The following is a 50,714-nucleotide window of genomic DNA, read 5'->3' as shown; positions in this document are numbered from 1 at the left end:
GTCGGTTATATTGCTGTATCTCAGGTGAGAGTTGTCGAGTATCTTTCTTCATGTCGGTATGATACATGATCTATTTGTGTTTATACACCGTGTTAATATCTATGTTGGAAGCCCCCACCGTTACGGCATAATTTCCACTGGAAAAAATGTATCCTTTTCCTTTTATATGCCCTTTTTTTTGTAGGTTAAGGATATATCCTGCGACGCTTGAACGGCTAACACCAATAATATCAGCGATTTCTTTTTGGGCGAGAAAAGGATTTTTCCTGAGAAGTTGTAATACTCTAAACTCCAGATTATCCATTTTTCTCATATCATGCCCTTTATTGTTTTTAAACATAGCTGTTTTTATTCCATTGATTAATGACAGTAAAGCGTATTTTTATACATTATGCTGGTAGTGAGAAAGCGATCGAAAACTCAATGATATATTATTTATCGTTAAAAATGTGATTTTACTCTTAAATTTTCACCTGAAAAATAACCAATTAACAGAATTTTAAAATACTTAGCGTGGTAACCATATTTTATTCCACTATATTTCCATAAAAAACAATTGGTTGCATAATAAATGCATTGTTTTTAGCATTTGTCTTTTCTTCTGCTTTAATTTTATTTTGCAAATGAAATGAGAATTCTCAATTACATTGAAATGTGATATTAAACACACCCTCACCAATATGAAATATAATCCAAAGATTTTATTGCGGTGTAATATTTTTTATTAAATAAGTTTTTTATTATACCGTTAAATTTGTTTGATTATGTCGTCACCATGGGTGATTTTAATTATTAATATGTTACATATACAAATAAAATATTTCTTTTTGTCATAATAACCAATATTTATATTTAATTAACTTTTTTATTAGTGAGGGCGAATAACCTGCTAAAAACTCCCCATTAATCGATCGATATCTGCCAGCTTACCCTACCTGTATTGCCTGCCGTGATAAGACGAAATTTTGCGCCACGCCAGAATATCGAAGGCACTCTGATGCCAAACGATTTTTGGTTGGCATTACCCCCCTGACTATCAACGGCAACAATATCCTCTGTGATCATAGACGCTGACATCAACACATCGCCAAGCCGGATCTGCACCTGATGCTCATCGGTCAACGCACTACTCAGCTTAACCTGTGTTTGTCCCTGACTTTGTCCACCGTGATAGCAGGTTTCAGCAAACGTTTAAAAGTCACCGAAGGGGAATAGGGGGTTTTCCTGACACATCTGCTTTCGTTGTTGCCATCCCTGCGGTTCGGCTGACTAACCGGGCTGTCGCTTCTCCCTGGCTATTAGTCTGGCTTTACTTATCCAAAATTTGCCCGTTATCCGCTGACCACTGCACTTTGCTGTTAGCAACGGGTCGATCCGCTGCATCGCGCACGTTAACCGTATAAAGGATGCTGTCCTGACCATCGGCAATAGCCGTTTATTAGAAATCTATAAATTGTTTTGTTTTAGAATAATGAATTGGTTGTTCGAATCCTGGCATTGTTATGCCATTCATATCAATCTTAATCTCATCTCCATTCACGTTATGCGGCCCAAACTTATAAATAACGTTCAATTCCCCACGTGATGCTGCCGTATCATAGGCAGTCATCCTTTCTTTGACTTGTTGATTTCGCTGCTGGTAATCGGCAAAAGCCTGCTCGCCATGCCGTTTGCACAACCATTGTGCCGTCAGTTGTGGGGAATAAACCACTCCTGTAGCGTTATTACCACCGAACCCTTTGGAATTAATAAACGCCACTTGCGCTTGCTCTTGAGGTAGCGACAGATCTTGGGTCGGAATCAATAAGCGGGCATCATTCACTTGTGACGAAATCTGGGATACGCTTTTGATTCCCGGCAAAATACCGTATTTAAAGGTGCCAAGACAGCTTATTAACTGATCGCCACTGGCAGACCCCAATGAATGACCCAAATAAGATTTAACGGCAGTGACAGGCCATTCACTGATGGAAAATGCCTCAGCAACGCGGTTAAAAATGTCCGCTTCGGTGACGCAGTTCTTTGGCGTACTTGAACCATGGGCTTGAATAAATGAAGCTTTTTGCACGCTCTCTAAACCCACCATCGTGACCGCGGACGCAACTGCCTTCGCCATTGTGATGTAGTTCCCTGGCCCTGGAGATGCAATTGAACGTTTATATCCATCTGCGTTGATGAACACATCACTCACTGAACCGTGGATCTCAGCCCCCATTTGCACTGCCAGCTCATCGTCCATCAACACAATGTATTGACTGGATTCTGCTATTACAAAGCCACAGCTATTGCCAAATGGTCTGCTGCTGTTGCGCCAATCAGCTACGTCGCTTTCATCAATACGCTTGAGTTTGCTCTCTGTTGCCAATGCCCCCATTGCATCAAAGCCTTCAATGACTTCCGGTAGAATTGGCGCTTCAGCGCTCCCAACAATGGCTACTCGGATCCGGCCAGCCTTGATATCTTCCACAGCGGCATTCAGGTTATAGAGAAACGTGGCGCAGGCTCCCAATGTTGCACTAGTGTGCCCCACGCTTCCCAAAACATAGGCATTTAAGAAGTCAGCACACATGCTGTTTAAACCTAATGGGCACTGTTTTGCACTAACCCGACCACCTTTCAGACGGGATTGAAGCATGCCACCAAATCCCTGATCATCGAGTTGCCCTATAATGTTGCCGGAATAAACGCCCAGTTGATCGGGCGCAACCTGCGTCCGTATTTCATCCCATGGGATCCCAAGGGAATTAATCGCGTCGGAAGCCCCTACGATTGCCATTTGCAGTGCCCGCGGGTGAAACTGTGAACTGTAATGATCTCCAGGACGAAATCCTTGCGGTAACTGCCCCGCGGCCTGCGCTTCCGTACGTAACGTGGCGTCAATTTTACAATCCATTTCACCTTGCACGGTGATACGTATCCGATCGTCCGTTAACGGTGTCACTGACCAACCTTGTGGTAAAGGATTGGGTATTTGCCGCGTGGATATATCAAAACTAAACGCACCTGCATTTGCCACCATCGATAATTTGGCATGGCTGGCTATTGCATCAACATCAAAATAGTCTTGGGTAATCTTTCTGATTAACGAACCTTCTAGCGCTGCCTCTTTTATCTCTGCGGCGGCCTGCGCGGCCGATAGTCTTTCCTCATGGAGATAATAATAACCATTATGATCATATTTAAGTAATCCCATCAACAAGGCTAATGATAATATCGTCTCTTGCTGCTGTTCCTCATGCAGAGAATCTATCACCATGCGACGAAACGCATGGTATGAAGAACTCCGGCCAGCTGGACCATAGCCACCAAATGCAGTTATGACAGGTAACTTAGACATAGTGCTCCCTAGTCTTTCTGTGAAATAAATATTCATCACTTACTTTAGATAATTTAAAGATAATAGTTTACAAATCGTTAGCAAAAGTTAATATGCAAATCCGGCCAAAAAACTAAATTTTTTGGCCAAGACAATTTAGATATTTATAATCTAATTATAAATCAGGCATTGATTGGAAAATGATAAATACAAAGATAGGGTTTATATTGTGTGAACACATGCTGAGTTCCGGCCTCAGCTTACCGATCGAAATGTGGAAATCAGCAGCAAACAGTTACTTAGCAGAGCAAAAAAAAGGTCTGGATCAGCAAGGGAAATATACTTTTAAATTGAGTAAACCTGACGAGCTCCTTACAATCAGAACACTTGGGATTAATAAAAATCCTATAGCCACCCATAGCGGCTTTAGCCTTATTGCCGATAGCACGCTCGAAGATGACGCAGACTATGACATCATTTACCTCCCCGCATTGTGGCGGAATCCACGTCCCATTGTCAGAAAGCACTTGGCTCTCACTGAGTGGCTGGTGGCTCAAGCTGCGAAAGGAAGGCATATCGCCGCTGTTGGTACCGGTTGCTGCTTCCTTGCTGAGGCCCATCTGCTTGATGGAAAACCCGCTACCACCCACTGGCATTATTTCGAACAGTTTGCTCACGACTATCCGAACGTTAATTTAAAAACCAAGTATTTCATTACCCAATCAGACACGATTTTTTGTGCCGCCAGTGTTAAAGCGCTTTCCGATCTTACCGTTCATTTTATTGAAACTGTCTACGGAAAGCGGGTTGCCAATCATACACAACGTACTTTTTTCCATGAAATTCGCAACAACTTTGAGCGTCAGTGCTATCGTGACAAAAATAATCCCCACCCAGACGAAGATATTGTTCAAATACAAGCCTGGATAAAAGAGAATTGCACAACCGATTTGCCTATGCAAAAGCTGGCAGATATGGCTGGAATGAGTTTGCGCAACTTTAACCGTCGCTTTAAAAACGCCACTGACCTTTCCCCGTTGCAATATTTATTAAATGTCAAAATTGAAGCGGCAATCAATATGTTGCAATCGACCAACCTCAGCATCCAGGAAATAGCTGTGCTGGTTGGCTATCAGGATATTGCGCACTTCAATCGTCAGTTCAAACGACTCATCAGCGTTTCTCCTAGCGATTATCGCAAAACCGTACGTGCCAAGATGTTCCATATTGGTAGCAAGTTAAACTGATATTATGAATAACCTCCTTTTTTCAATTGCAAACAGTGCCATCTTTCTCTGATGCACTAAATTCCGGAAAAACTATAGTAATTCGTAAAATTAGAACGTCTCACAGCCTATTAGTGCTCGTAAGTTATTTGGTTTGTTATTTTTCTAATTTTTTATGCTCCTCATAACGTTAAATAAATTAATTTAAAATCATTTAATTTGTGATTAAATTTTATCCATCATTTAATAACTGAAAGAAATTGAGGGATATGTTTTATTAATACCGTATACGAGCGGTTTAATTATTATGGGATATGATATATTTTATATAATGAAAAATCCAACAAGATCCTTTATATATTATATCATAGAGTTTGTTATGAAATTAAACTCAGAGATAAAGGAGCATTTGAACAAGAAATTACAGTTTTATGATTTTAATCCCTAATCTCAGTCTATATGCATCGTAATTCTTTTACAATAATAGAAGTTATGATAATAACCACTCAAAATTCATTCTCGATTACCTTATCACTATGTGAGCTTTGATAATGAAAACATGGCATTGCTAACCCAACAAAATGAAATCGTAAATTTCTGCGCGAATGCTCCCGCTGGTGCATTATTAATTTCATCCAAAATATGATTGTGAGCAAACGTCAATTAAATTCGGATAATCAATTTTAGTGCAATTGACAAAGGATATCTAAGTTTGATTGAACAACAGATGGCAGCAAAATTGTTCAGTCATCTGCATTGAATTAGTAAATTTTAGGAATACAAAAATGAGAGAAAAATCGGGACTTATTTGGTATCTGGTATTGGTTGCGCTACTTGATTTTATCGGTTTGGGAATGGTGGTGGCGATATTCCCACATATGATGATTTCCGATGCTGCTTCACTATTTCCGGATGGCTGGGATCATCAAGAAAAGGTGATTATGTTGGGGATTTTTCTTGCAATCTATCCTCTTGGCCAGTTTTTTGGTGCCTCCATACTGGGCAAAATGTCGGATATTTATGGCCGCAGAAAAATGATGCTAATTACTGTGGCGGGTACTGCAATAGCCTTTTCCGCCAGTGCCTGTGCCGTTGTTGAAGAATCTGCGGGGTTACTGCTGTTTAGCCGTTTGCTGGCTGGGATGATGGCGGGTAACGTGGCGATTGCACAGGCAAGCATGGCTGATATCAGCGCGCCGGGCAATAAAACTAAAAATCTCACCATGATTCAGACTGCACTGGGTTTGGCCTGGGTAATAGGGCCGCCGACCGGAGGCTGGCTAACCAATTTCTCTCTGGGGCAATTGAGCGGATATATGACGCCGTTTGTTATTATGGCTGCCATCTTTACTCTGTTATTTATTTACACTTTGGTTGCGTTCCCCGATACCCTGGAAAAGCATACCCCGGAAAAAATAAATGTCTTTTCCGGTCTGGTGCAAATCGCGAAAGCCTACAGCCATGCTGAGTTGAGAATGGCATTTGCTATTTGGACGGTTTTTGTTGCTGGTTGGTGGCTGTTTGAGTCTTTCCTACCCGCTTATCTGCTGGATATTTACAGTTTCAGTTCGTTTCAGATTGGTTCTTTCCTCGCGTCAATGGGAGCAACCTATGCATTATTCCAGTATCTAGTGGTAAGACACGTTGCCAAAGTCGCTAAACCTGAAAATATGGTGCGATATTCACTTGTGGTGTCATCACTTGCCGTAATGGCAATTTCAATGGTTAACAATGTTATTTACCTGCATATATTAATTACCATTTTCGTAACCTCCATGGGATTTGCATTGACCGGTCTGATAAGCAGCATTTCAAATCTTGCGCCGGAGAATGAGCAGGGCGAAATCATGGGTTCTATCAGTTCCATTCAGGCACTGGCCACGCTGATGGTCATGTTATTGGGTGGCTTCCTTGATACCACTAATGTCCGGGTAACGGTGGTGGGCGGCGGATTATTACTGTTAATTAGCTGGCTACTTTTTGTGGTGCGGCTGGGAGTTATTAATCGTGAAGCGATTCGCTAGGTATAAGGAGCCGCACTGAAAAGCCATTATCAGGTATTAATTGTAGGTGTGGGTCCTGTCGGACTGCTGCTGACGTGCAGTCTGAATAAAAGTGGAATTGATGTGGTGGTGGTCGAAAAAAGATCTTCTCGCTCAACGTACTCGAAAGCATTATCAATGAACGCCGCCTCACCGGCTTTATTACGTTCTCTTGGCGTAGCTGAGCGTTTCGAACGGTCAAGAAGAGAGATAGGTAATATTTCAATTTACTGGAATCAGCAGCGAATTTCACACGTCGACTATCGCCAGTTGAACAGTTGCTATCAGCACATTCTTGCCATTCCATGGCCGGAAACTAAGCGTTGCAGGAAGAGTATCAGTCAGTGCTGTCACGTTACATTCCGCAGCCCGTTGTCATTGAGCGTGTGGTCTGGAAATAGAAATCTCAGTTTTACGTTTGTAACTGAAAAAGGAGGCATCTATCACATCACTATAAAAAACGAAAAGACTATAATTCCATAAAATGGGTAAGCATTAAAAATTTAAGCCCAAAACTGGTTAAAGGAAAAGGATATAACATGAGTCATATTGCAGCATTGAGAAAAGTCAACAATATAAAACAAGAATTTGATTTAATAGAAGAAATATGGTCACCGAAGGTGATAGCTCAAACAAAAGAATATAAGATAATCATATTGCTCGCTGAGGGTGATTTTATATGGCACACACATGAAGATGAAGACAAAGTGTTTATGGTTATTGAAGGTGAACTTCGTATAGATTTTAAAAATGATCACGTAATAATAAAGCAAGGTGAGTTTTTTGTGGTACCTAAAGGAGAAAAAAGTAAGCCTTCGTCCAAGGAATTAACCAAGCTGCTATTAATAGAACCATATATAGTTTCGAATTCAGACCGATAAATTATTAGTAAAAATCCGCCTTCATAGAGGGCGGCATTAATTTCTCCCCAGATGATTATAATTTTATTTTTGACACTGATAGTACGGCATTTATGATATGGAGGGAACAAATTAATTAATTTTCTCCTGTATAACAAAAAATACTTAACAATCTTTTATTTTTTAAGGTGTTAATAACTATATATTTGAGAACATATTTTAATCGAGCGCTAAAAAAATATTATAATTCCATTGCTCAACTGAACATGTATCGAATTAACATAGCACGAGCACAAGGGAAGCAGCTTCAATTAGTGGATGAGTTGACTCGGCCAGAAGCACAAGAAAAACAATCTATCCCTGGATACAACAACAGAAAGTCACTCTGCAACAGCAGAGGATTAATGCATCTGCGATGATGAAGTCGCGTATTGTAGCGCCATTTGATAGTGTCATAGTATCAATCAATATATTGGAAAGTCAGAGAATTACAGCAGGCAAGATGACAAGTTATTAGCCGGAATCCTACAGAAAAATATCACTGAATTCTCAGAATCACCAGATGTGGAACGTATGGCTGAATGTGCCAATTATGCTGCAATTGACGATGAAATTGGCTCATTTCCGCAGGGGTATGATTCAATCAATGATTGGAGTATTAGTCGCACTCTTTCAGGAGGACAACGTCAACGCATTTCTATATCGAAAGAGAATACTACATTTAAGACTTTTCAATGGATTGAATACGTGACCTATATTTTTTTATACTCCGCAGGAGTCGCAGCAACCAATTTCTTGAAGTTCCTATGAAAGTGGCTTTGGTCATAAAAACCTAACTCAGTTGCTACAGACGCTATATTCATTCCCTGCTTCAAAAGTACTTTTGCTTCATTAATGCGCATTGCGATTTGCATAGCATGTGGAGTAATACCATATGCCTTTTGAAAGGCGTGAATAATATGATACTCACTCAATTGAGAGTGAACAGCAATATCCTTTACTGATATATTACTTCGAAAATTTTCACAAATATATTCATACGCCTTAGATACATTACTTTTTGGTACAACTTTCTCTAAAGGTATGGAATTAGACTGTGAAAACAGATTGGAAAAAAAAGATATGCTCTCCTCTTCCGTTTTCATTTTGTCTTTATCAAGAATGATTGTGTTGGCTAACTCTTGAAACTGTACATAAAGTTCTGGAGCATTGGTATGATTAATTGAGAACGGGATAAAATTCGTTATTCTTTTACCTACAACCATCGATTGCACATAGCCTAACCATTTGGGACATACATGCAGCATTTTGTAGCTCCAATTTGTATCTGGTACTGGGTTGCATGAATGAACCTCTAGAGGGTTAACTATGACAAGAGAACCCTTTTGTATTCTAAGTTCAATATTACTATTGAAATAATCACTATGACCGCAATCTACAGCTCCAATGGAAAATTCTTCATGAATGTGTTTCCCGTAACAGGCTTTCGAGTTTTTAGAAGAGCGCAGTTCAATAGGTACTGTGCTCGAACGATAGAATTTTTGCTTGGTCATCTGTGCTCATACCCTTCTAGGGATTGTTGAACCATGTTAACAAATCTCCATTAGAATAAGCTATCCACGTTAATGCAACACACAAGTTGGATTTATCACAAACCTGAACACCGCTTAACCTTTGAAGGCATTCTTTATCGAATTAGAACGAGCATTCCTTAGCGCGATTTACCGCCAGAATTCGGCAAATGGAATAGCATCTTTCAGCGTTTTAATGTCTGGTCAAAGAAAGGTATTTTATCGCTTATTTTCAATTGATTATCTGGATTTTCTGATAGGGAATGGTTGTTTATTGACGGAAGTATCGTTCGAGCTCACCTGCATAGTGCAGGAGCAGCTTCAGATGAAGATGAGGCTCTTGAAAATAGTTGTGGAGGACGTTAACCAAAATCCATTTGGTAGTCGATAGTTATGGCTTGCCTGTTTATTTTGAACTGTCTGGGGGACAAGTACATCACATTGTTCACACTGAAAGTTTAGTCGAACAATCCCCCCTTTCGGATTTTGTGATAGCTAACAAAGGATACGATAGTCGGACTTTCAGAAATCATATTAAACAACAAGGAGCAACGCCAATTATACCCTACCGAAAAAATAGCCGAAAATCGGATAAACAGATTGATAAATGTTTATATCATTATCGTCATTTGGTGAAAAATACATTCGCCAGAGTTAAATATTTTCGTGCAATAGCGACAAGATACGACAAACTTGAACGGATTTATGCCAGTATGTTGGCACTGGCATTTATTATTATCTGGTTACCGATGTAGATTGAGTGAATTATGACCACAAAACATCAACAGACCTTAATTTGACATAAAAAAAGTATATACGACCGTAATTGCTAACAATAGCCCCATAGTGAGATTGAAAAGCTTATAATGTTTAGGTGTGTCCAAAACTGTCCTAATCGTTATTCCCAAAATAGCCCATGCTGAAATTGATGCATAACAGACAATAAAAAAAATCGCACAAAAAAGTAGTAGAGCATTAATCTCTGCATCGTGACTACTAAAAACGGATATGCCTGCTAAAGATACAATCCATGCTTTCGGGTTAAGCCATTGGCACATTATTCCTTGTATAAGGGATGGAGCACTGGTCTCTAGTTCACTATCATCACCGATCATTGGGTTTTGCATAGCAACTTTATATGCCAAGTATAACAAGAAACTGCCTCCTATATAGGTAAGCATTTCGGTTAGATATGGCACCTCATTTATAACTTGAGCTAATCCAAAGCCTAGTAAAAATAGAATAGATACAAAACCAATTGTAGCACCGGTTATATGTGGGATAGTTCGAATATATCCGCAATTGGCTCCGGTAATTGTCGCTATTATGTTTACAGGTCCTGGTGATATAGAAGTTACAAGGGCAAAAACTGCCATTGCAATTAATTGAGTCATAAACTTCTACCTCCTAAAAATTAGTTACTTCTCCAGAACCATTAATAAAGCAATGCCGGTTACTTTGCTTTGGTTGGTTCCAAATAGAATCATGCCAATATAAAGGTTCTGAAATGCCATTATCTCGGATAAACTGAAAACCTTCTTCTGACCAATATGTCTTACTTCTATAGCCCCCCCAGCTCAATGAACACAGCAAACTCAACGTTAGTCACAAGGTGAACATCAATGAAAAAATCACTAAGGGTAACGATGCGCATAAGCTGCTCATCAGGGCTCAACTCTGAACTGCGTAGATAAGGAGATCCTGTCACTAAAACCATATCAATTAAATTGTTCATCCTATTAACTTCATATTTCCAGTTTGCTTAATGATTTTTATGGTTTGTTGCTCATCTATCTTTTTCTCTAACGCGAGGGAAATTTTACAACTAAGATAATAAGCGAGAGACAAATAGAAAAACGACTCAAGTAGAAAGGTATTTTTGTTCATGTAAAAGTTATCTACTCGTTGATATGTATTGACGACTAGAAAAGTACATGATTCATGATTTTCTACATACTCAGAAGCGAGATCGATAGTGTCAAAAAGAAGTATATCTAAGGGTTTCCCAATTAAGTTGGTCAGATATTTCGCTGCAAATTGATTGCTTGTTCCTTCAGGTCTAAGAGTCGAGATTGAAACAAGTTCTGGGTTTCGAATCCAAAAGTTATCAGTGTTAAATATCATCTCATAATTCGCTTAAGTTAAATTTACATTAACGATACCTCTGCCTAAATGTTAAATATTGTACGAAATTGTTGTTTATAGAATTGCGCAAATAAGAGTGCAGAATTTATTTCAATATATACTGAAACAATGTGTCACGTACTCAATCTGTTAAACTACCTTAAATGTAGTATTCTCTTTCGATAAAAGTACTGATAACTTTGTCGTGCATTTCAATGGATTTTGAGTAGCCCAGTGTTTTTCGGTTCAATCGCTTAATTCGATTACGTAGGGTAAGATTTTCACGTTCGATACATTGCTATAATGAAACTTTTCCCGACGAGGTGTCTATTTTCAGGTAATACTTCGACATTATCCAACGGGAGTGTCGTTATGTATCGCGGTTTAAGTTTTTTAAAACATATATGGACACCTCCCAAGATCAAGTTAGTGAATAATTTTTTCTGACAAAAGTAGTCGCAAGCATATATTCGGCGTCAAAGAGTCCTGATGAAAATCCGTATTCACTGCCCTTGTATCTTAAATGTAGGTTAAAATAAGTACGATTAGATTTGTCGCGGTGTATGCAGCCTGCACAACCCTGGAGTTTAAAGCCCGTTGATGAGCAATTAACGCATACACTGAGTCACTCATCTGAAACCCGAACAGTTGTCCGTCATCCATCACGTATTTGCAAGGATGTCCTATACACAATTCCGCATAGATTTATGAAGACAACACTAGACTAAGAGAGATTGATATCAGTATGTACTGCTTGATTTTACTAGGCTTAGTAGACTTTTGTAGACGGTAGGAAGTGTTGACTTGGAGCGAGTGAAGGGAATCGAACCCTCGTATAGAGCTTGGGAAGCTCTCGTTCTACCATTGAACTACACTCGCATCAACGAAGTGATGGCGTTAAATATATACCTCTTACTGAATCTCAGCAAGTAGTATATCGTTAATATTTGTCTATATTTCAGTCAGTTGTTTAAGCTTTTTTGATGTATGTAAAAAACGCTCTGTCCGATTAACCGGACAGAGCGTTTAGCTGGTTTTAATCAAAAAATGATTATTTATGCGTATGCGGACGCATTGCCGGGAACAGGATAACGTCACGGATCGTATGGCTGTCAGTGAACAACATCACCATACGGTCGATACCAATACCTAAGCCTGCTGTTGGCGGCAAGCCGTGCTCCAACGCAGTAATGTAGTCTTCATCGTAGAACATCGCTTCGTCATCACCCTGATCTTTCTGGCGAACCTGCTCTGCAAAGCGTTCTGCCTGATCTTCCGCATCGTTCAGCTCCGAGAAGCCGTTACCAATTTCACGGCCACCGATGAAGAATTCAAAGCGATCAGTAATGAATGGGTTGTCATCGTTACGGCGTGCCAGCGGAGAAACTTCTGCCGGATATTCTGTAATGAATGTCGGCTGAATCAGGTGGCTTTCAGCGGTTTCTTCAAAGATTTCACACTGCACACGGCCTAAGCCCCAGCCCTTTTCAACATCAATACCCAAGGATTTCGCGATAGCAACCGCTTTGTCCATATCATCCAGATCCGCCATGTTGGTTTCTGGACGATATTTGCAGATCGCTTCTTTCATGGTCATCTTGGTAAAAGGCTGACCAAAATCGAATTCCTGTTCGCCGTATTTCACCAATGTTGTACCCAGTACTTCTTGAGTCAAAGTACGGAACAGTTCTTCGGTCAGTACGATTAGATCCTGGTAATCCGCATAAGCCATGTAGAGTTCCATCATAGTGAACTCTGGATTGTGGCGCGGAGAAACACCTTCATTACGGAAGTTGCGGTTGATTTCAAAAACACGCTCAAAACCACCGACTACCAAACGTTTCAGATACAGTTCTGGCGCAATGCGCAAGTACATGTCGATATCCAACGCGTTATGGTGCGTAATGAATGGACGCGCACTTGCACCACCTGGGATCGCCTGCATCATTGGCGTTTCAACTTCCATAAAGCCTTTTTGGATCATGAAGCTGCGTAATGCCGACATAACGTGGGAACGGATCTGGAATGCCTTGCGTGATTCATCATTCGAGATCAGATCCAAATAACGCTGACGATAGCGAGTTTCCTGATCCGCCAAACCATGGAATTTATCCGGCAGTGGACGCAATGCCTTAGTCAGCAAGCGCAACTCAGTACAATGGATAGAAAGTTCACCCGTTTGAGTTTTGAACAGCTTACCGCGTGCACCTAAAATGTCACCCAAATCCCATTTCTTGAACTGAGTGTTGTAAATACCTTCCGGCAGGTCATCACGGGAAACGTAAATCTGAATGCGACCACCCATGTCTTGCAAGGTTGCAAAAGAGGCCTTACCCATGATACGACGTGTCATCATACGACCAGCGACGGTCACTTCGATGTCAAGCTCTTCTAATTCTTCCTTAGTCTTGTCATCGTATTTGGTATGCAGATCTACGGAAATGTTTTCGCGACGAAAATCATTTGGGAAAGCAATGCCGTTGCTGCGTAGAGCAGCCAGTTTTTCACGGCGCGTTTTCAGTTCGTTATTCAAATCAGGAGCCTGTTCAGCTCCCTGTTGTTGTTGTGACATTTTAGTTCCTCATAGGCCAGCTTTTAAGCTTGCTTCAATGAATTTGTCCAGATCCCCATCCAGCACAGATTGTGTATTGCGGGTTTCTACACCAGTACGCAAATCTTTAATCCGGGAATCATCCAAAACGTAAGAGCGAATCTGACTGCCCCAACCGATGTCCGATTTGTTATCTTCCATTGCTTGTTTATCTGCATTCTTCTTCTGCATTTCCAGTTCGTACAGTTTCGCTTTCAACTGTTTCATCGCCTGGTCTTTGTTTTTATGCTGAGAACGATCTGTCTGGCATTGGGTTACAATACCCGTCGGTACGTGGGTGATACGTACTGCAGATTCGGTTTTGTTAACGTGCTGACCACCAGCACCAGAGGCACGGTATACATCAATGCGTAAATCAGCCGGATTGATTTCGATATCAATATCATCATCCACTTCTGGGTAGATAAAGGCAGAGCTGAATGATGTGTGACGACGACCACCTGAATCAAAAGGACTTTTACGTACCAAGCGATGAACGCCCGTTTCTGTACGCAACCAACCGTAAGCATATTCACCTATGATCTTGATAGTGGCAGATTTCAAACCAGCAACGTCACCATCAGACTCTTCAATAATCTCTGTCTTAAAGCCTTTGGATTCTGCCCAACGCAGGTACATACGCATCAACATGCTGGCCCAATCCTGTGCTTCTGTACCACCAGATCCCGCCTGAAGATCCAGATAGCAGTTTGCGCTGTCATATTGGCCAGAAAACATGCGACGAAATTCAAGTTGGCTTAGCTTCTCTTCCAGCTGTTCCAACTCAGCGACTGCTTCATTGAAGGTTTCTTCGTCATCAGCTTCAACGGCCAACTCCAGCAGGCCGTTCACATCTTCCAATCCCTGAGTCAGCTGATCAATGGTTTCTACGATGCTTTCAAGCGATGAACGCTCTTTACCTAACGCCTGTGCCCGTTCCGGTTCATTCCAGACATCAGGCTGTTCGAGTTCAGCATTGACTTCTTCTAAACGTTCTTTCTTGGCATCATAGTCAAAGATACCCCCTCAGAACTGCTGTCCGCTCAGACAGGTCCTGAATATGATTTTTTACCGGATTAATTTCAAACATATTTTGTGTCTTATACGTTGTGTATTATGAATAAACGATGGTCGCATGGATATTTTCGAACCGCGTATTGTAACGGATCTATCAGGGGGTTTATAGCCTTCATCTTTTAAATGCAGATCGAAAATCTAAGTTCATTCAATAGGGCCAAATATGCTGGATCAAAAGCTGAACATCACGATTACCACGAAATTCGTTAATATCCAGTTTATAAGCCAATTCTACCATTTTGATACTATTATCTGGCCAACGACTGACATCAATATTAAATGCGATGCCATCTAACATTGGCCCACCATTTAATGGTTCAAGCATAACTTTCAGGTGCTTTTCACCCACAAGGCGTTGTTGCAGTAGTTTGAATTTGCCGTCAAAGACCGGTTCTGCAAATGCCTGCCCCCACGGGCCACCATCACGCAGAATTTCAGCAACTTCCAGCGATAATTCTTCCAATGCTAATTCACCGTCACTCCAGATCACCCCTTCAAGTTGGGCTATATCCATCCAATCTGCTACCAGCTCGGAAAAATAGCGCTGAAAGAGGTCAAATTTGTCTTGTTCAATCGACAATCCCGCAGCCATCGCATGACCACCAAACTTCAACATCAACCCTGGGTGCAGAGTATCAAGACGTTCAAGTGCATCTCGCATATGTAAACCATTTACGGAACGTCCTGAACCTTTCAAAGTGCCATCGCCTGCCGGAGCAAAAGCAATGACCGGACGGTGAAAACGCTCTTTAATACGTGATGCCAAAATACCCACAACCCCCTGATGCCATTCGGGATGATAAATTGCTAATCCGTAAGGTAGCTGGGTATGGGTTCGCTCGATTTTATTGCAAATCTGCAAGGCCTCTTGCTGCATACCTTGTTCGATTTCCCGACGGGTTTGGTTCAGACCATCCAGCTCGCAAGCAATCTGACGAGCTTGCGCCATGTCATCGGCCAGCAATAATGCGACTCCAACGGACATATCATCCAGACGTCCGGCTGCATTTAATCGTGGCCCCAACGCAAATCCCAAATCACTGGCTGCCAATTTTGTCGATTCCCGTTTGGAAATTTCGAGCAGCGCCCGTATTCCCGCACAGCAACGCCCTGCCCGAATGCGATTGAGTCCTTGATATACCAGAATGCGGTTATTAGTATCGAGGGGAACCACGTCAGCCACTGTACCCAATGCCACTAGATCCAGCAGCTCCGCCAAATTGGGTAATGGGATGCCTTGTTGCTCAAACCATGCCAATTTGCGTAATTCAGCCCTGAGTGCAGACATCAGATAAAATGCAACACCAACCCCTGCCAACGCCTTAGAAGAAAAGGTGCAGTCAGCCAAATTAGGGTTGATAATGGCGTCTGCGGCTGGCAGTGTTTCGCCTGGTAAATGGTGATCAGTGACGATCACCTTGATGCCATGTTGATGTGCCGCGGCTACACCATCATGAGATGAGATCCCATTATCCACGGTGATAATCAGATCTGCGCTTCTTTTAACAACTTCATCAACTACCTGAATGCTTAATCCATAGCCATCTTCAAAACGGTTTGGAACAAGGTAGTCAAGGTTACGATATCCCATTGCACGCAAGGCACGGATGCCCAATGCGGTACTGGTTGCCCCATCAGCATCAAAATCGCCAACAATCACGATGTGCCAATGTTCATGTAATGCAGTGACCAGCAAGGCAACTGCCTGTTCAATGCCATTGAGGGATTGGTAATTGAGAAGTCCCTTTGCACTACGCTCCAATTCATTGGCTTGACGTATGCCACGCATAGCGTATAAACGGCGCAATAATGGATGAATATCGTTGGGAAGATGGTCAAAATCCGCCACCGGTCGGCGGCGGAGTTGTGTTTCTCTACTCACAGTTTTTTATTCACTAACTTGTATTTGCTAAATGGGATAGGTCGATTTTGATTATTCACCATAATGTTCCAACTCAGCTAGCAAATCTTTCGGTGACAAATAACCACCGAGTACACTGCCATCTTTTAGAACAATCGCCGGTGTGCCCTGGACGCCAAACTGCAAGCCTAGCTGATATTGTTTCGCGATATCTGCCTTGCATTCCTGAATTGGAGAGACTTTTTCGCCTTTAAAAACAGCGTTCAGAGATTTGTTCGGTGTCGCACTGCACCAAATAGATTGCATATCTTTAGCTGATTGATGTTGCAAGCCATGACGAGGAAACGCCAGGTAACGGACAGTAATCCCCAACTCGTTGTATTCTTGCATATTTTCATGCAATTTACGGCAATAACCACAGGTAATATCAGTAAAAACAGTAACAACATGTTTTTCTTTTGGTGCTTTGTAAATAATCATTTGCTTTTTCAAAGCTTCCAGTTTTTTAACCAGAACCTGGTTGCCGATATTTTTGGGTATTTTTCCACTAATATCATAAAGTGAGCCTTGTAACAGGTAATTACCATCATCAGATATGTAAATAATGCCATGTTCAGTTAAAATTGAACTCACACCTGGCAGGGGTGATGGGGTGATGCTTTCTGCCTTAATTCCCATTTTAGACAGGATGTTATTGATAGTGCTCTCATCAGCAAAGGCATTGCTGACAACAGCAGTCAACAGTAATGAAAAGCAAAACGCGATCTTCTTCATTATTTGTTCCTTTATTTTCACCGACTCCGCAACTACCCGCGGGGATGATGTTGTTGATGCAGCACTTTAAGACGTTCGGTTGCTACATGAGTGTAAATTTGAGTTGTGGAGAGGTCACTATGACCTAATAACATCTGCACAACACGTAAATCTGCACCATGATTGAGTAGATGTGTTGCAAAAGCATGGCGCAAGACATGGGGTGACAAGCGTTCAACATCAATGCCTGCCAATACGGCATAGTGTTTGATCCGATGCCAGAACGTCTGGCGTGTCATCTGCGTTCCCCGCTTACTGGGGAAAAATACATCAGATACAGAACCATTCAATAACCACGGACGTCCATATTCCAGATATTTTTCCAACCAATAAACAGCCTCTTCTCCCAAAGGAACTAATCTTTCCTTATCTCCCTTACCCACAATTCTGACCACTCCCTGACGTAAGCTCACATCAGATAAGGTCAAGCCAACCAGTTCTGAAACTCGCAATCCGCAAGCATAAAGCACTTCCAGCATGGCCTTATCCCGCAATTCGATTGGTTGGTCAACCAAAGGGGTGTTAAGCAAATTTTCAATTTGTTTTTCACTTAAGTCCTTAGGCAAACGTTTAGGTAATTTAGGCGCAGATAACAATGCTGTTGGATCATCTTGCCGCATTCTTTCACGATATAGATACTGAAACAACCGCCGCATTGCGCTCAGCAATCGTGCTGAGCTACTGGCTTTATAGCCGCCATCCACTCGCTCAGCCAAAAATGATTGTAATTCTATCGACTGCACTGAAAGTAAATCATGACCATAATGTACCAACCAATTGTTCAAAGCTTGTAAATCAAGTCGATAAGAAGTCAAAGTATTTTCAGCCAGATCTTTTTCCAACCAGATGGTATCAAGAAATTGCTCTATCAGAGGATTGACCGATGGATGTGGTTCCGTTGGATGCTGTTTAATTCCATTATCTTCCAATGAATGGTTATCTGATAGGTGGTGTTTTTTTGGCACAACTCCTCCTTTCTGTCTAGCTATCTACGCCTTCCAATCGGCCATTATGCCTGAAAAAGCAATTATTCTGTTACAATACCGATCTTGATATTCGAAATTCCCTGATAATTAATGATGAAAATTGGTCTCTTTTACGGCTCCAGTACCTGCTATACAGAAATGGTAGCAGAAAAAATACGCGATATACTCGGTGAAGATCTGATCGACCTACATGATGTCAAGGATTGTGATCCCCGCTTGATGGAGGAATATTCTGTTCTGATCCTCGGAATCCCTACTTGGGATTTCGGCGAATTACAGGAGGATTGGCTGGCTATTTGGGATCAACTTTCCTCGTTAGATCTGGCAGGAAAAATCATTGCTATGTATGGAATGGGCGATCAGATCGATTATGGCGAGTGGTTTCTAGATGCATTGGGAATGCTGTATCACCATCTGCTACCAACAGGTGTACAGTTTATAGGGTTTTGGCCAACAGACGGTTATGAATTTACCAGCCCAAAACCGCTATCCGAAGATGGTAAACATTTTGTCGGACTGGCACTGGACGATGTGAACCAATTCGAACAAACAGACGAACGTTTAAGCGAATGGTGCATGCAAATATTAGCTGAAATGGAAGCATTGTTTTAGCCGTCGTCACTGTCACTGTCACTGTCCAGGGTATTGGCGCATCAACTGATTCAAATGACGCCAGGCAGCGGGCGACATACTATCTGATGCTACCCATAATCGAATTGGCGGTTGGTAGCATATATTGTCTGCCCGATTAAATGCATGGAGCATAACAACCATTCCATAGCGATGGAGCCACGGTGGCTGAGCAATGCTCCAGGCAGCTTTTTGCCAATGTACTTTGTTGCCTTTGAACAGTACCAACCTGCCCTGACACTGCCGGATATTTTTCTGGCTCCATGCCCAACTGCTTATAATAATGGCAAACAGTGGAAACCAGAAAAATGGAAGCCAAAAACTAGCACTGTTAATCGGCCAGAGTGCCAACAAAGCAGCAATTGCGACTGCACCATGCGCACCCGTGGAAAACAGGCGAGTATGGCGAGATTCCCTTAATTTATTGTTCCACAGGACCACGAGCTTGGTTTCTGTTCTGGATCAATTTCACCATATGAAACAGCTCATCATCTTCAGGTCGTCCATGATTCATGAGCCAATTGAAAAGGTCGGGATCTGGGCACTCCAGCAAACGAACGAAAATTCGTTTGTCATCATCACTCAATGAATCATATTCATATTCAAAAAATGGCATGATAGAAATATCCAGTTCACGCATTCCACGACGACATGCCCAGTGAATACGTGCTTTATTATCAATATCCATGTTTAAAAGGCCTCTTTATCATTTTCATTCGTGCCATTAAGACGGCAATAAGATTATCAACGATTCTGGCCTATTTTTCATCATCCGCATCGGTGAAATTACTAGATATATCGACAAGATGCGAAGCATATCGCAACAGATTGACAACACGTGTCTTATCTATAAATAACAGAATAACTCCTTTGCATTAAACCGCTTCTCTTTTACCATTAGCGTTATTTCTTTGTTAGTTTACTGGCAGGAGCTGTTATGACTTACCAAATTCCGTTTTCTGCACAATATCCATCCCCATCTGCAACACTACCACTGACTTTAATTTCCCTTAATGATTGGGGAATAGTGACAGCCATTGGCGCTGATACGAAAAAGTATCTGCAAGGTCAGATTACAGCCGATCTTACTTCCCTGAATGATAACCAGCATGTGTTAACTGCCCATTGTGATGCCAAGGGTAAGATGTGGAGTAACTTACTACTGTTTCAGCGTGGTGAAGGTTTTGCCTATATTGAACGCCGCTCATTGTTGGAAACACAATTAACCGAATTGAAAAAGTATGCCGTGTTTTCCAAAGTGACGTTTGCCAAAGATGAAGAAAGTATCTTGCTCGGTGTCGCCGGCACAGGAAATCGGGAAGCGTTGTCAGCCCTCTTCCCAACCCTGCCCAATACCGAATCTCCTGTTATCCAACATGAAACCACAACCCTTCTCCATCTGGCGCTTCCCGCTGAACGTTTTCTTATCATCACGGACAAAACAACCGCCGCCAAAATAACTGAAACGCTAGTCGAAGAGTTCCAATCTCAGTTAAATGATAGCCAGCAATGGCTGGCGCTGGAGATTGAAGCAGGAACCCCAGTGATTGACGTAGCCAGCAGCGTACAATTTATTCCACAAGCAACTAACCTTCAGGCCATCGAAAACAGCATCAGCTTTAAAAAAGGCTGTTATACCGGTCAGGAAATGGTAGCCAGAGCCAAATATCGTGGGGCAAACAAGCGAGCCATGTACTGGCTGGCTGGTAATGCCTCTTCCCTGCCTGCCGTTGGCGATGATTTGGAATGGCAGTTGGGCGATAAATGGCGTCGGACAGGTTCAGTATTAGCAGCGGTCAAACTGGCTGATGGTTCAATCTGGGTACAAGTTGTCATGAATAATGATATGGAAGCAGAAAGTGTATTTCGTATCCGTGATGATGAAGGTAGTGTTCTTACCATTCAAACATTGCCTTATTCCCTAAACGAAGAAAAATAATTATTGAGGTTTTTGTATGTCATTAGCTGTACCTCCTGTTGATTTCGGCCCTTTCACCGATGTCATTGCGTTTATCATGGAACTAGATCAATTAAAATATGTCCATCGCAAAACAAAGTTATTGAATAATACGCGCCATGAAAACTCCGCTGAACATAGCTGGCATTTTGCTATTGCTGTGCTTGGTTTTGCTCCTTATGCCGGAGATGTGGACATTAGCCGCGTCGTACAAATGGCTTTGATCCATGACATTGTTGAGATCGATGCGGGTGATGTTATCGCGTTCGATCTGGCAGCCCGTGAAGCCATTCACGAACATGAAGTGAAAGCGGCTCACCGTATTTTTGGCTTACTACCGGAAACCCAAGGAAAATATTTTCTGGAACTGTGGCACGAATACGAAGACGCCATCACACCGGAAGCGCGTTTTGCTAAAACCCTCGATAGAATTATGCCGGTATTTATGAACCTACATAACGAAGGACAGAGCTGGGTTGAGAATAATATTCGCTTCGAGCAAGTTTACAACCTGCTCCACTTTGTGTCCGAAAGTTATCCTGAACTATGGAAATACCTGCTGCCACAATTGGAAGCAGCAAAAGAAAAAGGCTGGTTGGAATAATCTTCTGTCTTTCTCCCTAAATCAAGCTGTCAGGTACAACTGGCAGCTTCTATCTTTTAATATGCAGATGAAAGCATGTTTTAATAACAAAAATATTCAGAATATCGATGGTCTTTTGCAGGAACAGCATGAATGAAAGCAACTTCTGAAGAATTGATGATTTTTGTATCATTGATTTCTTCAGAAACATATATCAATCTGATTGAGCGCAAAGTGGATATCGCCATTCGTGTCGGTGAATTGGCTGATTCCAGTTTGCGAGCTAGATCGCTTTTTTCGGTCACATATTCAATTTATTGTTTCTCATGTAGACTCCTCACTTTTTCAGGAAATAAGATGGCAACGGTAGAAGTGAAATGTCGATTTTGTCAACAAACTGAATCGGTCAGAAAACATGGTACAGGTCAAGATGAACGTCAGCGTTATCGTTGCCTGTCTTGTCGCCGTACTTTTCAGCTTGAATATGCTTATCGTGCTTGCCGGGCGGGCATAAAAGAACAAGTTGTGGATCTTGCAATGAATAATGCCGGCATCCGTGACACTGCACGGGCACTGCATATCAGTATTAATGCCGTCGTTCGCACTTTAAAAAATTGTCCCCACGATGTGTAACCACATTACCGCTGGAACAGATGGAAATTCAGCTCATCTGTGAAGTTGACATTCTCCAAGGGAAGTCTTGTTACCCATCGCGGTTTGAGTTTTTTAAAACACGTATTACAGCATTAATACTGATATGTAATGCACGGGCAGTGTCACGAATACCTGAGTTGTTCATAGCAAGATCAACGACGTGTTCTTTAATTCCTGCCTGGCATGCGCGATAGGTGTACTCAAGTTGAAAGGTTCGTTTGCAGGATAAACAACGATAGCGTAGCGTTGATGCCCCACATCGCCTTTACCGTGCTTTTTGACGAATTCTGTTCGTTGGCAAAATAGACATTTTACTTCAATCATCGCCATTTAATTTCTCCGAAAAAAGGGGAATTATATACCACCATCAACAGATTGAATACGTGACCATTTTTTCGTATCTATCTTTTTGTTATCTTCTTCAGAGCAGATTTTGCGGGTAACAATAAAACCGATCCTGCTTTTTAGCATCAATAAGGAATGTTAAAAAACTACAGAGATAGCATCCTTGCTTGATTAAGCCTTGCTCCTTTTATTTGTCTATTATTTAATCGCAAGATCCATTCGGTAGTGAAGATCAATTATCACAACGCCCTTCTTTGGCAAGATGAACGTCTGCCTTAGATATTACCCTTTTACCTTCTTCCTCTGTTGACACACTCAAATCAGCGCCACCAACAAAAACTCCCATTTTTATATATTGCCTTATGAAGTAATTTTTTCCAGATTCAGTAAAAATGAGTAGATCATTAGGGGAAAACTCAGATTCAGTGGATATTTTATGTTCTCGGTCACCTAATACTTGTGTGTAGAAAAAAGTTTTATCTGCTGTTTCTCCGATACACTTCCCATCAACATGAATGTCTTTTTTTAGAGCCTTACCAACAAAGCTGTCGCGGTAGATATATAAACCAGATTTACCCTTCTCTGGAGTAGAGAAGCTTTTAGCTTTTGCTGATTCTTGTTCAGTAGCAAGAGGTATGCTAGCACAGCCACCGAGAAATAAAGCGCTTAAAAGAGAAACTGATAAAAGCAATCTTTTAGTATTCGTCATAAAAATAGAACCTTCTGTATATCATTTTCCATTGTATTAAAAGATAACAAACAAACTACAACCAACCTTACACCTTAGTTTCTTCACTACATTCTCATTGTTAAATTAGGCTAATGAAATTAATCAATGAAGTAAAACAATGCAAAAGTCAATAATTAAATAATATTTATGTGATAGGTATCCAATTAAGAGCCCTCTCAGGGGTGATGTAATTTATCCCTGCACATATAAGTAAAAAATTAATCACTGAACGAATTTAAAATTATGTATAGCTTAAGGCACCGCGTGAGGATATTTATGGTTTCCTCAATGTAGTATTTTCCCGTGACCGAGAAAATACTATCATTTCACTCTTTCTTGCTCAGTCCCTATTGAGGTACGACATTCTGATAATTTCTTACCTCGCACAAACAATTTTTATTAGTTTATAAACCATATTCACTTAGCCCATTATGTTCATCAGGGCGACGCCCCAATGGCCAGTAAAAAAACCTTTCCGTTTCCTTGATTGGCATATCATTGATACATGCGAAACGGCGTGTCATTAAACCCTGTCCATTAAACTCCCAGTTTTCATTGCCGAAACTACGGAACCAATTATCTGAGTCATCATGCCATTCATAGACAAAACGTACAGCAATGCGATTTGTATCAAATGCCCATAACTCTTTGATAAGACGGTAATCAATCTCTCTATTCCATTTGCGTGTCAAAAAATCGACAACTGCTTCACGCCCTTCTACAAATTCAGTTCGGTTACGCCACAATGTATCTTTTGTATACACTAATGAGACCTTCTCTGGGTTCCTGGTGTTCCAAGCGTCTTCTGCCAGACGGACTTTCAGTTCAGCAGTTTCAAATGTAAATGGAGGTACAGGTTGTCTGATTTCCATAATGTCTCCTTATTATATATAGACAGATCTGTCTACATAAAGTAAATTAAGTAGACTGAACTGTCTACAAAAATAATCATTGCATAGGGAGAGATTATGATTAAAAAAGCATCCAAGGCTCGTGAGCGCATACTAAAAACAGCCCATATGTTGTTTTATCGTGATGGTATACGAGCTACAGGAATTGACCGCATCATTAAGGAATCTGAGGTAACGAAAGTAACGTTCTACCGTCACTTTCCATCCAAAAATGACCTGATACTGGCCTTTCTTGAATATCGCCATGAACTGTGGATTCAGTGGCTTAAAGAATCCCTCCAAGCCAACATAAACCGTTATAACTCACCAATTGAAGCTCTGACAGAAACGTTAGCTGAATGGTTCAACTCTAATGAATTCAGAGGTTGTGCATTCATCAATACAGTCATCGAAATAGGGAAGGAACAACCACAAATTATTCCCCTTATTCAGGAGCATAAAAAGCAAATGGAACAGGTCATTGCATCTTCTCTACCCTCAGAACTTAACGGAAAACGTCTGGCGCAAAAATTTGCCTTACTCATCGAAGGTGCCATCATTATGATGCAACGCACTGGGCACAGTAATGAAGTTTTGTTACTGTTGCGGGAGTGCCTGTCAGATATTGCTATGTCTGAATGACTACAAATCAGTATTACAACAACAATATTGGTAGTGTAATCATCGAAGGATGTCTACATTATTTTATTAAAAAAATTCACTACCAATAAAGAAATCAGATCGCATCTTCCGATCATAATTACTCAATGAGGAGTAAAAATAATGAAGAAAGGTACTGTAATTCATGATTATGTTAGCGCTTATCCAAATCCGATCAAATTACAAGCTGGAGATATTGTTTCGATCAGCCATAGCGATATTGAGTATCCTTACTGGATTTGGACGACAAACTCTTTAAATATCAGTGGCTGGGTTCCTCAACAAATTCTGGATCTCATTTATCCTGATAAAGCAATATGTAAGGAAAACTACACGGCTTACGAGTTAACAGTAAAAGCGGGAGAATATCTGTATCTGGATCGAGTATTAAATGGTTGGTATTGGGCACATAAAGAATCAGGAGAAGCAGGCTGGCTCCCTCTGGAATATATAAATTCTGATATACCATAATGATACAGTCATCCCATTATTAACCACAAAATTGTGATTATACTGACCTCTTATTATCAAGGTATACAATAAAATCAATAAGATATTTTACTAAGCGAAGGAGGCTAAAGTAATGAAGTTTATTCCCGATTATAATCATATCCATGAAGCTCATTCTCGTATTAAACCCTATATCAATAAAACTCCTGTATTCACATCAACAACTGTCAATGAACTCTTTGACGCTCAAGTTTATTTCAAGTGTGAAAACTATCAAAAAATGGGAGCATTCAAATTCCGCGGAGCCATGAATGCACTATGCCAGTTTAGTGATGAGCAGAAAAAAACAGGGGTTATTGCTTTTTCATCAGGCAACCATGCACAAGCAATTGCGTTGGCAGCTAAATTACTGAATATTTCTGCCACCATTGTCATGCCACACGATGCTCCCCAGGCTAAGATAACAGCAACCAAGGGCTATGGTGGTAAAGTCATTTTTTATGATAGATATACTGAAGATCGCGAAGAAATCGGTCGGCAATTAGCGGAAAAACACGGCATGACACTCATCCCACCTTTTGATCATCCACATATCATTGCTGGTCAAGGCACTGCTGCTAAAGAGCTGCTGGAAGAAATCAGCGAGTTGGATGCTCTGTTTATACCTCTCGGTGGTGGTGGTTTATTGTCTGGCTCTGCACTGGCCGCTGCTCATTTATCCCCTAAATGTCAGGTTTTTGGTGTCGAACCAGCAGCCGGTAATGATGGTCAGCAATCTTTTAAAAAAGGTGAAATAGTCCATATAGATACCCCAAAAACAATTGCAGATGGTGCTCAAACACAGCACTTAGGGCAACATACTTTTGCTATCATTCGCCACCTTGTCAAAGACATTCTTACTGCGTCAGATGATCAATTAATTGATGCTATGTACTTTTTGGCAGAGCGAATGAAAATCATTGTCGAGCCTACCGGTTGTTTAGGATTTGCCGCGGCAAAAGCAATGCGGGAACAATTGAAAGGGCAACGTATCGGAATTATCTTAAGTGGTGGAAATATCGATATAAAACGATATGCACATTTGCTAGCAAGCAAGATCTAATTAGCATGATAAAAACGTGGAAAATGTTTCTACTTAACTTTTTCCTGCTCCTGTTTTAACCTCCTCCATAACGTTGTGCGGCTAATTCCCAGATATTCTGCTGCCGCACGCCGATTACCAGAAAACTGCGCCACAATATCATGCACGGAAATATCATGCACTGAACTATCACGTACTGGAAATGTGTTTTCGATAAAAGAAACTGTCTCAGTCTGGCGCTCAGGTGAAAGTGATAATATCAATGCAGAGGTTAACGCCTGTTCTGGATGAGCACTCAAATAAAGCGCTATCCGTTCCATTAAGTTACGTAGTTCACGCACATTTCCTGGCCAATGATAGGTGTGCAAAACATCATAACACCCAGCGAGCTCCTGTATCCTTAATGCAGAAATGGGTAAATTAAGTACCGCAAAAGCCCGTTGTAAGTACTCTATTGCCAACAAACCAATATCATTTCCCCTCTCCCTTAATGCTGGTACGTTGATCCGCAATACACTTAAACGATAGAACAAATCTGCCCGAAAACGCCCTTCTCTGACCCAAGTATCCAAATCACAATGTGTAGCACAGATGATCCGCACATCGACGGCAATCGGGCGATAACCACCAATCCTGACAACAGATTTTTCTTCCAATACCCTTAATAACCGTGTTTGCAAAGGCAACGGCATTTCACCGATCTCATCCAGAAATAATGTCCCTCTGTGTGCAATTTCAAATAACCCCGCTCGTCCACCTCGTCGTGAACCCGTGAAAGCACCTTCCTCATAGCCAAATAGTTCAGCCTCCAGCAAAGACTCGGTAATCGCTCCACAGTTAACCGCCACAAACGGCCGTGGATGCTTACCCGCTAACGACCCATATCGCAAGGTATATTCATGATGAATAGCCTGTGCCACCAGCTCCTTTCCTGTACCACTTTCTCCCTGAATTAAAACCGTAGCCGTCGAGCGGGAATACAGCATAATGGTATTGCGCACATGTTCTACCGCAGCAGAATTGCCTCTGATATCGTTGATGGTATGCCGTGTGCGTAGTTTGTCTTCTGTCGGATAAGGAGAAATCACGGCTTGATTGAGTTTGCTCATTCGAGCCATCTCCAAAGCATCTCGAAATGCCTGCCGAATAGAATCCGCTGAATAGACAAAAATCCCCACTAACTCAGCTTCATAAGCAAGATCGGTAATCAATCCTGCCCCTACAATCACTTTGATACCCATCGCCTTCAACGCATTGATCTGCGTCCTGGCATCTTCCTCTGTTACATAACTGCGTTGTTCAATGCGCAAATTGAAACGCTGCTGAAATTCTTCTAATACAGGCAAAGTATTCTGGTAGGTAATGACACCTATTCGGGAACTGATTTGTCGGGCGCGAGCCAATGCCTGCATAAAATCAAATCCGCTGGCTTTGGCAATAATCACCGGCACAGATAAACGGCTTTTTAAATAAGCCCCATTAGACCCCGCGCAAATCACAGCATCACAATGTTCGGTTTCTAGCCGGTTGCGAATATGTTGAACCGCACGCTCAAAACCCAACTGAATCGGCGTGATATTAGCCTGATGATCAAATTCCGGCGTAATATCACGAAAAAGATCAAAAAGCCTGGAAACAGAGACTGTCCAGATCACTGGTCTATTGTTGTCACGTTCTCCTGAGTGTACTGATGCCATATCTCCTCCCATATATCTTGTTAATTCCACCTTATGTTTCATCACCAAAATTTGAAACAAAATGAAACACAATTGATTCAATATGAAACAAATATACATTATAGCCAATAGCTAAATAGTAACCACTTATCAATCAAAACTTATCCACCAAATTAATTTTTGCAATAAAAACAATATGTTTGTTATATCTCTACTGGCTCATCTCTCCATTTTCTAAGCATTGGCATAAATCTTGCTACATCTTTTTATAGCAACAATTAAACACAAATTGATTTCATTTTGGTAACAATGAGGTTATGTATGGCATTTTCTTCCGCTGGTTTGGATTTTCGTCAAGCAATAGAGGCTGAATCTCCGTTGCAAGTTGTCGGAACCATCAATGCAAACCATGCATTGCTGGCAAAATGGGCAGGCTATAAGGCTATTTACCTTTCAGGCGGGGGGGTTTCTGCGGGTTCGCTGGGGTTACCAGATTTGGGTATCTCTACGCTGGATGATGTGTTGATTGATGTCCGCCGCATTACTGACGTCTGTGACTTACCGCTGCTTGTCGATGCTGATATTGGATTCGGTTCCTCTGCGTTTAATGTCGCCCGCACAATTCGGTCTATTATAAAAGCAGGAGCCGCGGGTGTTCATATTGAAGATCAGGTCGGTGCCAAACGTTGTGGCCATCGTCCAAATAAAGAAATTGTTTCCAAGCAGGAAATGACAGACCGCATCAAAGCTGCTGTTGACGCCCGTACCGATGAAAATTTTGTCATTATGGCCCGCACGGATGCACTGGCAGTAGAAGGGTTGGATGCAGCACTTGACAGAGCCGCAGCTTATATCGAAGCCGGCGCCGATATGCTATTTCCTGAAGCGATCACAGAGCTGCATATGTATCAGAAATTCGCAGCCAAAACGCAGGTTCCTGTTTTAGCGAATATTACCGAATTCGGTGCGACACCGCTCTTTACAATCGAAGAATTAAAGAGCGTAAACGTCGCCATTGCCCTTTACCCTCTATCGGCATTTCGGGCTATGAATAAAGCTGCCGAGCAAGTCTATACCACTTTGCGTCGAGATGGCACACAGAAAAATGTCATCGATATGATGCAAACCCGTAATGAACTTTATGAAAGCATCAACTACTACGATTTTGAACGAAAACTGGATGGCCTGTTTTCCCAGAAAAATAGCAGAGGTGATACTAATGAGTAAGCAGAATACGGCAACAGGAGTCTCTGAATCTACACCATTTAAACCCAAAAAATCAGTTGCACTGTCCGGTGTTACAGCAGGCAATACGGCGCTCTGTACCGTTGGCAAAAATGGCAATGATTTACATTACCGTGGCTATGATATTCTCGATTTGGCCACCCATTGCGAGTTTGAAGAGGTAGCTTATCTTCTCATCTACGGCAAGCTTCCTTCCCACGCAGAATTAACTTCCTACAAGAACAAATTGAAATCCTTACGTGGCCTGCCTAGCAGCGTCAAAGCCGCATTGGAATCACTGCCTGCGATAGCACATCCTATGGATGTCATGCGTACTGGCGTTTCTGTACTGGGTTGTACTTTGCCAGAAAAAGAAGATCATAATCTGGCTGGTGCCCGCGATATTGCTGATCGCTTACTCGCCTCTCTCGGTTCAATACTGCTTTATTGGTATCACTACAGCCATAATGGCCGCCGCATTGAAGTTGAAACCGATGATGATTCCATTGGCGGGCACTTTCTCCATCTTTTGCATGGCCAAAAACCACGGGGATCATGGGAAAAAGCCATGCAAACTTCTCTGATCCTGTACGCCGAGCATGAATTTAATGCTTCTACCTTTACCAGCCGAGTAATTGCAGGTACGGGATCGGATATTTATTCTGCCATTATTGGGGGGATTGGAGCCCTGCGTGGACCAAAGCATGGTGGGGCCAATGAAGTTTCATTCGAAATCCAGCAACGCTATGACACTCCTGCGCAAGCCGAGGCCGATATTCTGACCCGTTTAGAAAGAAAAGAAGTCATCATTGGTTTTGGCCATCCGGTTTATACCGTCTCCGATCCCCGCCATAAAGTCATTAAAGAAATTGCCCTGCAACTTTCCCAAGAAGCAGGTACAACCCAGATGTATGACATTGCCGATCGAATTGAATTCGTGATGTGGGATAACAAGAAAATGTTCCCGAATCTTGATTGGTTCTCGGCGGTTTCCTATTACATGATGGGGGTTCCTACTGCCATGTTTACCCCGTTGTTTGTGATTGCCCGTACTTCTGGTTGGGCAGCCCATATTATTGAACAACGCATTGATAACAAAATCATCCGTCCATCAGCTAACTATATTGGCCCTGAAAATTTGGCATTTATACCGATTGAACAACGTTAATAATTCGATTTACAAATAACACGATTTAAGGATTGATTATGTCTACCTCTGTTGTTAACAACCGTCCTGATTACGATCAGGTGATTGTAGATATTGTGGATTATGTCATGGACTACACCATAACATCCCCAATTGCTTACGCCACAGCCCACCACTGCCTGATAGATACCTTGGGTTGTGGGTTAGAAGCACTCGAATACCCTGCCTGCACAAAACTTTTAGGGCCAATTGTGTCGGGAACAACAGTGCTTAATGGCGCGCGCGTACCAGGAACCCAATTCCAGCTCGATCCTGTTCAGGCTGCATTCAACATTGGTGCAATGATTCGCTGGCTCGATTTCAATGACACTTGGCTGGCGGCCGAATGGGGACATCCTTCTGATAATCTTGGCGGAATACTTGCCACCGCCGACTGGTTGTCAAGAAATGCGATTGCCCGCGGAGAAAAACCCCTTCTCATGTGGGATGTTCTGACAGCGATGATTAAGGCGCACGAAATTCAGGGCTGTCTGGCATTGGAAAATGCTTTCAATAAAGTTGGTTTGGATCACGTTGTTTTAGTCAAAGTGGCTTCTACGGCGGTTGTTGCCCAAATGTTAGGGCTGAAGCGTGAAGAGATATTAAGTGCGGTTTCATTGGCCTGGGTTGACGGACAATCCTTGAGAACTTATCGCCATGCCCCTAATACTGGCTCTCGCAAATCCTGGGCTGCGGGAGATGCAACTTCCCGTGCTGTACGTCTGGCTCTGATAGCCCAAACAGGCGAAATGGGCTATCCCTCTGTATTGACTGCCAAAACCTGGGGATTTTACGACGTCCTGTTCAATGGCCAGCCATTCAAATTCCAGCGCCCTTATGGTTCTTATGTAATGGAAAATGTGCTATTCAAAATCTCTTTCCCAGCAGAATTCCATTCACAAACGGCCGTAGAAGCAGCAATGATCTTGCACCAGCAATTAAACGAGCACGGCAAGCGTATTGAAGATATTGCTCAAATCACTATCCGTACCCACGAAGCCTGTATCAGAATCATTGATAAACAGGGGCCATTGAATAATCCCGCAGACAGAGATCACTGCATCCAATATATGGTTGCCATTCCACTGATTTTTGGTCGTCTGACAGCTGCGGATTATGAAGATGATATCGCTGCCGATCCACGCATTGACGCCTTGCGGGAAAAGATAGTTTGCGTCGAAGATCCCGATTTCACCCGTGACTATCATGACCCCGAAAAACGCTCCATCGCCAATGCGCTGACTTTGACATTCACCGATGGCACTCAATTGGACGAAGTTAAAATCGAATTCCCGATTGGACACGCTCGTCGCCGTAAAGATGGCATTCCGCTATTAGAGGAGAAATTCAAAATCAATCTGGCGCGTCGCTTCCCGCAAGAGCAACAACAGAAAATTTTAGCGGTATCTCTTGACCTGATGTCATTGAGAAACATCCCCGTAAACGAATACCTCGATTTATATGTCATATAATTTGTATACCCTTGAGAGATGAATGTAGGAGAGATTATGTCATTCCAAGATTTCTATCAGCATTCAATTGATGATCCAGATACTTTTTGGGCAGAACAGGCCAAACGAATACACTGGCAACAGCCTTTTGAACAGACTTTGGATCATAGCAATCCACCTTTTGCCCGTTGGTTCTGTGGGGGAAAAACCAATCTCTGCTACAACGCACTAGACCGCTGGCTGGAAAGCCAGCCCGATGCCAACTCACTGATTGCCATTTCAACGGAAACCAATAGCGAGCGAATTTTCACCTATAAAGAACTACATCGGGAGGTGAATCGAGCCGCCGCTATCATGTTGTCACTCGGCGTAAAAAAAGGCGATCGTGTCGTTGTTTATATGCCAATGGTGGCCGAAGCTCTGTTTATTTTACTGGCTTGTGCCCGTATTGGGGCAATCCATTCCGTCGTATTTGGAGGTTTTGCTTCCCACAGCCTCGCTACCCGATTGGATAACGCCGAACCGGTTTTAGTCGTCTCAGCGGATGCTGGTTCACGTGGAGGAAAAATCATCCCCTACAAGCCTCTGCTTGATGAAGCTATTGAGTTAGCCAAGCACAAGCCATGCCATGTTTTAATGGTAGATCGCGGGCTGTCCGATATTAATTGGGTGAATGGCAGGGACGTCGATTTTGCTACGTTACGGCAGAAGCATCTTGATGCAGAAGTTCCTGTCACATGGCTCGAATCCAATGAAGCCTCCTGTGTACTCTATACATCAGGCACAACCGGAACACCGAAAGGTGTTCAACGTGATGTCGGCGGTTATGCCGTGGCGCTGGCAACATCAATGGACGTTATTTTTGGTGGTAAGGCAAGAGGTGTTTTTTTCTGTACATCGGATATTGGCTGGGTCGTCGGACACTCTTATATTGTCTATGCTCCCTTAATCGCCGGTATGGCAACGATCATGTATGAAGGTCTCCCGATACGCCCAGATGCTGGCATTTGGTGGCAAATTGTCGAAAAATATCGTGTCACCAGAATGTTTTCTGCCCCTACGGCAATCCGCGTCTTGAAAAAATATCCTACGGATTGCATCGCCAAATATGATATCTCATCGCTTGAAACACTCTATTTAGCGGGAGAACCCCTTGATGAACATACTGCCCGTTGGGTTACCGAAGCCATTAATGTGCCTGTAATTGATAATTATTGGCAAACTGAAACTGGCTGGCCCATTATGGCAATTGCACGGAGTTTAGATAACAGACCAAGCCGTTTTGGTAGCACAGGCTTTCCCATGTACGGTTTTAACGTCAAACTGCTCAACGAACTGACTGGCCAGGAATGTGGTGATAATGAAAAGGGCATGCTAGTCATCAAAGGCCCCTTGCCTCCAGGTTGTATCCAGACTATCTATGGCGACAATCACCGCTTCATTAATACTTACTGGAGTCACTTTGACCAGCAAGTATATTCAACATTTGACTGGGGGATCCGTGACCGCGATGGTTATTACTTTATTTTGGGGCGTTCGGATGATGTGATTAATGTTTCCGGCCATCGTTTAGGAACGCGGGAGATTGAAGAATGCATTGCCAGCCACGCAGATGTTGCAGAAGTTGCCGTAATTGGCATTAAAGATGAAGTAAAAGGGCAAGCCGCAGTGGCTTTTGCTGTCCTCAAAGAAGGGCGAGTAATCCAAAGTGCTGACCATTTTGCCACATTGGAAAAGGCATTGATGGAATTGGTAGATAAGAAAATCGGCAGCGTTGGACGTCCGGCACGAGTCTATTTTGTGACGCAATTACCGAAAACCCGCTCAGGAAAAATGTTGCGCCGTACTATGCAAGCCATTTGTGAAGGACGTGAGCCAAGCGATATTGCCTTGATTGAAAACCCCGCTTCATTGGAAGCCATTCGAGATGCAATTTCCCATTAAGCAAAATCATATACTCATCTCTTCTTTGTTTAATCTGCACTTAATGTCGCAGAGTTATTATACTTTTGTACTACATTTTTCTCAGCTACTTTTACCCATTCTCGCTCCGTTCCTACACGGAGCTTTTTTTATCTAAATAAATAGATTTAATTAAATAGCTGTTCATGTGAATTGTAAATATATTATCAGCTATTATGGGTTTACTAAATTGAATAGCATATATATAAATCATTTATATTCTATTGCATCTGACGGGTCAAATAACGATATAAACGAGCAGCTTTTCTCTTTATTCGTATTGGCACTCAGGGAAGATTCCAACAAGGTGATATCTTCCCCATATTTATGCACCATATCAACCATTATAGTCCAGAGAATACCTCCCACCAATCCACTGAAAATCATGCTAAAAACAATGTGTTCCCAATCCATCAGTTACCCTTTCCGTTATAGAAAATGAAAGTAAACATTATGTATAAAAATGGATAAATAAACACTAATTTATTGAAATAATTTTAAAAAAAATTTAAATAATCACCTAAGTTATAAATCTGATAAATATAAAACAAATCGTATCGTTAACTATAAAAATAAATTATTAAATCAGGGCTCACAAAGAACCCTGAATCATAATTTCATTCATAAAATGTGAATTAATGTGCTATTTTAGGTTCTTTTAGTGCAGACTCTACCCATTCCATCATTGCTGGGTGTTCTAACATACGATTAACCCATCTCTGGCTGATTGCAGAAAGCTTCAATCCGTAGGTTTGGGCACGGCAAGCTACTGGAGCATAAAACGCATCGACAGCCGTGAATTTATCTCCCGCCAGCCATTCACCACCAAATCTGGTTAATCCTTCTGCCCAAAGCGTATCAATTCGCTCAATATCGCACTGCAATTCGGAAGTTATTTCATTTAACTCAGTGCGAGCAGAACAATTCATCGTGCAAAGCTGACGTAATGTCGCAAAACCAGAATGCATTTCCGCAGCAGCACTTCTCGCCCACGCTCTAGCTGTTTTATCTGATGGCCAGACTTGCGCATGATCCTCAGCAATATATTCAACAATTGCCAGAGAATCCCAAACAGTAATCTCACCATCAATCAAACAAGGAACCAACCCTGTAGGTGAAAATACCTGGAATTTCTCACGGCTGCTTTTGCCGTCTTCAAAATAGCTCAGCTTCTCATTAAAAGGAATATCCAGCGCCTTGAGCAAAATCCATGGACGCAGTGACCAGGAAGAGTAATTTTTATTGGCTATCCACAATGTATACATCGTCTTTCTCACTATAATGATAAAATAGTGTGATTACATAATCACATTATATTTCCCTATTAAAATAGTAAATCAGTTAATCCTATAGAATAATTCCCTCCTTATAAAACCATGGTTATCCATCTTAGAATTCATTATTAAAACAATACATTATAAAAAAATGGCACACCAAATAAAGAAATTAATTCACTATGCACTTTAAAAACGCTCGTCTATATTGTAGAAACATCTTTATATTAAAAATAAGGATATAATATGTCACTCAAAAACACTTCCACCAGCTTTGGCCATATTTCTATTTTAATTCATTGGCTAGTGGCACTTGCTGTTTATGGAATGTTTGCACTTGGATTATGGATGGTCACGTTAAGTTACTACGATACCTGGTATCATCGTGCTCCTGAACTGCATAAAAGTATAGGTAGCTTATTATTTATTGTCATGATTATTCGGGTGATATGGCGATTTATTTCACCACCACCAAAACCCTTGGCAAGCTACAGTTTTTTTATACGCACCAGTTCACAGTTAATGCAACTCTCTCTCTATATTGCTTTATTTGGTATTTTGTTTAGCGGATATCTCATTTCTACAGCCGATGGGCAACCTATCAGCATTTTTGGCTGGTTTGAAATCCCTGCAACCTTAACAGGTCAAGGCATACAGGCTGATACGGCGGGCGTTATTCATCTTTATCTTGCCTGGACTGTTGTTGTGCTCTCCCTATTACATGGGTTTGCTGCACTGAAACACCACTTTATTGATCGTGATACCACCCTAAAAAGAATGTTTGGTTACAAACCAAATTAAAATGACTTTTGGAGAATCATTATGTTGAAAAAGACGCTAATAGCCCTGATTGTAGGGGGATGGCTCATGAGTACAGGAAGCACGCTTGCTGCTGATTATAAGTTCGATAAAATAGGCCAACATGCCTTTATTGAATTTCGTATTCAGCATTTGGGATTTAGCTGGCTTTATGGTGGTTTTAGGGATTTCGATGGTAACTTTACTTTTGATCCCCAAAATCCAGCAAACGATAAAGTGAATGTCGTTATCAAAACCGATAGTGTAGACACTAAACATGCCGAGCGAGACAAGCACTTACGTGGCTCTAATTTTTTGAATAGTAATAAATATCCTGAAGCCAAATTCACATCAACGAATGTTAAGAAAGAAGGTAAAGATTATCTTATTACCGGAGATCTCACATTAAATGGTGTAACCAAGCCTGTCACACTGGATGCAAAATTGATCAATGCAGGAAACGATCCGTGGGGTGAATACCGTGCTGGTTTCGAAGCTACAGGTAAACTCAAATTAAAAGACTTCAATATCAAAGAAGATCTGGGACCAAAATCTCAGGAAGTTGAACTTATCATTTCCGTTGAAGGCGTGCGGGAAAACGCCTAATCATAAAAGAACGCGGTAAGAAAAACATACCGCGTTCCATTTTATGACCCTATCTGTTTTAACCGATATATCGATTACTTATATCCTGTTTTAGACAGATTAGTATCTATTGGGCAATCAATTCATTAATGTGGCGCGTTATTGATGCCAAAGCATTATGGGCATCATAATCTGCCTTAATGATCTGTGACTGCTGACGCCATATCGGGGAAGATAATATTCTTGTCACTGCCTTATATAATTGCTGCTCATTTGGTGTATCAGTATGCAAGCTGATACCACAACGTGACCAAATAACACGAGCGACAGCTTCCAATTTACCATCTCCTGTTCCAGCGACCACCAAAGGTACACCATGACGAATGGCTGAATTCAGAGAACCATAACCACCATTGGTAATAAAAATTGATGCTCTGGGCAGCCAGTGTTCAAAATTGAGATACTCTACTACTCTGGCATTCTCTGGAAGATCTTCGCCCAAGGCATCGATAGATCGACCACCTGTAATCGCCAATACCCGAACCGGCAAAGTTGCCAGCCCACGCAATGTGGGCAAGATCAATTGGCTAAAATCAACATTAGCCAGTGTTCCCTGAGTCACTAAGATCAACGGCAGTTTTTCATCTGGCCAGCTGATTTGTGCTTTATCATCTTCCACTTTCACCGGCAGCGATCCGATAAAATCCACCGTCTCAGGTAAATCATCACGAGAAAACTCAAATGATTGAGTTGCCAGTTGCAAGAAACGATCAACTCCACTCATCAAAATATCATTATGATCCCCTGTCAGCGGGGAACAATCCACGGCAGCAAGCGACTGATTGAATGCTTCCCTGACCTGTTCAATTAATTGGTACGTTTCCTCATCTACCAATTGCTCGCGTGTTAAATCAGCAGGCAATAATTCAGGTGGGATCCGAGCTCCCCAAAATATAGCATCCTTTGATGACCACGGTAGCGGAGTAACACCAATAGCAATGACAGGGATACGCTTTTCAGCCGGTTTCTGCAATAACGGCAGCGCTGCATAAAAAGTATTATCGATAATCAGAAGATCAGCTTGCCCCTTTTCTAGAATTTGCAGCAATTGCTTCGACAATACGGGAATAGGCGTGGCAAAAAATTTCCTTAATGATAACGCCATCTGAATATTTCCCGGTGGATGTTCTGCCCGTTCAGGAAAATATCTTTCCAGATAGCGGTAATCAACATCCACTTGTTTATCAAAAGGAACAAAAGTAGCTCCCAATGCTTCTGCTTGCTGTTGAAACAAAGAACCACTAAATATTGTGACATCATGTCCCTGCCCTATTAAATGTTCGGCAATAGTGAATATTGGAAAAACATGACCAGGAGTTGCAATAGCAGCTAAAACAATACGAGACATTAATCAAACCTCCCTCAAGGCAACTTCTATTCAATCAGCATTTGAAACAGAAATAGTGCGGAAATTGTGATTCTCACACACAGGCATGCCATGGATATGTACCCGCTGAATATGGCGAGGAGAACGGGAAATAAAAGCCTCACGTCCATGTAATAAAGTAAAGTTGTCACAAATCGCAATGTCACCAGATTGCCATTGATGGGCGTAGAAATAACGCGGATCATACAAGCGGTTATACAGTATCTCCTCAAGGGATTGTTGCTCTTCGTGTGACATGCCATCTATCTTCAAAGCGTGATGATCAGCATACTTCACATCGTCTTTTCCCATCGGCTCATTGTAACGCATAACCCATTTTTTACCGTTGGGATGAAGGCAAATCAACGGTGAAGTCACTTCACCACCATAATGTGTCACTCGGCTTGTACGGTAGGTAATAGTGGTATTTTTCCATGCATTACGCTCATCATCACTGGCATCGATAATTAATTGTTCAGTGTTGACAAACGTAGTACGCCCTCCTTGAGCCGCTTCTGGAGCAGATACACAGTGAAATATCTGAAATTCGGGGATCGTCTCTCTATACATTCCATCCCAATGCAACGGTACATTACCACTGTCCAAAACATGGTCAGACGGTTTAGGGGACTCCATAACATCCAATACAGTACCAAATGGCCACATCATGATTTCACCCCAGTGGCTAGAATATTCCGTCAGTTTCTCTTTATCCATAAAACCGGATTGAAAGCCACGTAACACAACCAGCAGATGAGTACGAGCCAGTTTACGCAAAGCATCAACTGACAGTGTGGCAATATCCTGATTAGGGTAATTGGGAGTAATAAATACGCCAAAAGGTTTCATTACCTCAATATGACAATCAATTTCATATGTATTCATGATTTTTTTCTCCAAAATACGGTATACCACTTGGTTATTCTGCTTATGCTGTCGCCGTCTGAGATTTTATTTGCTGGGTTTCTTTAGATGACGTTTCAATCAAGTAATGGCTTGGAATACCTCTAATTTCGATCAGTTTTCCATTCATCTTTTTCACTTCATCACTTTTCATTAGTACAAACTGACCGTTAATGTTGGCCGCCACACCATGCCACGGCGTCAACCAATCATCCCTAGTCGGCATCATATGAATACCAATTTTGATACTGTCCACGGGCTGCGGGTGAATAGAAAGACGGATCGCCAAGGGGAACTGCTCTGCTAGCAAATTACCCCACGCCCAACTACGTTGGATAACCCCAGCCGAGCGCTGGCGTGCATCTTTTTGCAACGCATTTTTTGAACCTGTATATTCTGGCAATAAGCTATCTTCATAAAGAAAACGAGTAATCGCCCGATATAATTGAACGCCTTCTTCGGTTTTTTTAAGTTCATCTTTGATCTCTTCAATTGAAGAGGCATAACGACTGACCAATAATTCACGTAGTTGATCGTAATCATTGGTATATTGCGTTAGTGATTCAACGTTACCAAGATTAAAAACTGAAAGATGAGTCGCTCCCAGTTCATGTAGAAGCTTTTCAATTTCTAATTGATAGTGGGTAATTGTGTCATCATCGACAAGAATAAGATCACTGAAAACATGCCCATCAGAACAAATAACAATATTTGCTCCAGGTGGATAATAAAGCTGAATACGCTGACAAAGGGAGTTTAGAAAAATCAGTGATAATTTTTCTGCCATATCAGGCATTTTACCTAATACTTTTCTGGGATTTGGGGATTTTGTTGGAAATGCAGGTAAAATACATTCGATAGGTTTCCCCTGCTCCACAAATGCACGGATACGTGGCAGTTGAACCTCAGAAACCTTTTTTTCTTCATCTTGAAGTGTATGTTCAGATTCAGGGAAACGACGTCGATACTGCAATAATTCATGTAGAATTTTGTTAGACACTTCTTCTATGTCAAGACGTTCCATAATTCATTCCTAATTTATTACTTTTACATCACAGCCAATTAATACAGTTAGCAATATGCAGATATTGCTGAGTATAAAAACATTAACTCACATGCTTTTTAATATATAAAAATTCGAAATAAAACTTACAGCAGGCAAGTGACAATATACAACCAAACCTAACTATAAATAAACTGGGTTTTTTATCTTATCTTATTTTATTACACACACCACAAAACTCTAAAAAATCATAGAGATAAATATATATCATTGTAATTTCATAAAGAAATTAAGTTTTTTTAAAAAAATAATTCAATTTTTTTGATGATGTTACAAAACTGAAATAAAGTTCAAGGTCTTTAAGGAATATTTTTTTAAAAGCTATATTATTTATATATCCAACATTATTTATTACAGGAGAAAAAAATAATGCATGACGAACTTACAAATAAAGGTCGTGACTCCAATGGTTAGATTCCCCTATAAAGAATAGTATTCCCGTTCGATGAAAGTCCCTATCACCTTATCGTGCATCTCCTCTGATTTGGAATAACCTATCGTCCTTCGATTCAGTCTTTTTAAACGTGTACGTAATGTCAGATTGGTTCTTTCTATACGTTGGGTATAATGTTTTCCAACAATATGTTTTTCTTCAGGAAGTCGGTTGTAAGGTGCATAATCATCCGTACAGTAAAACCTGACATTAAAAGGTGATAATAACTCAAGGAGTTTGTATAAAGTCGCCGTACTGCGATCACCAAAAACATGGGCCACGACTCGCTTGAGGCGAGGCTCCCAGGCATACCAGAGCCAGCGTTGATTCTTTTTACTTCTCACAAATGACCATTGCTCATCAACTTCACAGATAAGCTGGACTTCATTTCCCTCAAGAGGAAGGTTGGTCACATTTTTCGGGGAGCGTTTTTTAACGTGCGAATGACGGTGTTAATCCCTATCTTCAGTACACGAGCGGTATCACGAACACCGGAGTTATTCACTGCCATATCAATAATTTGCTCTTTCACGCCGGGATAACAGGCTTGATAGGCATAGTTCAGTTGAAAGGTTTTACGGCAGGCATAGCAGTGATAGCGGGGATGACCAGTACGTCCTTTTCCATGCCCTTTAACCTCTTCTGTTTTATGACAGTAACGACAAACCACATCCACTTTAGCCATCTCTCACCCAGAATAAAAAGCAGGGAGTTTATCACAATATCTAATCATTGGGAGCATGACCACGAAATGAATATCAATCTTACTCTTATCCGTTGTAATCCAATATTCACCTCGTTCCCATGCTATAACATGGCTTATCAAAATGAAGGAAATATTAATTAACGGATGAATCATCTTTCTGTAAGAGTGCCCGGTATATCAACCCACCGATAGCACCACCAATTAATGGAATCAACCAAAATACCCAAAGCTGCTCCAAAGCCCACGTTCCCTGGAAAATAGCAACCGCGGTACTTCTTGCAGGGTTAACCGATGTATTTGTTACTGGAATACTAATTAAGTGAATAAGTGTCAATGCTAAACCGATAGCCAATGGTGCAAAACCAGCTGGTGCATTTTTATCTGTCGCTCCAAGAATGACAATCAAGAAAAATCCGGTTAATACTAATTCAACAATAATTGCAGCTCGTAATGAAAAACCACCAGGAGAGTGTTCACCATAGCCATTAGATGCAAAACCACTTGCCGTTGCGTCAAAACCACTTTTACCGCTGGCGATAAGGTAAAGTATCGCTGTTGCCGCAATTCCTCCAATCACTTGTGCAATAATATAAGGAATAACATCTTTAGCAGAAATACGCCCGCCAGCGAACAATCCCAATGTTACTGCTGGATTAAAATGCCCTCCTGAAATATGCCCTACCGCATAGGCCATCGTTACTACAGTTAAACCAAAAGCCAGGGATACACCCACAAAACCAATCCCTAGCTGTGGAAATGCCGCAGCTAAAACAGCACTACCACATCCACCAAACACCAACCAAAAAGTACCCAAAAACTCTGCCGATAATTTTTTAAACATTCTACGATTCCTCAATAATATTTGCATGAATGCAAAAGAATCCAAAAACAGTTTAGTTAATATTTTTAATTATGGGCAAGGAATCGCAGACAGAAAATTAAAGAAAAAACCAACGACACCAATATAAATGGTTTATTACAGATTGATTTTATTGTTAAGTTAACAATAACAAAAAAGAAATGATTTTTTAAACAACCTGAGTTTAATATAAAAACTCAGGTTGCCGGTTTATTTAACCAATAACTTATTTAATAACTGCTTTATTTACCTCATCCGAAGCTTGCCAAATACGATATTTAACTGTCATCGATTTTGGCGTATATACTACGATAGGTAATTTACTGTTATAACGTATAAAAGCTTCTTTACCTAGCTGAACCTGAACAAAACGTACTGTTTTTTCTTGATTTGGACAAGCCATTTTCGTTGAAGCGGGACCAGTAACATTATTTAGGACATAATAGTCATATCCCCAACCTTCCAGCGTTTTAGTCTCTAACTCACCGCCAAGCCAATGATGATTGCAATCCACTTTCATATCCTTGCCAATCACCAATTCAACCATGTAGTCGTTTTCATGTTCTTTCTGAGGCAATTCAATCACGCTACGAGCCATTTTCTCAGAAGGCGCAGGATAAGGCGCAATATCTTCAAGTTTTTTGTCCGCAAAAACCGAAGTCGATACCATCAAGGCAGCTAAAGGAAATAAATACTTTTTCATATATCACCTCTGAATATATTTAAAAAGGAGACTAGATAATAACAATAAAAAAATTGGGGTAAATTATGTTTTTTGGCAATGCACTGATTCTTAAAGGCATTAGATAAGAAAAAATCTATTCACTCATAATCAATGTTAATTTTTATTAATAACCCACCATTGAACAGGTTCTACCAGTTCTTTTTTATGTGATATTTCTCAAATCTGATATTAAAATGACCTGCTACACTCACCGAGTGTGGTAGTGAATTTCGTATAGGAGGTCTTATGTTTCCAGAATATCGTGATTTAGTATCCAACCTGAAAGAATCTCATCCCCGCTTCCAATCCCTGTTTGAAAAACATAACCGACTTGACCACGAGATAACCCAACTTGAAGGCCCAAATGGTGCAGGTTACAACGATAAAGTTATACGCCTGAAAAAAGAAAAACTACACATCAAAGATGAAATGCAAAGGATTTTGCAGGAACAATATCAGAACCAGAAGTAAATCAACTAAATGGTTTTGACGCCTACTTTTTTGTTGACGAGTGGGCGTCACAAGAAGTTCTCGAATAAAGAACCCCTTCAATTCAACATTCCAAAAAAAGCCACCATAACGGTGGCAAAAATTGGAGCAATATTTTTTCGTTATTTATTGTGCGGCAGCCACTTTCTGGCGAGGTTGTCTCTTGGTTTTTGCCCTTGGATGTGGCGTCACATTCTTGACTTCACCTGGCTTAGAAATGAAACGTACAAAGGTTTCATGGCTGACGAACGTTGCTCCACAATTGATATTCTGACATTGGTTATAGCGCTCCTTTGTTTGGCTTGAATGCTCAAAACTGCTGCGAGTATGCGCTGACTGACCACACAGAGGACACTTAATCATATTGTTCACCTTTCTGAAATCGTTATCTTGAAATAACTGTCTTGAAATAACATCATCTCGTCTGGTGAACAATATAACAAAGATCTCATGCTGAGATCAAGTACTCATTTCAAATTCATCGATTTTTATTTCGAGATCTAATGATGTCGTAAAACCACTGTTATTGAGCGTGTGCGTGACTTTGACCAAGGTCCAGTCAGTTTCATCAATTTCTGGTTTAAATCCCTCTAACTGGATGGGAGTTTCAGGATAAATATCAGCACGCCCCAAGGCTAATGTGATAGAGAACTGCGCAGCTCCTCGTTGCATTTTTTTCCACACGGCGATAGCGGCACGCTCTGCACTTTCTTTGTTAGAATAAATATGCGAAAGCGTCAGAATATTCTCCTGAGTTCCCACCAAATAGCTTGCAGATTCTTGCTGTTCCGTAGTTGTTTGATGATGTTCAACCGTTGATTCACGCTGTTCTTCATACGATAAGCTGTCTTCAATATCGAAATTCGCTTCTATCTCGATACTGCCGTTACCTTTGTTTTTATTCCCCTTTTTAATATAAGTCGGCTTTCCACGACCTTTAGTTTTTGGGTTTTTCTTGGCCAAATTAACTTTGCCAGGTGCAGGTGGTTTAGGTTTAAGATCTTTTTCCTTTTTAGAGGATTGTGGTTGCTTTTTCCCGGAAGAAGCATCCTCTTTTTTAGTGGTTTTTTTGTTTGTTTGAGAAGAATTCTTGTCTGATGATTGGCTACTACCACTTTCATATTCAACGACAAGTTCAACTTTTCCTTCCTCTGATGCCATTCGCTTCAATTTAACTGCCTGTTTAGTTGCTGTACGTGTGTCCATCCATTGAGCAACAACACCAGTATAGGCCTCACGATCGGAAAGAGAGAATCTGTGATTATCCCCTGATTTACGCGTAATCAGTACAGGCGAAATATGCTTACCATTCACCGTCTTATTCTGCCCCTGCTGAACAAACAATAATTCGCCATTTTTGACTGAAGCGATTGCGCCTTCTTGTTTTGCCAGTCGAGTCAAAAAGCTGACGTCAGATTCATTTGTTTGATCGATATGCATAGCGATATTTTCTAACTCTGAGCTTATCTTAAACGCCAATTTATTTCTGGCAGCGATGGTACTGACAATACTGCCTAAAGTGCATTTATGGTAAGACGCCTCCCGTTTCACATTCAGATCACCACGAAAATCTGCACTGCGGGCACGAATGGTCAATCGATCTGGCGCACCGACATGTTCAATTTCATCAACAACAAATTTTCCTTTCGGCGTTAAGGAGTAGCCATGCCACCCCAGTTCTAATGTAAGAATATTGCCACGACGGGGCATCACCAGCATGCCATCCGCATCATCCAACTCAATATCGAGCTGGTCTGATTCCAGGCCACGATTATCCGTCAATGTTAATGACATCAGGCGTGATTGGATCTTCCCACTGATATCCTTATTGTTGATTTCCAGACGAAAAGCGGGTTTACTGACTTTTCCAGTGACCAAATCAAATTGGGGAACCCAATCCGTGTCGGGTATCCACTTTTCAAAATCGATCATAAGAATACTCCCCTGACTTTACCGACAACATCGTCTTTGATATCAGAAAGCTGATCCTGTAAGTCTCCCAACATTTCAAACAAATTATTGTCAACACGCCGTAAAGTCAGCGTAAAACTGATTTTTCTGGCCGCACCACCTGACATAAATTCTGTTTTTGTCTCATCAATGCTTTCGATAACGAACATACCGTAAATCGCACCATTTCCATCAATAAAAGACCACGCCTTGCCACTATCTGCCATCACTTTCAATGCAGTCAATGAAAGTGAACCACCGGTCAGTTCAGGATAAAGCTCCCCAGATAGCGTGATCGTATCATTGTCTGAACCGACAAACTGCCAGGCAGGCCGCGCTCCCACGCGGCTGTTGAAGGCATGTCGCCAACTCTGTTTATATTGAAAAGTCTGATAGGGCGTTGTTTTCAGCATAAAAACAAACAAACCAAGTGCAGCCATCATGAGAAATCTTCTCCTCTGTCTGAAAGTGAGCTACGCATACGCGCTTGGTGCATACGTTCTCTTTGTTCCAATTCTTGCCTGACCACACGGGCAATATCCTGCGCGGATTGTCCCTGGGTGCCATAGACATAGATGTTATATTGCGGTGCTGCACCACCATATTGCTGTGGCTGACTCCGCTCCCATTTCGCCTGCACTTCCTCATAAGCGTGAGCAGGTAAACTCTGCGCGTGTAATGGTGCATCCTGCGCCGCAACCGGCAGTGACATTGAGCCAACGGCAAGACCCAAGGCAGCGAGTTTCGCAGTATTTTTCCGGCTGGTAACATTAGCTGGGCCATTGATAATTTCAGGGCCATATTCCCCTACAAGGCCTTGTTTTCCAGCAGGAATAAATCCCCCTGTATCATGTTGAGTAATCTGTTTTGCCTGCTGAGATGTGTCGCTCTTGGTCATTTCCTGTGATGTTTTTACGGCAACTTCCTTTTTATCATCACCAGACCACCACGATTTAAACCAATCAGTAATAGAGGCAAATTTACTTTTCAGGTTCTCCCATTTTTCTTGAATACCAATTAGCAAACTATCGATCATTGCTGAGCCAGCCGCTTTTAATTTTTCGGGAATAGCCTGAACATCAGCAACAATTTCATTCCATTTATCTGAAATTGATTTTTTTACGCTCTCCCAAATTTCTAAAGTATTCTGTTTAACGGATTCCCAGGCACCACTGATTTGAGTTTTGATATTTTCCCAAGTTGTAAAAACGCTTTGCTTAATGGATTCCCATTTCTCGTTTAATACAACTTTAATCGCTTCCCAAACTTCTAAGGTACTTTGTTTAATGGAATCCCAATTTTGATAAATAATGCCGATTAATCCCCCATTCATGAAATAACTTTTAATACCTTCCCATGCACTATTGACAAGGTTTTTAATTCCTTCCCACGCACTGCTAAAGATATTTTTTACGTAATTCCATAATGCAGAGAATTTCTCTCCTAATGTTCCCCAATTCTGCCAAATATAAATAGCAGCCATTGCGATAACACCAATAATGGCAAGAATGGGGTTCGCCATCATGACACGGCCAACAATCATTATTGCACGACCCAGTATACTGAAAGCATTACCTAAAAAGCCTAAACCTTTCGCACCAATACTTCCCAGCATTCTTATACTATTGCCCAAAAAGCCAAATACTTGTTGTCCAATACTTCCTAGTCTTCCTATACTTTTTCTTAATCCTACAAAAATACCGTTTTTGTTACCGCTATTGAATAGTGTATTTAATGAATTCCTGAGAAAACCAAAAACTTTCCCTCCAATACTACCCAATATATTGAGGCTACTTCCCAAGTAATTAAATACTCTTACACCTAATTGGCCAAATATACTTAAGCTAATTCTCAAAGAGCCAAAAACTCGTATCCCCAACTGACCAAAGATATTCAACCCTATGCGCAACGAACCAAAGATTCGGATACCCAACTGACCAAAGATATTCAGGCCAATACGCAATGAACCAAAGATCCGGACGCCTAACTGCCCAAAGATATTCAGGCCAATACGCAATGAGCCAAAGATCCGGACGCCTAATTGCCCAAAGATATTCAGGCCAATACGCAATGAGCCAAAGATTCGGACGCCTAATTGCCCAAAGATATTCAGGCCAATACGCAATGAGCCAAATATTCGGACGCCTAACTGCCCAAAGATATTCAACCCTATGAGCAACGAGCCAAAGATTCGGATACCCAACTGCCCAAAGATATTCAGGCCAATACGCAATGAATCAAAGATTCTAATTCCTATCTTTCCAAAAATACTTAGCCGAACTTTCAATGTTCCAAAAATCTGAATAGACAAAATACCAAAGATACGGAAACTAACTCTCAGAGAATCAAAAACTCTTATACCAACACTGCCAAAAATTTTTATAGAATTAATCAGAATTTGAAACGATGCCTTCACTGAATTAGTGGGAAATTTCAAAACTTTTTTAATTTTTTTCAGCGTACCAAATAAAATTGTTATCTTTGGATTAATATTAATAATCAACTTATCTAGCAATGTAAAATTGTTAGTTATATTTCCAGACACACCAAGGTTAAATTCATTTTTCTTACTGTATGAATTTTCTTGTCTAATATTCTGCGTAGTTTGAATAATATTGGCTGATTGGCTAGCGGCGCTGACTTGTACTACTTCAGTGGAATTTTTCTGCGCAGAGAAAGATTGTTTAATGGTTTGATTATAGGCCTTAAGATCGGCACGCATACGCGCAGTTTCCTGCGCATAACCTACAATGGGTTTTAATCCTTCAACAGTCTTATTAAGTTTTTTAAACTGGTTATAAATTTTATCAACTGAACCTACCAGTTTTTTCTGATGCTGTTGAAAAGATTTAAAGGAACTGGTCAGCTTACCAACAGTACTCAGTACCTTGTTAAGCTGTGACTGTATATTACTCATTTTCTGCACCACTTCTTAAAATGGCCCGATGTCGCCAGTCCAATAGTTCCGATAGTGACATTTCATTTGTAACTGTCGGTGACCAGTGAAAAACGGTGGCGATATCTGCCACCAATTCATCAACGGTTAATCGTTCTGGGAATCGGACTTGACCGACTTCGGCAACAAAAAATTGACCACCTCCACACTGAGATTAATCAGATCACCAGGTGACATCATCATCAGGTCATTTTTGGTCAATGCAGGGGTGGTAACACGCGGCAGGACAAGCAGCATAGAATCCACATCCATTTCCAGCAATGCCTGTAAACGTGCACCGCGCAACGCACCGCTGTTAGGTTTGCGTACCATCACTTCTGTGATTTCGCCGTTGCCTCGCGCCAGTGGTGCTTCCAATTCAATGGTGCGCAGATCGTCATTTTGAGTATTCAGTGTTTCTGTCATGGTTCAACCTTGTTTATCCGATTAGAGACCTGTCTCAACAGGCACGATTAATACACTGATGAGACAGGAAATAAGTTTTAAAAAAGTTAATTGCTAAAAGAAGCGATTAAAAAAGACCGATAGCGCGGCGATGCTGCTCCAGACGATCTTCCCCACCTACTTTTTCAACCATGTTGATGGTGTCGATTTCAATCAGTTCTTCACCATTCCATGTCAGTTTGAAATAAGTATTTTTGGCAGTGATTTTGGTCTGGGTGTTATCCCCCTGTTTATAAGTGCCGTGATCGAACTCCTGGAAGCGACCACGCATCACAACTTCGACTGCAACCACTTCACCGTTATCTTCACTCTCAAAAGAGCCAGCAAAGCGCAGCATGACACCGTCGGCTTTCGCGATGCCCCACTGTTTGTACAGTTGAGCTTCAACGCCGCCCAGAGTGAATTCAGCATCCAGTGCGCCTTCATCCAGACCTAAATCCACCATTGCGCTGCCATTCATGCCAGCACCGCGATAGGCTTCCAGCTTGCGGCTCAACTTAGGAAGAGTCAGTTCTTCCACGATCCCCTGATAGTTGTTGCCATCATTGAACAAGTTCAGGTATTTAAGTTTGCGAGGTAATGCCATCAGTTAGCCCCTTATTTATTGATACTTTTCGCGAAATCCATCAGGTAACTATCTGTAATGCGCTGGCGTAACATCATGTTTTCCAGTGGCGGTACAGGTGTATAGTCATAATCGATGGTCAGTTTGCCGGCTTTCAAGGTGTCTTTATCGTTGATTTTGTCGTCATACCAGCAACGACCGTCAATGATGTAGCCACCGGCTTTCAGCTCGCGGAACTTGGCATTGATACCTTCAATAATGTCGCGTACCAGTGATGGAGTCAGCGGTTTATCGATAGCCCACATGTGTGCTTCAGCCATAGTGTCAGCCAGAACCTGAGCAGTACGGGTGTAGCTTTCGAACTGAAACAGTGACTCATCAGAATTAGGACTAGCACAAGTGCGTGAACCCCAGAAACGAAAACCGTTTTTGCGGATCAGTGTTGTGATGTGATTCTGGTTCAGAAGATCAGCGTCAGTTCCAGTCTCTTGTAGATCCCAGAAGACATCGGCAGACAGACCCGTTACGCCGTTAACGCCCACATTGGACAAGGTTTTGTGCCAACCGGTCTCTTCGTCGATTTTGGCGCGCAAGCCCAGTGCATAAGCCGTCGCAGGTGCAATAACTTCACCTTTATCCCATCTCAGGAAATCAGGCCAAATCAGCATCAGCTCACGCTGACCGAAGTTTTCACGATATTTGATCGCTTCAATGTAGGTCTTGCAGCCATAAGCGCTTACATACGCCATTGCTTTCAGTTGTTTGGCAATAACGGCAAGTTCACTAGCCACATCTTTTGAATCCAGACCCGGAACACCCAGAATGCGAGGTTTAACACCGAGCTGGCTTTGTGCAGCAAGCAGTGCCTTCATACCCGTTTTCTTACCTTCTGGCGTAACGTCACCGATGATATTGTTACTGGTTTTTTCTTCAGTTTCGCCCTCAGCCACACGAACTACGACAGTGACAGGTTGTGCCTGTGCTGCGATTGCTTTCAGTGATGCGGCCAAAGTGCCTTTTTCACCAGCTTTACCAATGGCGCTCATAACGTCAGTCAATAATACCGGTGTGTCTAATGGAAATGTTTTTTCGTCTGCGTCAGGTGCAGTACAAACCATACCTACGATAGCGGTGCTAACGGTAGTGATGGTACGCGTACCTTCTTTGATTTCCTGAACACGGACTCCGTGATGATAATCTTGTGCCATATTAGCATTCTCTCCTGTTAAGGTGTGCTGATATATTGGCGGATTAGACGGGGGAAATCATTCGATTGGCGGTGTGTGGGGGGTGGTACAAATGTGGTTTTATGTTTTCCTTTATAATCAATTTATTGGGTAGATTTTTAATTGATTTTGGTTGGGTTTGGGGAAATTGGTCATGTATTCAAAGCGCTGATCGCCCTCAAACATAATATTCACGTTCAATGAAAGTACCGATGATTTTGTCATGCATTTCAGGTGATTTTGAATAACCGAGTGTTTACGGTTCAGGCCAGGGCGCGAGCATACTTTGATTGATATCTATCCAAAGAACACTTGTGCACGATAATCATCGCTCCAGCCGGCTTTTTTGAGTTTATTTCGTTGGCTGG

The 50,714-nt window shown here is 41.5% G+C and carries 50 protein-coding genes, 1 tRNA gene and 5 pseudogenes; 19 read left to right on the top strand and 37 right to left on the bottom strand.

From position 1 onward, the window contains the following. Positions 1 to 70: 70 nt before the first annotated feature. From Xentx_RS14705 to Xentx_RS14695, 4 genes are all read right to left on the bottom strand, one after another. Positions 71 to 340 (bottom strand): winged helix-turn-helix transcriptional regulator, encoded by a 270-nt coding sequence (locus Xentx_RS14705; RefSeq protein ID WP_074021041.1) that lies wholly within the window; start codon positions 338 to 340, stop codon positions 71 to 73. Positions 341 to 903: 563 nt separating this feature from the next. Further along, positions 904 to 1,122, bottom strand: a complete 219-nt coding sequence (locus tag Xentx_RS14700; RefSeq protein WP_074021040.1) for a hypothetical protein — start codon at positions 1,120 to 1,122, stop codon at positions 904 to 906. Positions 1,123 to 1,309: 187 nt separating this feature from the next. Further along, a complete protein-coding gene (locus tag Xentx_RS19205; protein WP_244149873.1) occupies positions 1,310 to 1,390 on the bottom strand; it encodes an Ig-like domain-containing protein in 81 nt (26 codons plus the stop codon). A gap of 48 nt (positions 1,391 to 1,438) precedes the next feature. Continuing rightward, complete coding sequence (locus Xentx_RS14695) at positions 1,439 to 3,337, bottom strand: beta-ketoacyl synthase (protein WP_074021038.1); 1,899 nt, start codon at positions 3,335 to 3,337, stop codon at positions 1,439 to 1,441. 179 nt (positions 3,338 to 3,516) lie between these two features. Between Xentx_RS14695 and Xentx_RS14690 the strand changes: the two genes are divergently transcribed. The 4 genes from Xentx_RS14690 to Xentx_RS14675 all read left to right on the top strand — a co-directional run bounded on the left by Xentx_RS14690 (position 3,517) and on the right by Xentx_RS14675 (position 7,465). Next, on the top strand, positions 3,517 to 4,563 hold the full coding sequence (locus tag Xentx_RS14690; RefSeq protein ID WP_244149872.1) for a GlxA family transcriptional regulator: 1,047 nt from the start codon (positions 3,517 to 3,519) through the stop codon (positions 4,561 to 4,563). A 764-nt stretch (positions 4,564 to 5,327) separates the two neighbouring features. After that, on the top strand, positions 5,328 to 6,566 hold the full coding sequence (locus Xentx_RS14685; RefSeq protein WP_074021035.1) for an MFS transporter: 1,239 nt from the start codon (positions 5,328 to 5,330) through the stop codon (positions 6,564 to 6,566). 48 nt (positions 6,567 to 6,614) lie between these two features. Continuing rightward, the gene (locus Xentx_RS20180) at positions 6,615 to 7,067 is read left to right on the top strand and encodes an FAD-dependent oxidoreductase (RefSeq protein ID WP_074021034.1); all 453 of its coding nucleotides are present in this window, start codon (positions 6,615 to 6,617) and stop codon (positions 7,065 to 7,067) included. A 56-nt stretch (positions 7,068 to 7,123) separates the two neighbouring features. Further along, positions 7,124 to 7,465 carry a cupin domain-containing protein gene (locus tag Xentx_RS14675; protein WP_074021032.1) on the top strand — a complete coding sequence of 114 codons (342 nt, stop codon included), beginning with the start codon at positions 7,124 to 7,126 and terminating at the stop codon, positions 7,463 to 7,465. Positions 7,466 to 8,196: 731 nt separating this feature from the next. Here the strand turns inward: Xentx_RS14675 and Xentx_RS14665 are convergent. Continuing rightward, the gene (locus tag Xentx_RS14665; RefSeq protein WP_074021029.1) at positions 8,197 to 8,997 is read right to left on the bottom strand and encodes an AraC family transcriptional regulator; all 801 of its coding nucleotides are present in this window, start codon (positions 8,995 to 8,997) and stop codon (positions 8,197 to 8,199) included. A 72-nt stretch (positions 8,998 to 9,069) separates the two neighbouring features. Here Xentx_RS14665 and Xentx_RS14660 point away from each other — a divergent pair. Continuing rightward, a pseudogene (locus Xentx_RS14660) lies at positions 9,070 to 9,770 on the top strand (IS5 family transposase). 36 nt (positions 9,771 to 9,806) lie between these two features. On the opposite strand, the gene Xentx_RS14655 reads toward Xentx_RS14660, so the two are convergent. The 9 genes and pseudogenes from Xentx_RS14655 to xerD form a co-directional block, all read right to left on the bottom strand. After that, the gene (locus Xentx_RS14655) at positions 9,807 to 10,409 is read right to left on the bottom strand and encodes a LysE family translocator (RefSeq protein ID WP_074021028.1); all 603 of its coding nucleotides are present in this window, start codon (positions 10,407 to 10,409) and stop codon (positions 9,807 to 9,809) included. A 167-nt stretch (positions 10,410 to 10,576) separates the two neighbouring features. Further along, positions 10,577 to 10,750 (bottom strand): hypothetical protein, encoded by a 174-nt coding sequence (locus Xentx_RS19200; protein WP_167366761.1) that lies wholly within the window; start codon positions 10,748 to 10,750, stop codon positions 10,577 to 10,579. 549 nt (positions 10,751 to 11,299) lie between these two features. Further along, a pseudogene (locus Xentx_RS14645) lies at positions 11,300 to 11,437 on the bottom strand (IS1 family transposase); the annotation flags it as partial. 507 nt (positions 11,438 to 11,944) lie between these two features. Continuing rightward, positions 11,945 to 12,018 (bottom strand) — tRNA-Gly (locus Xentx_RS14640). Between the two features lie 172 nt (positions 12,019 to 12,190). Beyond that, complete coding sequence (gene lysS, locus Xentx_RS14635) at positions 12,191 to 13,711, bottom strand: lysine--tRNA ligase (RefSeq protein ID WP_074021025.1); 1,521 nt, start codon at positions 13,709 to 13,711, stop codon at positions 12,191 to 12,193. A gap of 9 nt (positions 13,712 to 13,720) precedes the next feature. Further along, positions 13,721 to 14,819, bottom strand: a protein-coding gene (gene prfB, locus Xentx_RS14630) for a peptide chain release factor 2 (protein WP_139292504.1) whose coding sequence is annotated in 2 segments (ribosomal slippage) — positions 13,721 to 14,743 and positions 14,745 to 14,819 — 1,098 coding nt in all. Because the reading frame shifts where the segments join, the coding sequence is not laid out codon by codon here. A gap of 135 nt (positions 14,820 to 14,954) precedes the next feature. After that, positions 14,955 to 16,688, bottom strand: coding sequence for a single-stranded-DNA-specific exonuclease RecJ (gene recJ, locus Xentx_RS14625; RefSeq protein WP_074021024.1), 1,734 nt, complete (start codon positions 16,686 to 16,688; stop codon positions 14,955 to 14,957). Between the two features lie 51 nt (positions 16,689 to 16,739). Beyond that, complete coding sequence (dsbC, locus tag Xentx_RS14620) at positions 16,740 to 17,441, bottom strand: bifunctional protein-disulfide isomerase/oxidoreductase DsbC (RefSeq protein ID WP_074021022.1); 702 nt, start codon at positions 17,439 to 17,441, stop codon at positions 16,740 to 16,742. 32 nt (positions 17,442 to 17,473) lie between these two features. Continuing rightward, entirely contained in the window at positions 17,474 to 18,394 is a 921-nt protein-coding gene (xerD, locus tag Xentx_RS14615; RefSeq protein WP_074021047.1) for a site-specific tyrosine recombinase XerD, read from the bottom strand. A 165-nt stretch (positions 18,395 to 18,559) separates the two neighbouring features. Here xerD and fldB point away from each other — a divergent pair, with 165 nt between their 5' ends. After that, a complete protein-coding gene (gene fldB, locus Xentx_RS14610; RefSeq protein ID WP_074021020.1) occupies positions 18,560 to 19,078 on the top strand; it encodes a flavodoxin FldB in 519 nt (172 codons plus the stop codon). A gap of 18 nt (positions 19,079 to 19,096) precedes the next feature. Here the strand turns inward: fldB and Xentx_RS14605 are convergent, their stop codons facing one another. Together Xentx_RS14605 and sdhE are read right to left on the bottom strand one after the other, a co-directional pair. Beyond that, positions 19,097 to 19,537 carry a protein YgfX gene (locus tag Xentx_RS14605; RefSeq protein ID WP_074021018.1) on the bottom strand — a complete coding sequence of 147 codons (441 nt, stop codon included), beginning with the start codon at positions 19,535 to 19,537 and terminating at the stop codon, positions 19,097 to 19,099. After that, positions 19,518 to 19,784 (bottom strand): FAD assembly factor SdhE, encoded by a 267-nt coding sequence (gene sdhE, locus Xentx_RS14600; protein WP_074021017.1) that lies wholly within the window; start codon positions 19,782 to 19,784, stop codon positions 19,518 to 19,520. The genes Xentx_RS14605 and sdhE overlap by 20 nt, the downstream gene beginning before the upstream one ends. Before the next feature lie 249 nt (positions 19,785 to 20,033). Here sdhE and ygfZ point away from each other — a divergent pair, with 249 nt between their 5' ends. The 3 genes and pseudogenes from ygfZ to Xentx_RS14585 form a co-directional block, all read left to right on the top strand. Next, positions 20,034 to 21,035: a tRNA-modifying protein YgfZ gene (gene ygfZ, locus Xentx_RS14595; RefSeq protein ID WP_074021015.1), complete on the top strand. Its 1,002-nt coding sequence runs from the start codon at positions 20,034 to 20,036 to the stop codon at positions 21,033 to 21,035. Between the two features lie 16 nt (positions 21,036 to 21,051). Then, entirely contained in the window at positions 21,052 to 21,657 is a 606-nt protein-coding gene (locus tag Xentx_RS14590) for an HD domain-containing protein (RefSeq protein WP_074021013.1), read from the top strand. A gap of 336 nt (positions 21,658 to 21,993) precedes the next feature. After that, positions 21,994 to 22,319 (top strand): annotated as a pseudogene (locus Xentx_RS14585) (IS1-like element transposase); the annotation flags it as partial. On the opposite strand, the pseudogene Xentx_RS19615 reads toward Xentx_RS14585, so the two are convergent. The 3 genes and pseudogenes from Xentx_RS19615 to Xentx_RS14570 all read right to left on the bottom strand — a co-directional run. Further along, positions 22,317 to 22,620 (bottom strand): annotated as a pseudogene (locus Xentx_RS19615) (IS1-like element transposase); the annotation flags it as partial. The pseudogenes Xentx_RS14585 and Xentx_RS19615 overlap by 3 nt on opposite strands. Before the next feature lie 247 nt (positions 22,621 to 22,867). Next, positions 22,868 to 23,344 (bottom strand): DUF2846 domain-containing protein, encoded by a 477-nt coding sequence (locus Xentx_RS14575; RefSeq protein WP_074021011.1) that lies wholly within the window; start codon positions 23,342 to 23,344, stop codon positions 22,868 to 22,870. Between the two features lie 425 nt (positions 23,345 to 23,769). Then, positions 23,770 to 24,237, bottom strand: a complete 468-nt coding sequence (locus Xentx_RS14570) for a nuclear transport factor 2 family protein (protein WP_074021010.1) — start codon at positions 24,235 to 24,237, stop codon at positions 23,770 to 23,772. 96 nt (positions 24,238 to 24,333) lie between these two features. Between Xentx_RS14570 and Xentx_RS14565 the strand changes: the two genes are divergently transcribed. From Xentx_RS14565 to Xentx_RS14555, 3 genes are all read left to right on the top strand, one after another. Beyond that, positions 24,334 to 24,897 carry a TetR/AcrR family transcriptional regulator gene (locus tag Xentx_RS14565; RefSeq protein ID WP_074021008.1) on the top strand — a complete coding sequence of 188 codons (564 nt, stop codon included), beginning with the start codon at positions 24,334 to 24,336 and terminating at the stop codon, positions 24,895 to 24,897. 141 nt (positions 24,898 to 25,038) lie between these two features. Next, positions 25,039 to 25,386: an SH3 domain-containing protein gene (locus tag Xentx_RS14560; RefSeq protein WP_074021007.1), complete on the top strand. Its 348-nt coding sequence runs from the start codon at positions 25,039 to 25,041 to the stop codon at positions 25,384 to 25,386. A 112-nt stretch (positions 25,387 to 25,498) separates the two neighbouring features. Further along, positions 25,499 to 26,467: a threo-3-hydroxy-L-aspartate ammonia-lyase gene (locus Xentx_RS14555; protein WP_074021005.1), complete on the top strand. Its 969-nt coding sequence runs from the start codon at positions 25,499 to 25,501 to the stop codon at positions 26,465 to 26,467. A 29-nt stretch (positions 26,468 to 26,496) separates the two neighbouring features. Here Xentx_RS14555 and prpR read toward each other — a convergent pair whose 3' ends face one another. Beyond that, complete coding sequence (gene prpR, locus Xentx_RS14550; RefSeq protein WP_074021044.1) at positions 26,497 to 28,143, bottom strand: propionate catabolism operon regulatory protein PrpR; 1,647 nt, start codon at positions 28,141 to 28,143, stop codon at positions 26,497 to 26,499. A 300-nt stretch (positions 28,144 to 28,443) separates the two neighbouring features. On the opposite strand from prpR, the gene prpB reads away from it, so the two are divergent. The 4 genes from prpB to Xentx_RS14530 are packed head-to-tail and all read left to right on the top strand — an operon-like array spanning position 28,444 to position 33,927. Beyond that, the gene (gene prpB / locus Xentx_RS14545; protein ID WP_074021003.1) at positions 28,444 to 29,349 is read left to right on the top strand and encodes a methylisocitrate lyase; all 906 of its coding nucleotides are present in this window, start codon (positions 28,444 to 28,446) and stop codon (positions 29,347 to 29,349) included. Continuing rightward, positions 29,342 to 30,514 carry a bifunctional 2-methylcitrate synthase/citrate synthase gene (gene prpC, locus Xentx_RS14540; protein WP_074021002.1) on the top strand — a complete coding sequence of 391 codons (1,173 nt, stop codon included), beginning with the start codon at positions 29,342 to 29,344 and terminating at the stop codon, positions 30,512 to 30,514. The genes prpB and prpC overlap by 8 nt, the downstream gene beginning before the upstream one ends. 38 nt (positions 30,515 to 30,552) lie before the next feature. Then, entirely contained in the window at positions 30,553 to 32,004 is a 1,452-nt protein-coding gene (locus Xentx_RS14535; protein ID WP_074021000.1) for a bifunctional 2-methylcitrate dehydratase/aconitate hydratase, read from the top strand. A gap of 36 nt (positions 32,005 to 32,040) precedes the next feature. Next, positions 32,041 to 33,927: a propionate--CoA ligase gene (locus Xentx_RS14530; RefSeq protein ID WP_074020999.1), complete on the top strand. Its 1,887-nt coding sequence runs from the start codon at positions 32,041 to 32,043 to the stop codon at positions 33,925 to 33,927. Between the two features lie 228 nt (positions 33,928 to 34,155). Here the strand turns inward: Xentx_RS14530 and Xentx_RS14525 are convergent, their stop codons facing one another. Both Xentx_RS14525 and Xentx_RS14520 read right to left on the bottom strand, forming a co-directional pair. After that, complete coding sequence (locus Xentx_RS14525) at positions 34,156 to 34,359, bottom strand: hypothetical protein (RefSeq protein WP_074020997.1); 204 nt, start codon at positions 34,357 to 34,359, stop codon at positions 34,156 to 34,158. A 221-nt stretch (positions 34,360 to 34,580) separates the two neighbouring features. Next, on the bottom strand, positions 34,581 to 35,210 hold the full coding sequence (locus Xentx_RS14520; RefSeq protein ID WP_074020996.1) for a glutathione S-transferase family protein: 630 nt from the start codon (positions 35,208 to 35,210) through the stop codon (positions 34,581 to 34,583). 255 nt (positions 35,211 to 35,465) lie between these two features. Between Xentx_RS14520 and Xentx_RS14515 the strand changes: the two genes are divergently transcribed. Beyond that, positions 35,466 to 36,020: a cytochrome b gene (locus Xentx_RS14515; protein WP_074020995.1), complete on the top strand. Its 555-nt coding sequence runs from the start codon at positions 35,466 to 35,468 to the stop codon at positions 36,018 to 36,020. A gap of 21 nt (positions 36,021 to 36,041) precedes the next feature. Next, positions 36,042 to 36,623 (top strand): YceI family protein, encoded by a 582-nt coding sequence (locus Xentx_RS14510; RefSeq protein ID WP_074020993.1) that lies wholly within the window; start codon positions 36,042 to 36,044, stop codon positions 36,621 to 36,623. Between the two features lie 106 nt (positions 36,624 to 36,729). Here the strand turns inward: Xentx_RS14510 and Xentx_RS14505 are convergent, their stop codons facing one another. From Xentx_RS14505 to eco, 6 genes are all read right to left on the bottom strand, one after another. Further along, a complete protein-coding gene (locus tag Xentx_RS14505; RefSeq protein ID WP_074020992.1) occupies positions 36,730 to 38,010 on the bottom strand; it encodes a rhabduscin glycosyltransferase in 1,281 nt (426 codons plus the stop codon). A 30-nt stretch (positions 38,011 to 38,040) separates the two neighbouring features. After that, entirely contained in the window at positions 38,041 to 38,913 is an 873-nt protein-coding gene (gene pvcB / locus Xentx_RS14500) for a tyrosine isonitrile desaturase/decarboxylase (RefSeq protein WP_074020991.1), read from the bottom strand. A gap of 43 nt (positions 38,914 to 38,956) precedes the next feature. Further along, the gene (gene pvcA / locus Xentx_RS14495; RefSeq protein ID WP_074020989.1) at positions 38,957 to 39,955 is read right to left on the bottom strand and encodes an L-tyrosine isonitrile synthase; all 999 of its coding nucleotides are present in this window, start codon (positions 39,953 to 39,955) and stop codon (positions 38,957 to 38,959) included. 459 nt (positions 39,956 to 40,414) lie between these two features. Beyond that, positions 40,415 to 41,112, bottom strand: a protein-coding gene (locus Xentx_RS18585; RefSeq protein ID WP_139292502.1) for an IS1 family transposase whose coding sequence is annotated in 2 segments (ribosomal slippage) — positions 40,415 to 40,854 and positions 40,854 to 41,112 — 699 coding nt in all. Because the reading frame shifts where the segments join, the coding sequence is not laid out codon by codon here. A 154-nt stretch (positions 41,113 to 41,266) separates the two neighbouring features. Further along, positions 41,267 to 41,974: an aquaporin Z gene (gene aqpZ, locus Xentx_RS14480; RefSeq protein ID WP_074020986.1), complete on the bottom strand. Its 708-nt coding sequence runs from the start codon at positions 41,972 to 41,974 to the stop codon at positions 41,267 to 41,269. 244 nt (positions 41,975 to 42,218) lie between these two features. Next, positions 42,219 to 42,695: a serine protease inhibitor ecotin gene (gene eco / locus Xentx_RS14475; RefSeq protein ID WP_074020985.1), complete on the bottom strand. Its 477-nt coding sequence runs from the start codon at positions 42,693 to 42,695 to the stop codon at positions 42,219 to 42,221. Between the two features lie 267 nt (positions 42,696 to 42,962). Between eco and Xentx_RS14470 the strand changes: the two genes are divergently transcribed. Beyond that, the gene (locus Xentx_RS14470; protein WP_074020983.1) at positions 42,963 to 43,187 is read left to right on the top strand and encodes an HP1242/YdcH family protein; all 225 of its coding nucleotides are present in this window, start codon (positions 42,963 to 42,965) and stop codon (positions 43,185 to 43,187) included. Between the two features lie 144 nt (positions 43,188 to 43,331). Here the strand turns inward: Xentx_RS14470 and Xentx_RS14465 are convergent, their stop codons facing one another. The 9 genes and pseudogenes from Xentx_RS14465 to Xentx_RS18890 all read right to left on the bottom strand — a co-directional run. Continuing rightward, positions 43,332 to 43,568, bottom strand: coding sequence for an ogr/Delta-like zinc finger family protein (locus tag Xentx_RS14465; protein WP_074020981.1), 237 nt, complete (start codon positions 43,566 to 43,568; stop codon positions 43,332 to 43,334). A gap of 96 nt (positions 43,569 to 43,664) precedes the next feature. Next, entirely contained in the window at positions 43,665 to 45,137 is a 1,473-nt protein-coding gene (locus Xentx_RS14460) for a phage late control D family protein (protein ID WP_074020980.1), read from the bottom strand. Beyond that, on the bottom strand, positions 45,134 to 45,598 hold the full coding sequence (locus Xentx_RS14455) for a phage tail protein (protein WP_074020978.1): 465 nt from the start codon (positions 45,596 to 45,598) through the stop codon (positions 45,134 to 45,136). The genes Xentx_RS14460 and Xentx_RS14455 overlap by 4 nt, the downstream gene beginning before the upstream one ends. Next, positions 45,595 to 48,072 carry a phage tail tape measure protein gene (locus Xentx_RS14450; RefSeq protein ID WP_074020976.1) on the bottom strand — a complete coding sequence of 826 codons (2,478 nt, stop codon included), beginning with the start codon at positions 48,070 to 48,072 and terminating at the stop codon, positions 45,595 to 45,597. The genes Xentx_RS14455 and Xentx_RS14450 overlap by 4 nt, the downstream gene beginning before the upstream one ends. Further along, entirely contained in the window at positions 48,065 to 48,184 is a 120-nt protein-coding gene (locus tag Xentx_RS14445; RefSeq protein WP_208607592.1) for a GpE family phage tail protein, read from the bottom strand. Before Xentx_RS14445 ends, Xentx_RS14450 begins: the two co-directional genes overlap by 8 nt. A 14-nt stretch (positions 48,185 to 48,198) precedes the next feature. Continuing rightward, positions 48,199 to 48,516, bottom strand: coding sequence for a phage tail assembly protein (locus Xentx_RS14440; protein ID WP_074020973.1), 318 nt, complete (start codon positions 48,514 to 48,516; stop codon positions 48,199 to 48,201). 106 nt (positions 48,517 to 48,622) lie between these two features. After that, positions 48,623 to 49,141 carry a phage major tail tube protein gene (locus Xentx_RS14435; protein WP_074020972.1) on the bottom strand — a complete coding sequence of 173 codons (519 nt, stop codon included), beginning with the start codon at positions 49,139 to 49,141 and terminating at the stop codon, positions 48,623 to 48,625. A gap of 11 nt (positions 49,142 to 49,152) precedes the next feature. Beyond that, positions 49,153 to 50,328, bottom strand: coding sequence for a phage tail sheath protein (locus Xentx_RS14430; RefSeq protein ID WP_074020971.1), 1,176 nt, complete (start codon positions 50,326 to 50,328; stop codon positions 49,153 to 49,155). A gap of 196 nt (positions 50,329 to 50,524) precedes the next feature. Next, positions 50,525 to 50,602 (bottom strand): annotated as a pseudogene (locus tag Xentx_RS18890) (IS1 family transposase); the annotation flags it as partial. Positions 50,603 to 50,714 lie beyond the last annotated feature (112 nt).

Source organism: Xenorhabdus thuongxuanensis, assembly GCF_001908095.1.
In the GTDB taxonomy this organism is placed as follows: Bacteria; Pseudomonadota; Gammaproteobacteria; order Enterobacterales; family Enterobacteriaceae; genus Xenorhabdus; species Xenorhabdus thuongxuanensis.
The sequence above is the reverse complement of the archived record's forward strand: the minus strand, read 5'-3'. Positions and strand labels throughout refer to the sequence as shown.

Bases quoted from the DNA above. Each gene is read 5' to 3' on its own strand.
- Xentx_RS14705 (WP_074021041.1), bottom strand. From the start codon at position 340: ATGTTTAAAAACAATAAAGGGCATGATATGAGAAAAATGGATAATCTG.
- Xentx_RS14695 (WP_074021038.1), bottom strand. From the start codon at position 3,337: ATGTCTAAGTTACCTGTCATAACTGCATTTGGTGGCTATGGTCCAGCT.
- Xentx_RS14690 (WP_244149872.1), top strand. From the start codon at position 3,517: ATGATAAATACAAAGATAGGGTTTATATTGTGTGAACACATGCTGAGT.
- Xentx_RS14685 (WP_074021035.1), top strand. From the start codon at position 5,328: ATGAGAGAAAAATCGGGACTTATTTGGTATCTGGTATTGGTTGCGCTA.
- Xentx_RS14675 (WP_074021032.1), top strand. From the start codon at position 7,124: ATGAGTCATATTGCAGCATTGAGAAAAGTCAACAATATAAAACAAGAA.
- Xentx_RS14665 (WP_074021029.1), bottom strand. From the start codon at position 8,997: ATGACCAAGCAAAAATTCTATCGTTCGAGCACAGTACCTATTGAACTG.
- Xentx_RS14655 (WP_074021028.1), bottom strand. From the start codon at position 10,409: ATGACTCAATTAATTGCAATGGCAGTTTTTGCCCTTGTAACTTCTATA.
- Xentx_RS19200 (WP_167366761.1), bottom strand. From the start codon at position 10,750: ATGAACAATTTAATTGATATGGTTTTAGTGACAGGATCTCCTTATCTA.
- lysS (WP_074021025.1), bottom strand. From the start codon at position 13,711: ATGTCACAACAACAACAGGGAGCTGAACAGGCTCCTGATTTGAATAAC.
- dsbC (WP_074021022.1), bottom strand. From the start codon at position 17,441: ATGAAGAAGATCGCGTTTTGCTTTTCATTACTGTTGACTGCTGTTGTC.
- fldB (WP_074021020.1), top strand. From the start codon at position 18,560: ATGAAAATTGGTCTCTTTTACGGCTCCAGTACCTGCTATACAGAAATG.
- sdhE (WP_074021017.1), bottom strand. From the start codon at position 19,784: ATGGATATTGATAATAAAGCACGTATTCACTGGGCATGTCGTCGTGGA.
- ygfZ (WP_074021015.1), top strand. From the start codon at position 20,034: ATGACTTACCAAATTCCGTTTTCTGCACAATATCCATCCCCATCTGCA.
- Xentx_RS14590 (WP_074021013.1), top strand. From the start codon at position 21,052: ATGTCATTAGCTGTACCTCCTGTTGATTTCGGCCCTTTCACCGATGTC.
- Xentx_RS14575 (WP_074021011.1), bottom strand. From the start codon at position 23,344: ATGACGAATACTAAAAGATTGCTTTTATCAGTTTCTCTTTTAAGCGCT.
- Xentx_RS14570 (WP_074021010.1), bottom strand. From the start codon at position 24,237: ATGGAAATCAGACAACCTGTACCTCCATTTACATTTGAAACTGCTGAA.
- Xentx_RS14565 (WP_074021008.1), top strand. From the start codon at position 24,334: ATGATTAAAAAAGCATCCAAGGCTCGTGAGCGCATACTAAAAACAGCC.
- Xentx_RS14560 (WP_074021007.1), top strand. From the start codon at position 25,039: ATGAAGAAAGGTACTGTAATTCATGATTATGTTAGCGCTTATCCAAAT.
- Xentx_RS14555 (WP_074021005.1), top strand. From the start codon at position 25,499: ATGAAGTTTATTCCCGATTATAATCATATCCATGAAGCTCATTCTCGT.
- prpR (WP_074021044.1), bottom strand. From the start codon at position 28,143: ATGGCATCAGTACACTCAGGAGAACGTGACAACAATAGACCAGTGATC.
- prpB (WP_074021003.1), top strand. From the start codon at position 28,444: ATGGCATTTTCTTCCGCTGGTTTGGATTTTCGTCAAGCAATAGAGGCT.
- prpC (WP_074021002.1), top strand. From the start codon at position 29,342: ATGAGTAAGCAGAATACGGCAACAGGAGTCTCTGAATCTACACCATTT.
- Xentx_RS14535 (WP_074021000.1), top strand. From the start codon at position 30,553: ATGTCTACCTCTGTTGTTAACAACCGTCCTGATTACGATCAGGTGATT.
- Xentx_RS14530 (WP_074020999.1), top strand. From the start codon at position 32,041: ATGTCATTCCAAGATTTCTATCAGCATTCAATTGATGATCCAGATACT.
- Xentx_RS14525 (WP_074020997.1), bottom strand. From the start codon at position 34,359: ATGGATTGGGAACACATTGTTTTTAGCATGATTTTCAGTGGATTGGTG.
- Xentx_RS14520 (WP_074020996.1), bottom strand. From the start codon at position 35,210: ATGTATACATTGTGGATAGCCAATAAAAATTACTCTTCCTGGTCACTG.
- Xentx_RS14515 (WP_074020995.1), top strand. From the start codon at position 35,466: ATGTCACTCAAAAACACTTCCACCAGCTTTGGCCATATTTCTATTTTA.
- Xentx_RS14510 (WP_074020993.1), top strand. From the start codon at position 36,042: ATGTTGAAAAAGACGCTAATAGCCCTGATTGTAGGGGGATGGCTCATG.
- Xentx_RS14505 (WP_074020992.1), bottom strand. From the start codon at position 38,010: ATGTCTCGTATTGTTTTAGCTGCTATTGCAACTCCTGGTCATGTTTTT.
- pvcB (WP_074020991.1), bottom strand. From the start codon at position 38,913: ATGAATACATATGAAATTGATTGTCATATTGAGGTAATGAAACCTTTT.
- pvcA (WP_074020989.1), bottom strand. From the start codon at position 39,955: ATGGAACGTCTTGACATAGAAGAAGTGTCTAACAAAATTCTACATGAA.
- aqpZ (WP_074020986.1), bottom strand. From the start codon at position 41,974: ATGTTTAAAAAATTATCGGCAGAGTTTTTGGGTACTTTTTGGTTGGTG.
- eco (WP_074020985.1), bottom strand. From the start codon at position 42,695: ATGAAAAAGTATTTATTTCCTTTAGCTGCCTTGATGGTATCGACTTCG.
- Xentx_RS14470 (WP_074020983.1), top strand. From the start codon at position 42,963: ATGTTTCCAGAATATCGTGATTTAGTATCCAACCTGAAAGAATCTCAT.
- Xentx_RS14465 (WP_074020981.1), bottom strand. From the start codon at position 43,568: ATGATTAAGTGTCCTCTGTGTGGTCAGTCAGCGCATACTCGCAGCAGT.
- Xentx_RS14460 (WP_074020980.1), bottom strand. From the start codon at position 45,137: ATGATCGATTTTGAAAAGTGGATACCCGACACGGATTGGGTTCCCCAA.
- Xentx_RS14455 (WP_074020978.1), bottom strand. From the start codon at position 45,598: ATGATGGCTGCACTTGGTTTGTTTGTTTTTATGCTGAAAACAACGCCC.
- Xentx_RS14450 (WP_074020976.1), bottom strand. From the start codon at position 48,072: ATGAGTAATATACAGTCACAGCTTAACAAGGTACTGAGTACTGTTGGT.
- Xentx_RS14440 (WP_074020973.1), bottom strand. From the start codon at position 48,516: ATGACAGAAACACTGAATACTCAAAATGACGATCTGCGCACCATTGAA.
- Xentx_RS14435 (WP_074020972.1), bottom strand. From the start codon at position 49,141: ATGGCATTACCTCGCAAACTTAAATACCTGAACTTGTTCAATGATGGC.
- Xentx_RS14430 (WP_074020971.1), bottom strand. From the start codon at position 50,328: ATGGCACAAGATTATCATCACGGAGTCCGTGTTCAGGAAATCAAAGAA.